The sequence below is a fragment of the Serratia ficaria genome (assembly GCF_900187015.1).
GTDB lineage: Bacteria > Pseudomonadota > Gammaproteobacteria > Enterobacterales > Enterobacteriaceae > Serratia > Serratia ficaria.
In genome coordinates this window covers 4,082,285-4,139,955 of sequence record NZ_LT906479.1, presented here as the reverse complement: position 1 = coordinate 4,139,955, position 57,671 = coordinate 4,082,285, and the positions used below count along the sequence as shown (strand labels likewise).

The 57,671-nt window shown below is 59.2% G+C and carries 48 protein-coding genes, 2 tRNA genes and 3 rRNA genes (2 of these 53 running past the window's edge); 35 read left to right on the top strand and 18 right to left on the bottom strand.

From position 1 onward, the window contains the following. The 3 genes in view from pbpC to CKW09_RS19540 are tightly spaced (at most 60 nt apart) and all read left to right on the top strand, a layout consistent with a single transcriptional unit that may run on beyond the window. Nucleotides 1-1,629, top strand: partial view of a penicillin-binding protein 1C gene (pbpC, locus tag CKW09_RS19550; protein ID WP_095098979.1) — the 3' portion only. It extends 720 nt beyond the left edge of the window; 1,629 of the gene's 2,349 nt are visible here — the last part of the coding sequence; its start codon lies off the left edge, out of view; the stop codon is at nucleotides 1,627-1,629. Between the two features lie 60 nt (nucleotides 1,630-1,689). Then, nucleotides 1,690-2,463, top strand: a complete 774-nt coding sequence (truC, locus tag CKW09_RS19545; protein WP_370671114.1) for a tRNA pseudouridine(65) synthase TruC — start codon at nucleotides 1,690-1,692, stop codon at nucleotides 2,461-2,463. Between the two features lie 33 nt (nucleotides 2,464-2,496). Beyond that, nucleotides 2,497-2,946, top strand: a complete 450-nt coding sequence (locus tag CKW09_RS19540) for a flavodoxin (protein ID WP_061796738.1) — start codon at nucleotides 2,497-2,499, stop codon at nucleotides 2,944-2,946. 27 nt (nucleotides 2,947-2,973) lie between these two features. Here the strand turns inward: CKW09_RS19540 and CKW09_RS19535 are convergent, their stop codons facing one another. From CKW09_RS19535 to map, 4 genes are all read right to left on the bottom strand, one after another. Next, on the bottom strand, nucleotides 2,974-3,363 hold the full coding sequence (locus CKW09_RS19535) for a DUF3461 family protein (RefSeq protein WP_006318690.1): 390 nt from the start codon (nucleotides 3,361-3,363) through the stop codon (nucleotides 2,974-2,976). A 165-nt stretch (nucleotides 3,364-3,528) separates the two neighbouring features. Further along, nucleotides 3,529-4,353: a 2,3,4,5-tetrahydropyridine-2,6-dicarboxylate N-succinyltransferase gene (gene dapD, locus CKW09_RS19530; protein WP_061796737.1), complete on the bottom strand. Its 825-nt coding sequence runs from the start codon at nucleotides 4,351-4,353 to the stop codon at nucleotides 3,529-3,531. A gap of 42 nt (nucleotides 4,354-4,395) precedes the next feature. Then, nucleotides 4,396-7,062: a bifunctional uridylyltransferase/uridylyl-removing protein GlnD gene (gene glnD / locus CKW09_RS19525; protein ID WP_061797013.1), complete on the bottom strand. Its 2,667-nt coding sequence runs from the start codon at nucleotides 7,060-7,062 to the stop codon at nucleotides 4,396-4,398. Nucleotides 7,063-7,137: 75 nt separating this feature from the next. After that, nucleotides 7,138-7,932 carry a type I methionyl aminopeptidase gene (gene map / locus CKW09_RS19520; RefSeq protein WP_061796735.1) on the bottom strand — a complete coding sequence of 265 codons (795 nt, stop codon included), beginning with the start codon at nucleotides 7,930-7,932 and terminating at the stop codon, nucleotides 7,138-7,140. A gap of 347 nt (nucleotides 7,933-8,279) precedes the next feature. Between map and rpsB the strand changes: the two genes are divergently transcribed. From rpsB to CKW09_RS19415, 21 genes are all read left to right on the top strand, one after another. Next, nucleotides 8,280-9,005, top strand: a complete 726-nt coding sequence (gene rpsB, locus CKW09_RS19515; protein ID WP_061796733.1) for a 30S ribosomal protein S2 — start codon at nucleotides 8,280-8,282, stop codon at nucleotides 9,003-9,005. Between the two features lie 128 nt (nucleotides 9,006-9,133). After that, nucleotides 9,134-9,985 carry a translation elongation factor Ts gene (gene tsf / locus CKW09_RS19510; RefSeq protein ID WP_061796731.1) on the top strand — a complete coding sequence of 284 codons (852 nt, stop codon included), beginning with the start codon at nucleotides 9,134-9,136 and terminating at the stop codon, nucleotides 9,983-9,985. Nucleotides 9,986-10,133: 148 nt separating this feature from the next. Beyond that, a complete protein-coding gene (pyrH, locus tag CKW09_RS19505) occupies nucleotides 10,134-10,859 on the top strand; it encodes a UMP kinase (protein WP_004931940.1) in 726 nt (241 codons plus the stop codon). Between the two features lie 109 nt (nucleotides 10,860-10,968). After that, nucleotides 10,969-11,526: a ribosome recycling factor gene (gene frr / locus CKW09_RS19500; RefSeq protein ID WP_061796730.1), complete on the top strand. Its 558-nt coding sequence runs from the start codon at nucleotides 10,969-10,971 to the stop codon at nucleotides 11,524-11,526. Between the two features lie 156 nt (nucleotides 11,527-11,682). Next, nucleotides 11,683-12,879, top strand: coding sequence for a 1-deoxy-D-xylulose-5-phosphate reductoisomerase (gene ispC / locus CKW09_RS19495; protein ID WP_061796728.1), 1,197 nt, complete (start codon nucleotides 11,683-11,685; stop codon nucleotides 12,877-12,879). Nucleotides 12,880-13,158: 279 nt separating this feature from the next. Further along, complete coding sequence (gene ispU, locus CKW09_RS19490) at nucleotides 13,159-13,917, top strand: (2E,6E)-farnesyl-diphosphate-specific ditrans,polycis-undecaprenyl-diphosphate synthase (protein WP_061796727.1); 759 nt, start codon at nucleotides 13,159-13,161, stop codon at nucleotides 13,915-13,917. A 9-nt stretch (nucleotides 13,918-13,926) separates the two neighbouring features. After that, nucleotides 13,927-14,775, top strand: a complete 849-nt coding sequence (gene cdsA / locus CKW09_RS19485; RefSeq protein ID WP_061796725.1) for a phosphatidate cytidylyltransferase — start codon at nucleotides 13,927-13,929, stop codon at nucleotides 14,773-14,775. A 28-nt stretch (nucleotides 14,776-14,803) separates the two neighbouring features. After that, nucleotides 14,804-16,159 (top strand): sigma E protease regulator RseP, encoded by a 1,356-nt coding sequence (gene rseP / locus CKW09_RS19480; RefSeq protein WP_095098976.1) that lies wholly within the window; start codon nucleotides 14,804-14,806, stop codon nucleotides 16,157-16,159. A 35-nt stretch (nucleotides 16,160-16,194) separates the two neighbouring features. Then, nucleotides 16,195-18,621, top strand: a complete 2,427-nt coding sequence (bamA, locus tag CKW09_RS19475; RefSeq protein WP_061796721.1) for an outer membrane protein assembly factor BamA — start codon at nucleotides 16,195-16,197, stop codon at nucleotides 18,619-18,621. Between the two features lie 157 nt (nucleotides 18,622-18,778). Continuing rightward, the gene (skp, locus tag CKW09_RS19470) at nucleotides 18,779-19,276 is read left to right on the top strand and encodes a molecular chaperone Skp (protein ID WP_061797012.1); all 498 of its coding nucleotides are present in this window, start codon (nucleotides 18,779-18,781) and stop codon (nucleotides 19,274-19,276) included. 3 nt (nucleotides 19,277-19,279) lie between these two features. Then, on the top strand, nucleotides 19,280-20,302 hold the full coding sequence (gene lpxD, locus CKW09_RS19465; protein ID WP_061796719.1) for a UDP-3-O-(3-hydroxymyristoyl)glucosamine N-acyltransferase: 1,023 nt from the start codon (nucleotides 19,280-19,282) through the stop codon (nucleotides 20,300-20,302). Between the two features lie 160 nt (nucleotides 20,303-20,462). After that, nucleotides 20,463-20,918 (top strand): 3-hydroxyacyl-ACP dehydratase FabZ, encoded by a 456-nt coding sequence (fabZ, locus tag CKW09_RS19460; protein ID WP_021179919.1) that lies wholly within the window; start codon nucleotides 20,463-20,465, stop codon nucleotides 20,916-20,918. 3 nt (nucleotides 20,919-20,921) lie between these two features. Then, nucleotides 20,922-21,710, top strand: coding sequence for an acyl-ACP--UDP-N-acetylglucosamine O-acyltransferase (gene lpxA, locus CKW09_RS19455; protein WP_061796717.1), 789 nt, complete (start codon nucleotides 20,922-20,924; stop codon nucleotides 21,708-21,710). A 3-nt stretch (nucleotides 21,711-21,713) separates the two neighbouring features. Then, the gene (lpxB, locus tag CKW09_RS19450) at nucleotides 21,714-22,862 is read left to right on the top strand and encodes a lipid-A-disaccharide synthase (RefSeq protein ID WP_061796715.1); all 1,149 of its coding nucleotides are present in this window, start codon (nucleotides 21,714-21,716) and stop codon (nucleotides 22,860-22,862) included. After that, nucleotides 22,859-23,452, top strand: coding sequence for a ribonuclease HII (rnhB, locus tag CKW09_RS19445; RefSeq protein WP_061796713.1), 594 nt, complete (start codon nucleotides 22,859-22,861; stop codon nucleotides 23,450-23,452). Before lpxB ends, rnhB begins: the two co-directional genes overlap by 4 nt. 87 nt (nucleotides 23,453-23,539) lie before the next feature. After that, nucleotides 23,540-27,028, top strand: a complete 3,489-nt coding sequence (dnaE, locus tag CKW09_RS19440; protein ID WP_095098973.1) for a DNA polymerase III subunit alpha — start codon at nucleotides 23,540-23,542, stop codon at nucleotides 27,026-27,028. A gap of 12 nt (nucleotides 27,029-27,040) precedes the next feature. Then, entirely contained in the window at nucleotides 27,041-28,000 is a 960-nt protein-coding gene (gene accA, locus CKW09_RS19435) for an acetyl-CoA carboxylase carboxyl transferase subunit alpha (protein ID WP_061796709.1), read from the top strand. A gap of 111 nt (nucleotides 28,001-28,111) precedes the next feature. Beyond that, nucleotides 28,112-30,256 carry a lysine decarboxylase LdcC gene (locus CKW09_RS19430; RefSeq protein WP_061796707.1) on the top strand — a complete coding sequence of 715 codons (2,145 nt, stop codon included), beginning with the start codon at nucleotides 28,112-28,114 and terminating at the stop codon, nucleotides 30,254-30,256. A 97-nt stretch (nucleotides 30,257-30,353) separates the two neighbouring features. Beyond that, nucleotides 30,354-30,743, top strand: a complete 390-nt coding sequence (locus CKW09_RS19425) for a VOC family protein (protein ID WP_061796705.1) — start codon at nucleotides 30,354-30,356, stop codon at nucleotides 30,741-30,743. A 41-nt stretch (nucleotides 30,744-30,784) separates the two neighbouring features. After that, nucleotides 30,785-32,104, top strand: coding sequence for a tRNA lysidine(34) synthetase TilS (gene tilS / locus CKW09_RS19420; RefSeq protein ID WP_095098969.1), 1,320 nt, complete (start codon nucleotides 30,785-30,787; stop codon nucleotides 32,102-32,104). Beyond that, the gene (locus CKW09_RS19415) at nucleotides 32,104-32,418 is read left to right on the top strand and encodes a c-type cytochrome (protein WP_095098965.1); all 315 of its coding nucleotides are present in this window, start codon (nucleotides 32,104-32,106) and stop codon (nucleotides 32,416-32,418) included. The genes tilS and CKW09_RS19415 overlap by 1 nt, the downstream gene beginning before the upstream one ends. 51 nt (nucleotides 32,419-32,469) lie before the next feature. Here the strand turns inward: CKW09_RS19415 and rof are convergent, their stop codons facing one another. Next, a complete protein-coding gene (gene rof, locus CKW09_RS19410) occupies nucleotides 32,470-32,733 on the bottom strand; it encodes a Rho-binding antiterminator (protein ID WP_061796701.1) in 264 nt (87 codons plus the stop codon). Beyond that, nucleotides 32,720-32,920, bottom strand: a complete 201-nt coding sequence (locus CKW09_RS19405) for a YaeP family protein (RefSeq protein WP_073970287.1) — start codon at nucleotides 32,918-32,920, stop codon at nucleotides 32,720-32,722. The genes rof and CKW09_RS19405 overlap by 14 nt, the downstream gene beginning before the upstream one ends. A gap of 215 nt (nucleotides 32,921-33,135) precedes the next feature. On the opposite strand from CKW09_RS19405, the gene CKW09_RS19400 reads away from it, so the two are divergent. From CKW09_RS19400 to nlpE, 3 genes are read left to right on the top strand one after another with little or no spacing between them, the layout of a single operon-like run. After that, a complete protein-coding gene (locus tag CKW09_RS19400; RefSeq protein ID WP_061796699.1) occupies nucleotides 33,136-33,684 on the top strand; it encodes a YaeQ family protein in 549 nt (182 codons plus the stop codon). Nucleotides 33,685-33,687: 3 nt separating this feature from the next. Continuing rightward, on the top strand, nucleotides 33,688-34,101 hold the full coding sequence (arfB, locus tag CKW09_RS19395) for an alternative ribosome rescue aminoacyl-tRNA hydrolase ArfB (protein WP_061796698.1): 414 nt from the start codon (nucleotides 33,688-33,690) through the stop codon (nucleotides 34,099-34,101). 30 nt (nucleotides 34,102-34,131) lie between these two features. Next, nucleotides 34,132-34,815, top strand: coding sequence for an envelope stress response activation lipoprotein NlpE (gene nlpE, locus CKW09_RS19390; protein ID WP_061796697.1), 684 nt, complete (start codon nucleotides 34,132-34,134; stop codon nucleotides 34,813-34,815). 46 nt (nucleotides 34,816-34,861) lie between these two features. Here nlpE and proS read toward each other — a convergent pair whose 3' ends face one another. The 6 genes from proS to metN form a co-directional block, all read right to left on the bottom strand. Beyond that, on the bottom strand, nucleotides 34,862-36,580 hold the full coding sequence (gene proS, locus CKW09_RS19385; protein WP_095098962.1) for a proline--tRNA ligase: 1,719 nt from the start codon (nucleotides 36,578-36,580) through the stop codon (nucleotides 34,862-34,864). Between the two features lie 120 nt (nucleotides 36,581-36,700). Next, nucleotides 36,701-37,408 (bottom strand): tRNA (N6-threonylcarbamoyladenosine(37)-N6)-methyltransferase TrmO, encoded by a 708-nt coding sequence (gene tsaA, locus CKW09_RS19380; RefSeq protein WP_095098959.1) that lies wholly within the window; start codon nucleotides 37,406-37,408, stop codon nucleotides 36,701-36,703. Next, nucleotides 37,405-37,809, bottom strand: coding sequence for an Rcs stress response system protein RcsF (gene rcsF / locus CKW09_RS19375; protein ID WP_061796693.1), 405 nt, complete (start codon nucleotides 37,807-37,809; stop codon nucleotides 37,405-37,407). The genes tsaA and rcsF overlap by 4 nt, the downstream gene beginning before the upstream one ends. A gap of 114 nt (nucleotides 37,810-37,923) precedes the next feature. Beyond that, complete coding sequence (locus tag CKW09_RS19370) at nucleotides 37,924-38,739, bottom strand: MetQ/NlpA family lipoprotein (protein WP_095098956.1); 816 nt, start codon at nucleotides 38,737-38,739, stop codon at nucleotides 37,924-37,926. A 118-nt stretch (nucleotides 38,740-38,857) separates the two neighbouring features. Beyond that, entirely contained in the window at nucleotides 38,858-39,511 is a 654-nt protein-coding gene (locus CKW09_RS19365) for a methionine ABC transporter permease MetI (RefSeq protein WP_049198242.1), read from the bottom strand. Then, nucleotides 39,504-40,535, bottom strand: a complete 1,032-nt coding sequence (gene metN, locus CKW09_RS19360; RefSeq protein WP_061796691.1) for a methionine ABC transporter ATP-binding protein MetN — start codon at nucleotides 40,533-40,535, stop codon at nucleotides 39,504-39,506. Before metN ends, CKW09_RS19365 begins: the two co-directional genes overlap by 8 nt. A gap of 187 nt (nucleotides 40,536-40,722) precedes the next feature. Between metN and gmhB the strand changes: the two genes are divergently transcribed. From gmhB to CKW09_RS19325, 7 genes are all read left to right on the top strand, one after another. Further along, on the top strand, nucleotides 40,723-41,286 hold the full coding sequence (gmhB, locus tag CKW09_RS19355; RefSeq protein ID WP_061796690.1) for a D-glycero-beta-D-manno-heptose 1,7-bisphosphate 7-phosphatase: 564 nt from the start codon (nucleotides 40,723-40,725) through the stop codon (nucleotides 41,284-41,286). 392 nt (nucleotides 41,287-41,678) lie between these two features. Further along, nucleotides 41,679-43,220, top strand: a 16S ribosomal RNA gene (locus CKW09_RS19350). Nucleotides 43,221-43,295: 75 nt separating this feature from the next. Next, nucleotides 43,296-43,372 (top strand) — tRNA-Ile (locus CKW09_RS19345). A 112-nt stretch (nucleotides 43,373-43,484) separates the two neighbouring features. Then, nucleotides 43,485-43,560: transfer RNA gene (locus CKW09_RS19340), tRNA-Ala, on the top strand. 219 nt (nucleotides 43,561-43,779) lie between these two features. Further along, a 23S ribosomal RNA gene (locus tag CKW09_RS19335) occupies nucleotides 43,780-46,687 on the top strand. Between the two features lie 102 nt (nucleotides 46,688-46,789). Continuing rightward, a 5S ribosomal RNA gene (gene rrf / locus CKW09_RS19330) occupies nucleotides 46,790-46,905 on the top strand. Together the 16S, 23S and 5S rRNA genes with 2 tRNA genes alongside form the textbook arrangement of a ribosomal RNA operon. Nucleotides 46,906-47,156: 251 nt before the next feature. Beyond that, the gene (locus CKW09_RS19325; RefSeq protein ID WP_061800377.1) at nucleotides 47,157-48,461 is read left to right on the top strand and encodes an MFS family transporter; all 1,305 of its coding nucleotides are present in this window, start codon (nucleotides 47,157-47,159) and stop codon (nucleotides 48,459-48,461) included. A gap of 137 nt (nucleotides 48,462-48,598) precedes the next feature. Here CKW09_RS19325 and pssA read toward each other — a convergent pair whose 3' ends face one another. The 4 genes from pssA to trxC all read right to left on the bottom strand — a co-directional run bounded on the left by pssA (nucleotide 48,599) and on the right by trxC (nucleotide 53,989). Beyond that, nucleotides 48,599-49,954 (bottom strand): CDP-diacylglycerol--serine O-phosphatidyltransferase, encoded by a 1,356-nt coding sequence (pssA, locus tag CKW09_RS19320; protein ID WP_061800379.1) that lies wholly within the window; start codon nucleotides 49,952-49,954, stop codon nucleotides 48,599-48,601. Nucleotides 49,955-50,107: 153 nt separating this feature from the next. Further along, a complete protein-coding gene (locus CKW09_RS19315; RefSeq protein WP_095098950.1) occupies nucleotides 50,108-52,756 on the bottom strand; it encodes a bifunctional acetate--CoA ligase family protein/GNAT family N-acetyltransferase in 2,649 nt (882 codons plus the stop codon). Between the two features lie 43 nt (nucleotides 52,757-52,799). Continuing rightward, on the bottom strand, nucleotides 52,800-53,495 hold the full coding sequence (locus tag CKW09_RS19310) for a tRNA-uridine aminocarboxypropyltransferase (RefSeq protein WP_061800381.1): 696 nt from the start codon (nucleotides 53,493-53,495) through the stop codon (nucleotides 52,800-52,802). 74 nt (nucleotides 53,496-53,569) lie between these two features. Further along, nucleotides 53,570-53,989, bottom strand: coding sequence for a thioredoxin TrxC (gene trxC / locus CKW09_RS19305; protein ID WP_061800382.1), 420 nt, complete (start codon nucleotides 53,987-53,989; stop codon nucleotides 53,570-53,572). Nucleotides 53,990-54,195: 206 nt separating this feature from the next. Between trxC and CKW09_RS19300 the strand changes: the two genes are divergently transcribed. Further along, nucleotides 54,196-55,284 carry a tRNA/rRNA methyltransferase gene (locus tag CKW09_RS19300; protein ID WP_061800384.1) on the top strand — a complete coding sequence of 363 codons (1,089 nt, stop codon included), beginning with the start codon at nucleotides 54,196-54,198 and terminating at the stop codon, nucleotides 55,282-55,284. Between the two features lie 53 nt (nucleotides 55,285-55,337). On the opposite strand, the gene emrB is transcribed toward CKW09_RS19300, so the two are convergent. Continuing rightward, a complete protein-coding gene (emrB, locus tag CKW09_RS19295) occupies nucleotides 55,338-56,873 on the bottom strand; it encodes a multidrug efflux MFS transporter permease subunit EmrB (protein ID WP_061800386.1) in 1,536 nt (511 codons plus the stop codon). Between the two features lie 17 nt (nucleotides 56,874-56,890). Beyond that, nucleotides 56,891-57,671 carry the 3' portion of a multidrug efflux MFS transporter periplasmic adaptor subunit EmrA gene (gene emrA, locus CKW09_RS19290; RefSeq protein ID WP_061800388.1) on the bottom strand. The gene runs 392 nt beyond the window's last position, so only the last 781 of its 1,173 coding nucleotides appear in the window; its start codon lies beyond the right edge, outside the window; the stop codon is at nucleotides 56,891-56,893.

The window sequence follows — 57,671 nt, the reverse complement described above, 5'->3', positions numbered from 1 at the left end:
GCGCTGTTTCGGCTGCCGTTGGCGCTGCGCCAGCCCGAGCAGATGCCTTATATCGCGCCGCATTTTATCGAACAGCTGCGGCGGCAGACCCAGCAGCTGGTCCGGCGGGATACCCGCGTCGACACCCAGCTGGATGCGCGGCTTCAACGCTTGGTCGAACGGCAGGTGGACGCCTTCATCGCCCGCAACCAAAGCCGGGGGATTCACAACGCCGCGGTGTTGCTGGTAGACAGCCGCGACATGGGGGTGAGGGCGCTGGTGGGATCGGCCGATTATTACAACCGCCCGATCCAGGGGCAGGTGAACGGCACCAACGCCAAGCGGTCTCCCGGTTCGACGCTGAAGCCCTTTATCTATGCGCTGGGCATGGAGCAGGGCGTGCTGCATCCGATGACCATCCTGAAAGACGTGCCCTCGTCATTCGGCGCCTACGCGCCGGAAAATTTTGACCGGCGCTTCCTCGGGCCGGTAACCGCCACCGACGCGTTGAACTTCAGCCGCAATATTCCCGCGGTTTACGTGGCGTCGCAGCTGCGGCAGCCGACCTTTTATCAGTTTCTGCGCCTGGCCGGCGTCGCCAATATGGCCAGCGAGAATCACTATGGGCTCTCGCTGGTGCTGGGCGGCGGCGAGGTGACGGCGCAGGAGCTGGCGAAGCTGTACGCGCTGCTGGCCAACCGCGGCGAGCTGCGCCCGTTACGCATGCTGCGCGGCGAGGCGCAGACGCCGCCGGTGCGCCTGCTCAGCGAAGAGGCCAGCTTCATTACGCTGGACATGCTGCGTCAGCATCGGCGGCCGGGCGATACCCTGGCGCAGCGCTCGTCGTCGCTGCCGGTGTATTGGAAAACCGGCACCTCCTGGGGATTTCGCGATGCCTGGAGCGTGGGGATTTTCGGACCCTATGTGCTGGTGGTGTGGGAGGGCAACTTCGATAGCCGGGGCAACAACGCGCTGGTCGGCGCCGAGGCGGCCGCTCCGCTGTTTTTCAACATCGTCGACAGCGTGAACGCCAGCGATCCGGCCCTGCAGGAGCCGAAGCACGCCTGGCCGAAGCGGCTGCGGCGGGTGGATATCTGCCTGGCCAGCGGCGATCTGCCTACCCCCTGGTGCCGGCAGAAGGGCAAAACCTGGTTCATTCCCGGCAAGTCGCCGATCAAGGTCGACAGCGTTTATCGCCCGGTGGTGCTGGATATTCACAGCGGCGAAGTCGCCTGCCCGCCCTATGATCCGGCCGAAACTCGCACCGAGGTGTTTGAGTTCTGGCCTTCCGATCTGGCCAACGTTTTCGCCCAGGCCGGCTTGCCGAAGCGCGCGCCGCCGCTCAATCGCTGCAGGGATAACGGCATCGCCGTCGGCGGCAACCCGCCGCGCATCACCTCGCCGCTCAAGAACACCACCTATACCCTGCGCCAGTCGCAGCAGGGGCGCGACAAGATCGCCTTCAATGCGGTGACCGACGCCGACAGCAAAACGCTGTACTGGTTTGTCGACGATATCTATCTCGGCAGCAGCGCCAGCAAAAAGGCCATCGACTGGCGGCCGGTCAACAACGGGCGGTACCGCATCCGGGCGGTGGACGATCGCGGCCGGGCCGACAGCCGGCTGGTGACCATCGAGTGGGTTAACTAGCGCCGCGCCGCACGCCTGTTATACTCGCGCCGGAATTTGGGCTTTTACGTAGGAACAGAGATGGTGATTGAGGTTTTGTACCGGGATGAGCACCTGGTGGCGGTGAACAAACCGTCCGGCTGGCTGGTGCACCGCAGCTGGCTGGATCGCCACGAAACGCGGTTTATGATGCAGACGGTGCGTGACCAGATCGGTCAACACGTGTTCACCGTGCATCGCCTCGACCGCCCGACCTCCGGCGTGCTGTTGATGGCGCTGTCCAGCGAGGTGGCGCGCCTGCTGTCGCAGCAGTTCGAGCAACACCGGGTGCAGAAAACCTATCATGCGGTGGTGCGCGGCTACGTGCAGGAAGGGGCCACCCTCGATTACCCGCTGACGGAAGAGCGGGACAAGATCGCCGATAAACATGCGACGGCCGACAAAGGCCCGCAGCCGGCGGTGACCCACTACCGGCCGTTGGCGCAGGTGGAGATGCCGGTCGCCATCGGCCGCTACGACAGCGCGCGCTACAGCCTGCTGGAGCTGAAGCCGGAAAACGGCCGCAAGCACCAGCTGCGCCGCCATATGGTGCATCTTCGCCATCCGATCATCGGCGACAGCAAGCACGGCGATCTGCGCCAGAACCGCGGCATGGCGCAGCACTTCGGCTGCGCGCGGCTGATGCTGCACGCCAGCCATCTGCAGCTGAACCACCCGGTGACCGGCGAACCGCTGCAGATTTCCGCCCGTTGGGATGAACCCTGGCAGGGCGTAATGGCGCAGTTCGGCTGGGCGGGGGTTTTCCCCGAGCTTGCCGGGGTTGAGTTTAGTGCGGCTAACGGTCAGGATAGCTGACAATTTTCAAAGGTAATGAAGGGAGTTGGAGCCATGGCTCAGGTTGGTATCTTCGTGGGAACCGTCTACGGCAATTCGCTGCTGGTGGCGGAAGAGGCGGAAAACATTCTCAGCGAACAGGGCCATGAGGTCAAACTGTTCGAAGAGGGCACGCTGGAGGCCTGGCAGTTTTATCGCCAGCACTACGCGCTGGTGGTCACCTCGACCACCGGGCAGGGCGATCTGCCGGACAGCATCGCGCCGTTGTTCCACGCCATCCGCGATCAGGTCGGCTATCAGCCGGAGTTGCGCTATGGTCTGATCGCGTTGGGTGACAGCAGCTATGACGATTTCTGCGGCGCCGGGCGCGCGTTCGACGCGCTGCTGCAGGAGCAGGGCGCGACCCGTATCGGTGAAGTGCTGGAGATAGACGCGATGGAGCAGCCGGAGCCGGAGGTGGCGTCTTGCCCCTGGGTGGAGCGGTGGGGCAGCTTGCTGAAATAAAAAAGGGCCGGGCGAACCGGCCCTGAATTATTTGCCGCGGGTCAGTTTTTCCAGATCGGATTCGATCTCGGCGATTTTGTGTGACACCACGCCTTCGAGATGGCGCAGGTCGTCGAGAATTTTACGCTTCAGATCCACTTCCACCTGGTCGCGCTGGCACAGCTGATCCAGTTCGTCGATCACGTAGCGCAGGTTCGGGTTGATCTCGTGGATTTCCTTGTACCCCTGCCCGGCGTTATCCGCCACCACGGTTTTGCGCTGGCGCGGATACTTGAACTTCACGCTTTTGGCGAAAAACTCGCCCTTGTCCTTGCGGAAATAAATCTTGAGGATGTCGTTATTGGCCTCTTGACGCAGGCTATAGCGATCGACGTCTTCCGGTTGATTGATGCCCAAGCTTTTCAGGTTATCGTACATACTGCGCCCTCTGTTATGTGATCGTTATATCCCGTCATACCTCGAACCGCCTCGCATTATTCAGGGGTCCACGACTGCGATTATGGCGGAAAGCGGGGTCTGCGACTGTGACTGCCGACGAAACGCAGACAAAAAAATAGCGGGTGAATCACCCGCTATCTTAATTTAGTCGATGGTGCGCAATAACTCGTTAATGCCGACTTTACCGCGGGTCTTGGCGTCGACCTTCTTGACGATCACCGCGCAGTACAGGCTGTAAGAACCGTCTTTGGACGGCAGGTTGCCGGACACCACCACCGAGCCGGCCGGTACGCGGCCGTAGTGCACTTCGCCGGTTTCGCGGTCGTAGATGCGGGTGCTTTGGCCCAGGTAAACGCCCATGGAAATCACCGAGCCTTCTTCCACGATCACCCCTTCAACCACTTCGGAGCGCGCGCCGATGAAGCAGTTGTCTTCGATGATGGTCGGGTTGGCCTGCAGCGGCTCCAGCACGCCGCCGATGCCGACGCCGCCGGACAGGTGGACGTTCTTGCCGATCTGCGCGCAGGAGCCGACGGTGGCCCAGGTATCGACCATGGTGCCTTCGTCGACGTAGGCGCCGATGTTGACGTAAGACGGCATCAGCACGGTGTTGCGCGCGATAAATGCGCCCTGGCGCACGGTCGCCGGCGGCACCACGCGGAAGCCCTCTTTCTGGAAGCGCGCTTCGTCGTAGTCGGCGAACTTCATCGGCACCTTGTCGTAATAGCGCGTTTCCGCGCCGTCCATCACCTTGTTGTCGTTGATGCGGAAAGAGAGCAGTACGGCTTTTTTCAGCCACTGATGCGTTACCCACTGACCGTCGATCTTCTCGGCAACGCGCAGGGCGCCGCTGTCCAACAGGCCGATCACCTGGTTTACCGCTTCGCGCGTTACGCGGTCCACGTTCGCCGGAGTGATGTCCGCACGGCGTTCGAAGGCGCTTTCAATAACGTTCTGTAATTGCTGCATTCTGTTCTCTGTCCTGATGTTGTCGGTAAAAAGTTACTTGTATCACATTTTATCGTTTGGATTGAGGGCCTCTGTCAACCGTTGTTCCAACTTTCTGCGCGTTTCCTGGTCGAGGGCGCGGCGATCGCCGTCGGCGAGAATAAACAAATCCTCGACCCGCTCGCCGATGGTGGAAATGCGCGCGCCGTGCAGCGACAGGCCGAGATCGGCGAAGACTTCGCCCACTCTGGCCAGCAGGCCCGGCTGATCGAGCGCGGTCAGCTCCAGATAGCTGCGGCGGTCGGTGTGGGTCGGCAGGAAGTTGACCTCGGTCGGCACGCTGAAATGACGCAGCTTGGACGACGGCCGGCGCACCCGCGGCGGCTGGTATTCGCGCTGGGTGATGGCCTGCAGCAGCGCGTGGCGGATCGCCGCGTGGCGATCCTGCGCCAGCGGGCTGCCGTCCGGCTCCAGCACGATAAAGGTGTCCATCGCCATGCCGTCGCGGTTGGTGAAAATCTGGGCGTCATGCACGCTGAGGTTGCGGCGGTCCATTTCGCCGGCCACGGCGGCGAACAGATAAGGGCGGTCCGGGCTCCAGATGAAAATCTCGGTGCCGCCGCGCGTCGCCTGCCGGCTGACCAGCACCAGCGGCTGGGTCGAGTCGTGGGCCAGCAGGTGGCGCGCGTGCCAGGCCAGCTGGTTCGGCGAGTGGCGCAGGAAGTAGTCGGCGCGGCAGCGGCTCCAGATGCGGTGCAGCGCCTCTTCGTCGATATTGTCCATGCGCAGCAGCGCCAGCGCCTGCAGCCGGTGATGCCGCACGCGCTCGCGCAGGTCCGGGCTGTTTTGCATGCCGCGGCGCAGCTGTTTTTCGGTGGCGAAGTACAGCTCGCGCAACAGGCTCTGCTTCCAGCTGTTCCACAGGGTTTCGTTGGTGGCGCAGATGTCCGCCACCGTCAGGCACACCAGATAGCGCAGGCGGGTTTCGCTCTGCACTTCGGCGCTGAACTGCTGGATCACCGTGGGGTCCTGGATGTCGCGGCGCTGGGCGGTCACCGACATCAGCAGGTGGCAGCGCACCAGCCAGGCCACCAGCTGCGTCTCGCGTGAATTGAGGCCGTGCAGCTCGGCGAACTCCTGCACGTCTTCCGCGCCGAGGATCGAGTGATCGCCGCCGCGGCCTTTGGCGATGTCGTGGAACAGCGCCGCCAGCAGCAGCAGCTCCGGGTGCGGCAGGCGCGGATACAGCTCGACGCACAGCGGGTGGCGCGGGCGGGTTTCCGCATCGGCGAAGCTTTCCAGCTTCTGCAGCACCCGGATGGTGTGTTCGTCCACGGTATAGGCGTGGAACAGGTCGAACTGCATCTGGCCGACAATCTTGCCCCACTGCGGCATATAGGCCCACAGCACGCTGTGGCGGTGCATCGGCACCAGCGCGCGCGACACCGCGCCCGGATGGCGCAGGATCGCCATGAACAGATCGCGCGCCTCGGGAATGGTGCACAGCGGCTGTTTCAGATGGCGGCGCGCATGGCGCAGCTGGCGCACCGTCGTGGAGTAGATGCCCTTGATCTCGCGGTTGCGCACCATCAGATAGAACATCCGCATGATGGCCTCCGGCTGACGAATAAACAGCGTTTCGTCGCGCAGGTCGATCAGATTGCCGCGCAGCTGGAAGTCGTCGTTCAGCGGCCGCGGTTTTTCGGTGGCGTCCAGCGCCAGGATCGCTTCGTCGAACAGCTGCAGCAGCATGTGGTTCAGTTCGCTGACGCGGCGCGTCATGCGGTAGAAGTCTTTCATCATACGCTCGACCGGCTCGTTGCCTTCGCCCTGGTAACGCAGCAGCTGCGCGACGTTGAGTTGGCGGTCGAACAGCAGGCGGTTGTCATAGCGCGACAGCACCAGGTGCAGCGCAAAACGGATGCGCCACAGGAAGCTCTGGCACTCGTTCAGTTCGTTGCGCTCCGCCTGGGTGAGGAAGCCGAAGCCGACCATTTCGTCCAGCGAGGTGGCGCCGAAGTGGCGGCGCGCCACCCACAGCAGGGTGTGGATATCGCGCAGGCCGCCCGGGCTGCTCTTGATGTCCGGCTCCAGGTTGTAGCTGGTGCCGTGATAGCGCTGATGGCGCTCCTGCTGCTCGTCCAGCTTGGCGTGGAAAAACTGCGGCGAAGGCCAGAAGCCGTCGCTGAAGATGTGCTTTTGCATCTGCAGGAACAGCGCCACGTCGCCGCAGATCATCCGCGATTCGATCAGGTTGGTGGCGACGGTCAGATCCGCCAACCCCTCCAGCAGGCACTCTTCGAGCGTGCGCACGCTGTGGCCGACTTCCAGCTTCAGGTCCCACAGCAGCGTGATGAATTCGCCGACCCGCTGGGATTGTTGTTCGTTGAGCCGGCGCTGGCTGAGCACCAGCACGTCGATGTCCGACAGCGGATGCAGCTCGCCGCGGCCATAGCCGCCGACCGCCACCAGCGCGGTTTCCGGAATATCCTCAAAGCCGTAGAAGGTCCACAGGCGGCGCAGCAGCCGGTCGATGAAATCGCTGCGCGCCGCCACTAGGCTCTCGGCGCTGGATCCGGCGTCGAACGCCGCCGCCAGCCACAGCTGGAACTGCTCCAGCCGCTGCTTCAGCGCCAGGCAGTTGATCTCCTCGTCGCCGTAAGCGTTGGGATACTCAGGCTGCCGCGGCGCGACGGCCGGAGTGTCCTGTTGACGAAAGTTTTCAGACATAAATACGCAGCCCATAAAAAAGGCCGGCAAAAGCCGGCCTGTGACATCATGCAGCGCGGCCATGGGCCGCGGCGCTTACATCTCGTGCGTAATGATGTTGGGGATGGTGTCATCCTTGCGCAACGTCATTATCTCGCAGCCGTTATCAGTGACCACAATAGTATGCTCATACTGCGCCGACAAGCTGCGATCCTTGGTTTTTACCGTCCAGCCGTCTTTCATGGTGCGGATGCGGTAATCGCCGGCGTTGACCATCGGCTCGATGGTGAACGCCATGCCGGCCTGCAGCACCACGCCGCCGTCGTCGGCGTCATAGTGCAGCACCTGCGGCTCTTCGTGGAACACCTCGCCGATGCCGTGGCCGCAGTACTCGCGCACCACGGAGAAGCGCTCGGCTTCGACGAATTTCTGGATCTCTTTGCCCAGGGTGCGCAGGCGAATGCCCGGCTTCACCATTTTCAGCGCCAGATACAGACTTTCCTGAGTGACGCGGCACAGGCGCTCGCCCAGAATGGTCGGCTTGCCGACGATGAACATTTTGGAGGTGTCGCCGTGGAAGCCGTCTTTAATCACGGTCACGTCGATATTGACGATGTCGCCGTCCTTCAGCACTTTGTCATCGCTCGGGATGCCGTGGCACACCACTTCGTTCACCGAGATGCACACGGACTTCGGGAAGCCGTGATAACCGAGGCAGGCGGAGATGGCCTGCTGCTCGTTGGTGATGTACTCGTGACAGATACGGTCCAGTTCGCCGGTGGTCACGCCAGGTTTGACGTGCGGCTCGATGATCTCCAGCACTTCGGCGGCCAGGCGGCCGGCCACGCGCATTTTTTGGATGTCATCAGGTGTTTTAATTGAGATTGCCATGAAATTCGTCCGCAGGTGTCGTTATCGTCGACAAATAAGAAGCAGTGACTCATGGTATCAGCCCGGCCGGGGGGCTGCCAAATTTCATTTCCCGGCGGCCGGCCAAACGCAACAAAAGTTGGTGTCGGTGGCGGGTTTATGGTATAAAGCGCGCCGGCGATCCGCTCTGCGTCCTTGTGGCAACGACGGAAATGGCCGAAAATACTTTAACTGCACTCACATTGTGTAAATAACACACACGTATCGGCACATCCGCCGGGGTGCCTCGAGGTGATTTATCACCGCCGGGGTCGGCGTTATGGGATACGTGGAGGCATAACCCCAACTAATTCTATAGAGGTTTAATCATGGCAACTGTTTCCATGCGCGACATGCTCAAGGCCGGTGTTCACTTCGGTCACCAGACCCGTTACTGGAACCCGAAAATGAAGCCTTTCATCTTCGGCGCTCGTAACAAGGTTCACATCATCAACCTTGAGCAGACCGTACCAATGTTCAACGCCGCTCTGGCTGAACTGACCAAGATCTCTTCCCGTAAAGGCAAGATCCTGTTCGTTGGTACCAAGCGCGCAGCAAGCGAAGCGGTAAAAGAAGCTGCACACAACTGCGACCAGTTCTTCGTGAACCATCGCTGGTTGGGCGGCATGCTGACTAACTGGAAAACCGTTCGTCAGTCCATCAAGCGTTTGAAAGATCTGGAAATCCAGTCCCAAGACGGCACCTTCGACAAGCTGACCAAGAAAGAGGCGCTGATGCGTACTCGCGAACTGGCCAAGCTGGAAAACTCCCTGGGTGGTATCAAGGACATGGGTGGTCTGCCTGACGCTCTGTTCGTAATCGATGCAGATCACGAGCACATCGCGATTAAAGAAGCCAACAACCTGGGTATCCCGGTATTCTCTATCGTTGATACCAACTCCGATCCAGACGGCGTTGACTTCATTATCCCTGGTAACGACGATGCAATCCGTGCAGTAAACCTGTACCTGACTGCCGTTGCTACCGCCGTCCGTGAAGGTCGTTCTCAAGATCTGGCCGTTCAGGCGGAAGAAAGCTTCGTAGAAGCTGAATAATAAGGCAAGCTCGTCACTGAGCCCTTATTAACCAGGTATTGACATATGTTGGTTAGGGGGGCCTTAAAGGCCCCCTTTGCTTATCTGAATGAGAACTGTCTCCGTGCGAGATAACCGAGGAAAAAGAAATGGCTGATATTACCGCTGCTCTGGTAAAAGAACTGCGTGAGCGTACCGGCGCTGGCATGATGGATTGTAAGAAAGCACTGGTCGAAGCCAACGGCGACATCGAGCTGGCAATCGAAAACATGCGTAAATCTGGCGCGATCAAAGCGGCGAAAAAAGCAGGCAACGTAGCTGCTGACGGCGTGATCAAAACCAAGATCGCAGGCAACTACGGCATGATCCTGGAAGTTAACTGCCAGACTGACTTCGTTGCTAAAGACGCGGGCTTCCAGGCATTCGCCGACAAAGTGCTGGACGCCGCCGTTGCCGGCAAAATCACCGACGTTGACGTGCTGAAAGCGCAATTCGAAGAAGAGCGTGTTGCTCTGGTGGCAAAAATCGGTGAGAACATCAACATTCGCCGCATCGCAGCCCTGGAAGGCGACGTGCTGGGCAGCTACCTGCACGGCGCGCGCATCGGCGTTCTGATCGCGGCTAAAGGCGCTGACGAAGAGCTGGTTAAGCAAATCGCCATGCACGTTGCGGCGAGCAAGCCAGAATTCGTTAAGCCTGAAGATGTGTCTGCAGAAGTGGTTGAGAAAGAGTACCAGGTTCAGCTGGACATCGCCATGCAGTCTGGCAAGCCGAAAGAAATCGCAGAGAAAATGGTTGAAGGCCGCATGAAGAAATTCACCGGCGAAGTTTCTCTGACCGGTCAGCCTTTCGTTATCGAACCGAGCAAGTCCGTTGGCCAGGTGCTGAAAGAGCACAACGCTGACGTGATCAACTTCATCCGCTTCGAAGTGGGCGAAGGCATCGTTAAAGTCGAAACCGACTTTGCTGCCGAAGTTGCGGCAATGAGCAAACAGTCTTAATGACTGCCAATGGAACCGCCGTTTGGCGGTTCCATACTATCCAGCCAGAATTACACCGGTGGCAGGCTCTGTGGCGTTATACTCACCTCAGACGCGTTTCATCGGCTGAAATCCCCAACACTAATACTGCTTCTTAGGACAGAACACCATGGCAACCAATGCAAAACCCGTATATCAGCGTATCTTGCTCAAACTGAGTGGCGAAGCCCTGCAAGGTGCAGAAGGTTTTGGTATCGACGCAAGCGTTTTGGATCGCATGGCTCAGGAAGTGAAAGAGCTGGTCGAACTGGGAATTCAGGTCGGTGTAGTTATTGGCGGCGGGAACTTGTTCCGCGGCGCGGGGCTGGCTCAGGCCGGCATGAACCGCGTAGTGGGCGACCACATGGGAATGCTGGCTACCGTGATGAACGGCCTGGCTATGCGTGATGCACTGCACCGTGCCTATGTGAACGCCCGCCTGATGTCGGCAATCCCGTTGAACGGCGTGTGCGACAACTACAGCTGGGCCGAGGCGATCAGCCTGCTGCGCAACAACCGCGTGGTGATCTTCTCCGCCGGTACCGGCAACCCGTTCTTCACCACCGACTCCGCCGCCTGCCTGCGCGGCATCGAGATCGAAGCGGACGTGGTGTTGAAAGCCACCAAAGTGGATGGCGTATACTCCGCCGATCCGGTTAAAAACCCGGATGCGACGCTGTACGAACAGTTAACCTATCAGGACGTGCTGGAGCGCGAGCTGAAAGTGATGGACCTGGCGGCGTTTACGCTGGCGCGCGATCACGGTCTGCCGATCCGCGTGTTCAACATGAACAAGCCTGGCGCGCTGCGCCGCGTGGTGATGGGTGAGAACGAAGGTACGCTGATCAGCAAATAAGGATTTAGCGGAGCGGATGACGCCTGGCGCCGTGCGCTCTCCGAGTACAATTCACGGGCTATACTTGAGGTATCGCCTGCCAAGTAACCAGCTTCCAAGGGTTCGCAACGTGATTAATGAAATCAGAAAAGATGCCGATGCACGCATGGAAAAAAGCGTCGAAGCATTCAAAAACCAAATCAGCAAAGTTCGTACCGGCCGTGCTTCCCCAAGCATTCTGGACGGCATCATGGTGGAATATTACGGCGCCGCTACCCCGCTGCGCCAGCTGGCCAACGTGACCGTTGAAGATTCCCGCACCCTGGCGATCAACCTGTTTGACCGCTCGTTGGGGTCGGCGGTTGAGAAGGCCATCATGTCTTCCGATCTCGGTCTGAACCCGAGCTCCGCCGGCAGCGTGATCCGCGTTCCGCTTCCTCCGCTGACCGAAGAGCGCCGCAAGGATCTGATCAAAGTGGTGCGCGGCGAAGCCGAGCAGGGCCGCGTAGCCGTGCGTAACGTGCGCCGCGACGCCAACGACAAGGTGAAAGCGCTGCTGAAAGACAAAGAAATCAGCGAAGACGAAGATCGTCGTTCTCAGGACGATATTCAGAAAATGACCGACGCCTACATCAAGCTGCTTGATGCCGCGCTGGCGGACAAAGAAAAAGAGCTGATGGACTTCTAATCAGCATCGCGCATAAAAAAGCGTCGCCTGGGCGGCGCTTTGTTTTTTGTGGCGCAGATCCCGTTTCAACGTACTGAAAGATCATGGACAAGCGGTGTCCAAGGTTAGACACTGGATCCCCTTCGATCTCATCAGACAGTTATTCAGAGTGAACTCATGAAGCAACTGACTATTCTAGGCTCGACCGGCTCGGTAGGGACCAGCACCCTGGCCGTGGTCAGGGAAAATCCCGCGCGTTTCGCGATTAAAGCGCTGGTTGCCGGCCGCAACGTGGCGGTGATGGCGCAGCAGTGCATGGAGTTCCGCCCGGCCTATGCGGCGATGGCGGATGAAAACGCGGCGCGCGAGCTGCGCGCTATCCTGGCGGAAAACGGCGTCGCCACCGAAGTCATGGCGGGTGAACAAGCTGCCTGCGAGCTGGCCGCGCTGAGCGACGTCGACCAGGTGACGGCGGCGATCGTCGGCGCCGCCGGCCTGCTGCCGACGCTGGCGGCGATCCGCGCCGGCAAGCAGGTGCTGCTGGCGAACAAAGAGTCGCTGGTGACCTGCGGGCGCCTGTTTATGGACGCGGTGCAAAAGAGCCAGGCGCAGTTGCTGCCGCTGGATAGCGAGCATAACGCGATTTTTCAGAGTTTGCCTGAGAGCATTCAGCGTCAGTTGGGATACTCTTCACTGGACGATCATGGTGTTTCGCGCATCGTGCTTACCGGTTCCGGCGGCCCGTTCCGCACCACGCCGCTGGAACAGTTCGCCGCGATGACGCCGGATCAGGCCTGCGCCCACCCTAACTGGTCGATGGGCCGCAAGATCTCGGTGGACTCGGCCACCATGATGAACAAAGGTCTGGAATATATTGAGGCCCGCTGGCTGTTTAACGCCTCGGCCGAACAAATGGAAGTGATCCTGCATCCGCAGTCGGTGATCCACTCGATGGTGCGCTATGCCGACGGCAGCGTGCTGGCCCAACTGGGCACGCCGGACATGCGCACGCCGATCGCCCACGCCATGGCTTACCCGCAGCGGGTCAGTTCCGGCGTGGCCGCGCTGGATTTCTGCCGCATCGGGTCGTTGACCTTTGCCGAGCCGGAACGCGAGCGTTACCCCTGCCTGTATCTGGCGATAGAAGCCTTTGACGCAGGCCAGGCGGCGACCACCGCGCTCAACGCGGCCAACGAAGTGGCGGTGGCGGCGTTCCTGCAGGCGCAGATTCGCTTCACCGACATCGCCGACGTCAACCGCCGGGTGGTGGAGCGTCTGTCGCTGCAGGAACCGTCCTGCATCGATGCGGTCTTAGAAATAGATCGTCAGGCGCGCGCGGCGGCCAACGAGGCTGTCAGCTCGCTGCGCGGTTGATAACGGTTATTATCCGATTTTGTTCGTAATTCGCGCGTGCCGCAGTGGGGCCGTTTGTTCATGCCCTGCTGAGGTGGTATAGTCTGCGCCACTTGTCAGCGGTTATACCGTTGAATAATGGCCTGATTGGCATCCTGAATGCCGATGGCGAGCCGGCGTTGGCCGGCTATCGCTGGGGCAGACTGCAAAGCCGTGTCGGGCACACGGCTTTTTTTGCGCGTAAGGGCCTGATGTTCCGGAAAGGCAGTTATATTTCTATTGAGGAAATAAGTACGAGTTATGTCGTCCGCAAATCAACAAGAGGCTAATCCATCCCTTTCTGGGCCACGCCACGTCGCCATCATCATGGACGGCAACGGACGCTGGGCCAAACGTCAGGGCAAGTTACGTGTCTTCGGTCATAAAGCAGGGGTGAAATCGGTGCGCCGCGCGGTCAGCTTTGCCGCCAGCAACCATTTGGATGCACTCACGCTTTATGCCTTCAGCAGCGAAAACTGGAACCGCCCGGTACAGGAAGTCTCCGCGTTGATGGAGCTTTTTGTCCGCGCCCTGGATAGCGAAGTAAAAAGCCTGCATAAACATAACGTCAGGCTGCGCGTGATCGGTGATATCAGCCGTTTCAGCGCGCGTTTGCAAGAGCGCATCCATCGCTCGGAGCAGCTGACGGAAAATAACGATGGCCTGACGCTCAACATCGCCGCCAACTACGGTGGCCGTTGGGATATCATTCAGGGAGTAAGGGAACTGGCTGAGCAGGTGCAGGACGGCGTGCTGCGTCCGGACCAGATCAGCGAAGAGTTATTGAGCGAGCGGGTTTGCATGAGCGATTTAGCGCCGGTGGACCTGGTTATTCGCACCGGCGGCGAACACCGCATCAGTAACTTCCTGCTGTGGCAAATTGCCTATGCCGAACTTTACTTCACTGATGTACTCTGGCCTGATTTTGATGAACTTGTCTTTGAAGGTGCGCTGAATGCATTTGCACAACGTGAGCGTCGCTTCGGGGGAACAACACCTATCGGCGCCAATGCGTCCTAGGGGGAACTTTTGCTGAAGTATCGCCTCATAACTGCTCTGATTTTAATTCCGATCGTTATCGCAGCGCTGTTTTTGCTGCCGCCGGTGGCTTTTGCCCTGGTAACGCTCGTGGTGTGCATGTTAGCTGCCTGGGAGTGGGGCCAACTGGCCGGTTTTACCTCCCGCCCGCAGCGCATCTGGTTGGCGATACTGTGCGGTTTTCTGCTGGCGCTGATGATGCTCAGCGTCCCCGCCTACCATCATTCCGTCGATCTGCCTCAGGTAGGCGGCCCGCTGTGGCTGTCGCTGGCCTGGTGGCTGGCCGCGCTGCTGCTGGTGCTGTTTTATCCCGGTTCGGCGGCCATCTGGCGTAATTCGCGCCCGCTGCGCCTGCTGTTCGGCCTGCTGACCATAGTGCCGTTCTTCTGGGGCATGTTGGCGCTGCGCCAGTTCGGCTACGAAGAAAATCATTTTACCGGCGCCTGGTGGCTGCTGTACGTGATGCTGCTGGTGTGGGGCGCGGATTCCGGCGCCTACATGTTCGGCAAACTGTTCGGCAAGCATAAGCTGGCGCCGAAGGTCTCGCCGGGCAAGACCTGGGAAGGGCTGATTGGCGGGCTGGTGACGTCGGCGGTGATCTCCTGGCTGTTCGGCCGCTACGCACCGCTGAACGTGGTGCCGGCCACCCTGTTGGCCTGTTCGGTGATCGCCGCGCTGGCTTCGGTGCTGGGCGATCTGACCGAGAGCATGTTCAAACGCGAAGCGGGCATCAAGGACAGCGGTCATCTGATACCGGGTCATGGCGGCATACTGGATCGTATCGACAGCCTGACCGCGGCAGTTCCGGTATTTGCCTGCCTGATGCTGTTAGTGTTTTAATCCGTCAATGGCGGGGAGTGAAGGGATAATGTTCAGCGTGCTCTGGAACCTGGTGGCGTTTTTGGTGGCGCTCGGTGTGTTAATCACCGTGCACGAGTTCGGGCACTTTTGGGTCGCTCGCCGCTGCGGCGTGCGCGTTGAACGTTTTTCTATCGGCTTCGGCCGCGCCCTGTGGCGCCGCACCGACCGCCAGGGCACCGAGTACGTCATCGCGCTCATCCCGCTGGGCGGCTACGTGAAGATGCTGGATGAGCGGGTCGACGCCGTCGCGCCGGAATTCCGTCATCAGGCCTTCAACAACAAAAGCGTCTGGCAGCGCGCGGCGATCGTCAGCGCCGGCCCCATCGCCAACTTCCTGTTTGCTATCCTTGCGTACTGGCTGGTGTTCATCATCGGCGTTCCCAGCTTCCGTCCGGTCATCGGTGAAATCTCGCCGCAGTCCATCGCCGCACAGGCCGAAATTTCGCCGGGAATGGAACTAAAGTCGGTTGACGGTATCGAAACGCCTGATTGGGAATCAGTTCGTCTGGCGCTGGTGGCGAAGATTGGCGACGCGCAAACCGAAGTGGGCGTTGCGCCGTTCGGCTCTTCGCAGCAGGTGACCAAAACCCTGGATTTACGCCAGTGGAACTTTGAGCCGGACAAACAGGATCCCGTGGTCGCGCTGGGTATTATTCCGCGCGGTCCGCAGATAGAATCAGTGCTGGCCGAAGTGCAGCCGAATTCGGCGGCGCAAAAGGCGGGTTTGCAAGCGGGGGACAGGATCGTTAAAGTCGATGGTCAACTGCTGGGTCGTTGGCAAACGCTGGTCAAGCGTATTCACGACGGCCCGGGTCAGCCGCTGGCTTTGGAGATCGAAAGAAACGGCGCCCCCTTGTCTTTGACGCTGATACCGGATACAAAGCCGGTGGGAAAAGACAAATCGGTGGGGTTTGCGGGCATCATTCCGAAAGTGCTGCCGCTGCCGGACGAGTATAAGACGATTCGTCAGTATGGACCGTTCCCGGCGCTGTATCAGGCCGGAGACAAGACCTGGCAGCTGATGCGGCTGACGGTCAGCATGCTGGGTAAATTAATAACCGGTGATGTAAAGCTGAACAACCTGAGTGGCCCGATTTCGATTGCACAGGGAGCAGGGGCGTCAGCCGGGGTCGGGTTCGTGTATTATCTGATGTTCCTGGCGTTGATTAGCGTCAACCTGGGGATCATCAACCTGTTCCCATTACCGGTGTTAGATGGTGGGCATCTCCTCTTCCTGGCGATAGAAAAGCTGAAGGGTGGGCCGGTTTCCGAGCGAGTACAGGACTACAGCTACCGCATAGGTTCGATCGTGCTGGTACTGCTGATGGGTCTTGCACTTTTCAATGATTTTTCTCGCCTTTAGGGGCGGGGATAGGTTAGGAAGAACGCATAACAACGATGGCGATGAAAAAGTTGCTCATAGCGTCGCTGCTGTTTGGCAGCGCCACCGTATACGGTGCAGACGGGTTCGTAGTGAAAGACATTCATTTCGAAGGCCTGCAGCGGGTCGCCGTCGGTGCGGCGTTACTCAACATGCCGGTTCGCGTAGGCGATACCGTCACTGACGATGATATCAGTAATACCATCCGTGCCTTGTTTGCCACCGGCAACTTCGAGGACGTTCGCGTGCTGCGCGATGGTAATACGCTGATTGTTCAGGTTAAGGAACGTCCCACCATCGCCAGCATCACTTTCTCCGGCAACAAGTCGGTGAAGGATGACATGCTCAAGCAGAACCTGGAAGCCTCCGGCGTCCGGGTTGGCGAGGCGCTCGACCGCACCACCATTTCCAGCATCGAAAAAGGGTTGGAAGACTTCTACTACAGCGTCGGCAAATACAGCGCCTCGGTGAAAGCCGTAGTGACGCCGCTGCCGCGCAACCGTGTCGACCTGAAACTGGTGTTCACGGAAGGGGTCTCCGCCAAGATTCAGCAAATCAACATCGTCGGCAACCATGCCTTCACCAACGACGAACTGATCTCGCGCTTCCAGCTGCGTGACGAAGTGCCGTGGTGGAACCTGGTCGGCGATCGCAAATATCAGAAACAGAAACTGGCGGGCGATCTCGAAACCCTGCGCAGCTTCTATCTGGATCGCGGTTACGCGCGCTTCAATATCGATTCTACCCAGGTCAGCCTGACGCCGGATAAAAAAGGCATCTACATCACCATCAACATTACCGAAGGCGAGCAGTACAAGCTTTCCGACGTGGTGGTGAACGGCAATCTGGCGGGCCACTCGGCGGAGGTCGCCCAGTTGACCAAGATCGAGCCGGGCGAACTGTACAACGGCAGCAAAGTGACCAAAATGGAAGACAACATCAAGACGATGTTGGGCCGTTATGGTTACGCCTACCCGCGTGTCGGCACCCAGCCTGAAATCAACGACGCGGATAAAACCGTCAAGCTGCACGTCAACGTCGATGCGGGCAACCGTTTCTACGTGCGCCGCATCAAGTTCGAAGGCAACGACACCAGCAAAGATTCCGTACTGCGCCGCGAAATGCGCCAGATGGAAGGCGCCTGGCTGGGCAACGCCCAGGTCGAGCAGGGTAAAGAGCGTCTGAACCGTTTGGGTTACTTCGAAACGGTCGATGTCGAAACCCAGCGCGTGCCGGGCACCGCCGATCAGGTTGACGTCACCTACAAGGTGAAGGAGCGCAACACCGGTACCTTCAACTTCGGCGTCGGTTACGGCACCGAGAGCGGCGTCAGCTTCCAGGCGGGCGTGCAGCAGGACAACTGGCTGGGTACCGGCTACTCTGTCGGCATCAGCGGCACCAAGAACGACTACCAGACCTATACCGAATTGTCGGTCACCAACCCGTACTTCACCGTTGACGGTGTGAGCCTGGGCGGCCGTATCTTCTACAACGACTTTAAAGCGGATGACGCGGACCTGTCCGACTATACCAACAAGAGTTACGGTATCGACGGCACACTGGGCTTCCCGATCAACGAAAACAACTCGTTGCGTACCGGTCTGGGCTATGTGCATAACGGCCTGTCGAACATGCAGCCGCAGATCGCCATGTGGCGTTATCTGGACTCTATGGGTCTGGATCCGAACACCACCGATCGCGCCAGCTATTCCGCAGACGACTTTACGCTGAACCTGGGTTGGACCTACAACAACCTGGACCGCGGTTACTTCCCTACTTCGGGCAACCGCACCACGTTGAACGGCAAGGTCACCATTCCAGGCTCGGACAACGAATACTACAAGGTGACGCTGGACAGCGTGCAGTACGTGCCAATCAACGACGACCGCACCTGGGTGCTGTTGGGCCGTGGCCGTCTGGGTTACGCCGATGGTCTGGGCGGCAAGGAAATGCCGTTCTACGAGAACTTCTACGCCGGCGGCTCGAGCACCGTGCGCGGCTTCCAGTCCAACACCATCGGTCCGAAGGCGGTGTACTACAATTCCAACTCGTATAACTGCCAGTACAATGCCGGCAGCACGACGACGCGTCAGAGCATCTGTAATTCCGACGACGCGGTGGGCGGCAACGCCATGGCGGTCGCCAGCCTGGAGCTGATTACCCCGACGCCGTTCATCAGCGAGAAATACGCCAACTCGGTGCGGACTTCCCTGTTCGTGGATGCGGGCACCGTGTGGGACACCAACTGGCAGAATACCGACCAGACCCGTATGTACGACGTGCCTGACTACAGCAAGGCGAGCAACATTCGCGTTTCCGCCGGTATCGCGCTGCAGTGGATGTCGCCGCTGGGGCCGTTGGTGTTCTCTTACGCCAACCCGCTCAAAGATTACGAGGGCGACAAGTCCGAACAGTTCCAGTTTAACATTGGTAAGACCTGGTAACGGGTCTCGCCTCTGGGCAGAGCAGTTATTAAGAATCGCAAATGCCAGGCGCCCGTTTGCAGAGAGAGACGATTCTCATTGTTTGGCGGGATAAGTCTGGCAGATTGTGTACTTCAAGTGTCATATGACACAAATGGGTGATGGTAAGGAGTTTATAGTGAAAAAGTGGTTGTGTGCCGCAGGCCTCGGTTTAGCAATGGCTGCTTCAGCTGGCGTTCAGGCAGCAGATAACATCGCTGTCGTTAACGTCTCCAGCATTTTCCAACAGCTGCCAGCACGTGAAACCGTGGCTAAACAGCTGGAAAACGAGTTTAAAGGCCGTGCGGGCGAACTCCAGAACATGGAGCGTAGCCTTCAGACCAAAATGCAGCGTCTGCAGCGTGATGGCGCTACCATGAAAGCCAGCGAACGCAGCAAGTTGGAAAAAGACGTGATGGCGCAGCGCGAGCAGTTCTCTCAGAAAGCGCAGGCTTTCGAGCAGGACAACCGTCGCCGTCAGATGGAAGAGCGCAACAAAATCCTGAGCCGCATTCAGGACGCTGTGAAATCTGTCGCCAGCAAAGAAGGCTATGACGTAGTGATCGACGCTAACGCCGTTGCCTACGCCGGTTCTTCCAAAGACATTACTGCCGACGTGCTGAAACAGGTTAAATAAAACATGCTTTCAATTCGACTGGCTGATTTAGCGCAGCAGTTGGATGCACAATTGCACGGTGATGGCGATCTCGTCATCACCGGCATTGCTTCTATGCATTCGGCACAGGCTGGCCAAATCACGTTTTTGTCAAACAGCCGCTATCAAGAGCAGCTGTCTTCCTGCCAGGCAAGCGCCGTGGTGCTTACCGAGGCGGATCTACCACACTGCCGTTCTGCGGCGCTGGTGGTTAAAAACCCTTACCTGACCTATGCGCGCATGGCGCAACTGATGGACACCACGCCGGCTCCCGCACAGGATATCGCGCCTAGCGCGGCTATCTCTCCTGAAGCGCGGCTTGGGCAAAATGTCGCCGTCGGGGCGAATGCGGTGATCGAGTCGGGCGCGGTGCTCGGCGATAACGTGGTTATCGGCCCGGGCTGCTTTATCGGCAAACACGCACGCATCGGCGCGGGTACGCGTCTGTGGGCGAACGTCACTATTTATCATGAGGTCGAGATCGGCCAACGCTGCCTGATCCAGTCCGGTACGGTGATCGGCGCGGACGGTTTCGGCTATGCCAACGAACGCGGCGAGTGGATCAAAATCCCACAGCTGGGCACGGTGATTATCGGCGATCGCGTCGAGATCGGCGCCTGCACCACCATCGACCGCGGCGCGTTGGATAACACCCTGATCGGGAATGGTGTTATCATCGACAACCAATGCCAGATTGCACATAACGTCGTGATTGGCGACAATACTGCCGTCGCCGGTGGTGTTATCATGGCGGGCAGCCTGAAGATCGGCCGCTACTGCCAGATCGGCGGAGCCAGTGTGATCAACGGTCACATGGAGATTGCCGACAAGGTTGTTGTCACCGGAATGGGAATGGTTATGCGACCAATCACCGAACCTGGGGTATACTCTTCGGGCATTCCGTTACAACCCAACAAGGTTTGGCGTAAAACCGCTGCGTTGGTGATGAATATCGATGAGATCAGCAAGCGCTTAAAAGCTGTCGAACGAAAAGTCGGAAAAGACTAATCATTGCCGCCCGCCACGCTGGGTACAAAACGAAACGCGTTGGTCGTGAGACCAAAAGCGCAAAGAGTTGTTAATTTGCGGCCTGCATGATGATCTCCTTTTGGGGTCAGCGCAGGCCGTGTTGTTGATGCCATCAGTTTTTAGAGACAGGAAGAGTATTTTGACTACTGACACTCATACTCTGGATATTGCAGAAATTTTGGAGCTGCTTCCTCACCGTTATCCGTTCTTGCTGGTCGACCGCGTGCTCGACTTCGAAGAGCACAAATATCTGCGTGCGGTGAAGAACGTATCTGTGAATGAGCCGTTTTTCCAGGGGCATTTCCCTGGTAAACCGATTTTCCCAGGCGTATTGATTCTGGAAGCCATGGCGCAAGCCACCGGTATCCTGGCGTTTAAAAGCGTCGGCAAACTGGAGCCGGGCGAGCTGTATTACTTCGCCGGCATTGACGAAGCCCGTTTCAAGCGTCCGGTAGTGCCGGGTGATCAGATGATCATGGAAGTCACCTTTGAGAAAACCCGCCGTGGTCTGACGCGCTTCAAAGGCGTGGCGACCGTTGACGGTAAAATTGTCTGCGAAGCAACCATGATGTGTGCCCGCAGCCGGGAGGCTTAATCCGTGATTGACGAAACCGCCTTTATCCATCCTAGCGCGATTGTTGAAGAAGGCGCCGTTATCGGCGCTGGTGCGCATATCGGTCCCTTCTGCTACGTCGGCTCCCAGGTGGAAATCGGCGCTGGCACGGTACTGAAATCCCACGTAGTGGTGAACGGCATTACCAAAATCGGCCGCGATAACGAGATCTACCAGTTCGCTTCCATTGGTGAAGTGAATCAGGATCTGAAGTACGCGGGCGAGCCGACGCGCGTTGAAGTGGGCGATCGCAATCGCATTCGCGAAAGCGTCACCATTCACCGCGGTACCGCACAGGGCACCGGCCTGACCAAAGTGGGCGATGACAACCTGCTGATGGTCAACGTGCACGTCGCGCATGACTGCGTGGTGGGCAACGCCTGCGTGCTGGCGAACAACGCTACGCTGGCGGGCCATGTGGAAGTGGACGATCACGCCATCATCGGCGGCATGACGGCGATCCACCAGTTCTGCATTATCGGCGCGCACGTGATGGTCGGCGGTTGCTCCGGGGTTGCTCAGGACGTGCCTCCTTTCGTCATCGCGCAGGGCAACCACGCGACGCCGTTCGGCGTCAACGCCGTTGGCCTGAAGCGCCGCGGCTTCGATAAGGATGAAATGCAGGCGATCCGCAATGCCTACAAAATCCTGTATCGCAGCGAAAAAACGCTGGATGAGGCGAAAGCGGAAATCGAAGCGCTGGCTAAAGAACAGCCGGTGGTGCAGCAGTACCTCGATTTCTTCGGCCGTTCAACCCGCGGTATCATTCGCTGACCTATGCCAAATCGCCCATTGACTATCGGATTGGTCGCCGGAGAAACCTCCGGTGATATTCTCGGCGCCGGTTTAATCCGCGCGCTCAAGGCGCAGATTCCCGACGCGCGTTTTGTTGGCGTCGCCGGCCCGCTGATGCAGGCCGAAGGGTGTGAAGCCTGGTACGAAATGGAAGAGCTGGCGGTGATGGGCGTGGTGGAAGTGCTGGAACGTTTGCCGCGCCTGTTGAAGATCCGCAAGGATCTGACCCGGCGCTTCAGCGAATTGCGACCGGACGTGTTTGTCGGCATCGACGCGCCGGACTTCAACATCACGCTGGAAGGCCGCCTAAAGCAGCGCGGCATTCGCACCATTCACTATGTCAGCCCGTCAGTTTGGGCCTGGCGCCAAAAGCGCGTTTTCAAAATTGGCAAAGCCACCGATCTGGTGCTGGCTTTTCTCCCTTTCGAAAAAGCGTTTTACGATCGCTTCAACGTTCCCTGTCGGTTTATCGGCCACACCATGGCGGACGCCATGCCGCTGCAGCCGGATAGGCTGGCGGCGCGCGCCGAGCTGGGCATCGACCCGCAGGCCCGCTGCCTGGCATTGCTGCCCGGCAGCCGCGGTGCCGAAGTCGAGATGCTGAGCGCCGATTTCCTGAAAACCGCGCAGCTGCTGCGCACCCGCTATCCGGATCTGGAAGTGGTGGTGCCGCTGGTCAACGCCAAGCGGCGCGAGCAGTTCGAACGCATCAAGGCCGAGGTGGCGCCGGAGCTGACCGTGCATCTGCTGAACGGGCAGGGGCGCGAGGCGATGGTGGCCAGCGACGCAGCCTTGCTGGCGTCGGGCACCGCCGCGCTGGAGTGCATGCTGGCCAAATGTCCGATGGTCGTCGGCTACCGGATGAAGCCGTTTACCTTCTGGCTGGCGCAGCGGCTGGTGAAGACCCCTTACGTCTCGCTGCCCAACCTGCTCGCCGGCCGAGAAATCGTCACCGAACTGCTGCAGCACGACTGCGTGCCGGACAAGCTGGCCGCCGCGCTGATGCCGCTGCTGGAAGACAGCCCGCAAACCGAAACGCTGAAGCAGACCTTCCTTACCTTGCACCAAAGCATCCGTTGCGGTGCCGATGAACAGGCCGCTCAGGCTGTGTTGGAGCTGGCGAAAGCATGATTGAACCCTTTATCTATCCCGCCGCAACGCTGATTGCCGGCGTGGATGAAGTGGGCCGCGGCCCGTTGGTGGGCGCCGTGGTAACCGCCGCGGTGATCCTCGATCCGGCGCAGCCGATCCAGGGCCTGGCGGACTCGAAAAAGCTCAGTGAAAAACGCCGGCTGGCGCTGTATGACGAAATCGTCGCCAAGTCGCTCTGCTGGAGCCTGGGGCGCGCCGAGCCGGACGAGATTGACCAATTGAACATCCTGCACGCCACCATGCTGGCGATGCAGCGTGCGGTCGCCGGGTTGCATATCGCGCCGGACATGGTTTTAATCGACGGTAACCGCTGCCCGAAGCTGCCGATGCGCTCGCAGGCGGTGGTGAAAGGCGACAGCCGCGTGGCGGAAATCAGCGCGGCGTCGATTCTGGCGAAGGTGACGCGCGATCGCGAAATGACCGAGCTGGATCGCGCGTTCCCGGATTACGGCTTCGCGCAGCATAAAGGCTACCCGACGCCTTTCCATCTGGAGCGGCTGGCCGCACTGGGTGCCACCGAGCACCATCGCCGCAGCTTTGCCCCGGTAAGAAGGGCGCTGGCGCCGTAATCTGCGGGTCTGGCCGCCCAGGCCAGACAATGCGATAGAGTTAACCTGGGTTCGGTGCGCCGAGCCCCTTCATTCAGGTATCTGGATATGGCCGAACCTCGTTTTATTCACCTGCGCGTCCACAGTGACTACTCCATGATTGATGGATTGGCCAAGATCGGACCCTTGGTGAAAAGAGCCGCTGCCTTAGGCATGCCCGCTTTGGCCATTACCGACTTCACCAACCTGTGCGGCCTGGTCAAGTTCTACGGCAGCGCGCACGGCGCCGGGATCAAACCGATCATCGGCGCGGACTTCCATGTGCAAAGCGACGTGCTGGGCGACGAGCTGGCGCAGCTTACGGTGTTGGCCACCAACAACGAAGGCTACCAGAACCTGACGCTGCTGATTTCCCGCGCCTACCAGCGCGGCTACGGCGCCGCCGGGCCGATCATCGATCGCGACTGGCTGATAGAACACCGCGAAGGGTTGCTGCTGCTGTCCGGCGCGCGCCACGGCGACGTCGGCAAGTTCCTGCTGCGCGGCAACCAGCCGCAGGTTGAGCAGTGCCTGGATTTCTACCGGCAGTATTTCCCCGACAGTTACTATCTGGAACTGATCCGCACCGGTCGCCCGGACGAGGAAAACTACCTGCACGCCGCCGTGGCGCTGGCCACCGAGCGCGGTTTACCGGTGGTGGCCACCAACGACGTGCGTTTTCTGGTGGAAGACGACTTCGACGCCCATGAGATCCGCGTCGCCATCCACGATGGCTTCACGCTGGACGATCCCAAGCGCCCGCGCAACTACAGTCCGCAGCAATATATGCGCAGCGAAGACGAAATGTGCGAACTGTTCGCCGACATTCCCGAAGCGCTGCTCAACAGCGTCGAAATCGCCAAACGCTGCAACGTGACCATCCGCCTGGGTGAATACTTCCTGCCGCAATTCCCGACCGGCGATATGACCACCGAAGATTTCCTGGTGCTCAAGTCGAAGGAAGGGCTGGAGGAGCGCCTCGAGTTCCTGTTCCCCGATCCTGAAGTGCGCGCCCAGCGCCGCCCGGAATACGACGAGCGTCTGGACATTGAGCTGAAGGTGATCAACCAGATGGGGTTCCCCGGCTACTTCCTGATCGTGATGGAGTTCATCCAGTGGTCGAAGGACAACAACGTGCCGGTCGGCCCGGGCCGCGGCTCCGGCGCCGGTTCGCTGGTGGCCTACGCGCTGAAAATCACCGACCTGGATCCGCTGGAGTTTGACCTGCTGTTCGAACGCTTCCTGAACCCGGAACGCGTATCCATGCCCGATTTCGACGTCGACTTTTGCATGGAGAAGCGCGATCTGGTGATCGAGCACGTAGCGGAGATGTACGGCCGGGAAGCGGTTTCGCAGATCATCACCTTCGGCACCATGGCGGCGAAAGCGGTTATCCGCGACGTGGGCCGCGTGCTGGGCCACCCTTACGGCTTCGTCGATCGCATCTCCAAGCTGGTGCCGCCCGATCCGGGCATGACGCTGGAAAAGGCCTTTGCCGCCGAACCGCAGCTGCCGGAAATTTACGAGGCCGACGAAGAGGTCAAGGCGCTGATCGACATGGCGCGCAAGCTGGAAGGGGTGACGCGCAACGCCGGCAAACACGCCGGGGGCGTGGTGATCGCACCGACCAAGATAACCGACTTTGCGCCGCTGTACTGCGACGCCGAAGGGCATCATCCGGTCACCCAGTTCGACAAGAACGACGTGGAATACGCCGGGCTGGTGAAGTTCGACTTCCTCGGTTTGCGCACCCTGACCATCATCGACTGGGCGCTGGAGATGATCAACGCCCGTCGCGCCAAGAGCGGCGAACCGCCGATCGACATCGCCGCCATCCCGCTCGATGACAAGAAAAGTTTCGACATGCTGCAACGCTCGGAAACCACCGCGGTGTTCCAGCTTGAATCGCGCGGCATGAAAGACCTGATCAAACGTCTGAAGCCCGACTGCTTCGAAGACATGATCGCACTGGTGGCGCTGTTCCGCCCCGGCCCGCTACAGTCCGGCATGGTGGATAACTTCATCGACCGCAAGCACGGGCGCGAAGAGATTTCCTACCCGGATATCCAATGGCAGCACGAATCGCTCAAGCCGGTGCTGGAACCGACCTACGGCATCATCCTGTATCAGGAACAGGTGATGCAGATAGCCCAGGTGCTGGCCGGCTATACGCTGGGCGGCGCGGACATGCTGCGCCGCGCCATGGGCAAGAAGAACCCGGTCGAGATGGCCAAGCAGCGCGGCGGCTTTGAAGACGGCGCGAAATCGCGCGGCATCGACGGCGAGCTGTCGGTAAAAATCTTCGACCTGGTGGAGAAATTCGCCGGTTACGGCTTCAACAAATCGCACTCCGCCGCCTATGCGCTGGTGTCGTACCAGACGCTGTGGCTGAAGGCGCACTACCCGGCCGAGTTTATGGCGGCGGTAATGACCGCCGATATGGACAACACCGACAAGGTGGTGGGGCTGGTGGACGAATGCTGGCGCATGGGGCTGAAAATCCTGCCGCCGGACATCAACAGCGGGCAGTATCACTTCCACGTCAACGACGAAGGTGAAATCGTCTACGGCATCGGCGCCATCAAGGGCGTGGGCGAGGGGCCGATCGAAGCCATCATCGAAGCGCGCAACAGCGGCGAACAGGGCTATTTCAAAGACCTGTTCGACCTGTGCGCGCGTTCCGACATCAAGAAACTGAACCGCCGCATTCTGGAAAAGCTGATCATGTCCGGGGCGTTCGACCGCCTGGGGCCGCACCGCGCCGCGCTGATGAACTCATTGGGCGACGCGCTGAAGGCGGCCGATCAGCATGCCAAAGCCGAAGCTATCGGCCAGGTGGATATGTTTGGCGTGCTGGCGGAAGCGCCGGAGCAGGTGGAGCAATCCTACGCCAACGTGCCGCTGTGGCAGGAGCAGGTGGTGCTGGACGGCGAGCGGGAGACGCTGGGGCTGTACCTCACCGGCCACCCGATCACCCAGTACCTGAAGGAAATCGAACGCTATGCCGGTGGCCAGCGTTTGAAAGACATGCACCCGACGGACCGGGGCAAGATGACTACCGCCGTCGGGCTGGTGGTCGCCGCGCGGGTGATGGTGACCAAGCGCGGCAACCGCATCGGCATTTGTACGCTGGACGACCGTTCGGGCCGTCTGGAGGTGATGTTATTCACCGAGGCGCTAGAAAAATACCAGCATTTGTTGGAAAAAGACCGTATCCTGATCGCCAGTGGACAGGTCAGCTTTGATGACTTTAGCGGCGGGCTTAAAATGATGGCCCGCGAGGTAATGGACATCAGTGAAGCCCGTGAAAAATACGCTCGCGGGCTTGCTATCTCGCTGACGGACAGGCAAATTGATGACCAGCTTTTGAACCGTCTCCGCCAGTCGTTGGAACCCCATCGATCGGGGACGATTCCAGTGCATCTCTACTATCAACGGGAAGATGCGCGGGCCAAGCTGCGTTTTGGCGCAACCTGGCGCGTAACGCCCACCGACCGCTTGTTGATAGACTTGCGGACGTTGGTAGGCAATGAGCAGGTGGAACTGGAATTTGACTAAAATAGGAATGTTATGAGTCTGAATTTTCTTGATTTTGAACAGCCGATTGCAGAGCTGGAAGCGAAAATTGACTCGCTGACCGCAGTCAGCCGTCAAGACGAAAAATTAGATATTAATCTGGACGAAGAGGTTCAGCGCCTGCGTGAAAAGAGCGTTGAGCTGACGCGCAAGATTTTTGCCGATCTTGGGGCCTGGCAGATTGCCCAACTGGCACGCCACCCGCGCCGTCCTTATACCCTGGATTATATCAAACACATCTTTACCGACTTCGAAGAGTTGGCCGGCGATCGCGCCTACGCCGACGACAAAGCGATTGTCGGCGGCATTGCGCGCCTGGATGGTCGCCCGGTGATGATCATTGGTCATCAGAAAGGCCGCGAGACCAAAGAGAAAATCCGCCGCAACTTCGGCATGCCGGCGCCGGAAGGCTACCGCAAGGCGCTGCGCCTGATGGAACTGGCCTCCCGCTTCAAGCTGCCGATCATCACCTTCATCGACACCCCGGGCGCTTATCCGGGCGTGGGCGCGGAAGAACGCGGCCAGTCTGAAGCCATCGCGCGCAACCTGCGCGAGATGTCGCGTCTGAACGTGCCGGTCATCTGCACCGTCATCGGCGAGGGCGGCTCCGGCGGCGCGCTGGCGATCGGCGTGGGCGACAAGGTGAACATGCTGCAGTACAGCACCTACTCGGTGATTTCACCGGAAGGCTGCGCATCGATCCTGTGGAAAAGCGCCGACAAGGCGCCGCTGGCGGCGGAAGCGATGGGCATCACCGCGCCGCGTCTGAAAGAGCTGAAGCTGATCGACTCGGTGATCCCGGAGCCGTTGGGTTCCGCCCACCGCGACGTGCCGGCGATGGCCGCTTCACTGAAAGCGCAGCTGTTGGCCGACCTGAAAGATCTCGACGGCCTGAACAACGAAGAGTTGCTCAACCGCCGCTATCAGCGCCTGATGAACTACGGCTACTGCTGAGTTCCGCCACGCGCTGCATGAAACCGCCTTCGGGCGGTTTTTTTTTGGCTACACACCGCAGTATTTTCATGTTGTCATAGCGGTTTGGCGGTTAACTGACTGGAGCAGCCGATGAACATCATCGCGATCATGAGCCCGACCGGCGTTTATTACAAAGATGAGCCCATCCGCGAGCTCCACGCCGCGCTGGCCGCAATGGGGTTTCAACTGGTCTATCCAAAGGACAGCGGCGACCTGCTGAAGCTGATCGAGGCCAATGCGCGCATCTGCGGGGTGATTTTCGACTGGGACGACTACAGCCTGGAGCTGTGCAGCGAAATCAACGAGCTGAACGAATATCTGCCGCTGTACGCCTTTATCAATACCCATTCCACCTTCGACGTCAGCCTGCATGAAATGCGCATGGTGCTGTATTTCTTCGAGTACGGCCTGAATGCGGCGGCCGATATCGCGCAGCGCATCCAGCAATACACCGCAGAATACATAGATACCATCACGCCGCCGCTGACCAAGGCGCTGTTCAACTACGTGCGCGAAGGCAAATACACCTTCTGCACCCCGGGCCACATGGCCGGCACCGCCTTTCAGAAAAGCCCGGTGGGCTGTCTGTTCTACGACTTTTTCGGCGCCAACACCCTGAAGGCCGACGTGTCGATCTCGGTAACCGAACTGGGATCGTTGCTGGATCATACCGGGCCGCATCTGGAGGCGGAAGAGTACATCGCCCGCACCTTCAACGCCGAGCAGAGTTATCTGGTGACCAACGGCACCTCCACCGCCAACAAGATTGTCGGCATGTACTCGGCGCCGGCCGGCAGCACGGTGCTGATTGACCGTAACTGCCACAAGTCGCTGTGTCACCTGTTGATGATGAGCGATATCGTGCCCGTCTATCTGCGCCCGCTGCGCAACGCCTACGGCATCCTCGGCGGCATCCCGCAGCGCGAGTTCGGCTCAGCCAGCATCGCCGCCCGGGTGGCCGCCACCGCCAACGCCAGCTGGCCGGTGCATGCGGTGATCACCAACTCCACCTACGACGGCCTGCTGTACAACACCGATTACATCAAGCAGACGCTGGATGTGCCGTCGATCCATTTCGATTCCGCCTGGGTGCCCTATACCCATTTCCACCCGATCTACGACGGCAAGAGCGGCATGAGCGGCGATCGCGTACCCGGCAAGGTTTTCTACGAAACCCAGTCGACCCACAAGCTGCTGGCGGCTTTCTCGCAGGCCTCGATGATCCACATCAAAGGGGATTACGATGAAAGCACCTTTAACGAAGCCTATATGATGCACACTACCACCTCGCCGAATTACGGCATCGTGGCGTCGATGGAAACCGCCGCCGCCATGCTGCGCGGCAATCCGGGGCGGCGGTTGATCAACCGTTCGGTGGAGCGCGCGCTGCATTTTCGCCGCGAGGTGCGGCGGCTGCGCGCAGAGAGCGACAGCTGGTTCTTCGACATCTGGCAGCCGGAAGAGATCGATCAGGCGCAGTGCTGGCCGTTGGATCCTGATGACAACTGGCACGGCTTCGGCCAAACCGACAGCGATCATATGTATCTCGATCCGATCAAGGTGACGATCCTGACGCCCGGCATGAACCCGTTGGGCGCGCTGGAGGAGAGCGGCATTCCGGCGGCGCTGGTGGCGAAATACCTCGACGAACGCGGCATCGTGGTGGAGAAAACCGGCCCCTACAACCTGCTGTTCCTGTTCAGCATCGGCATCGATAAAACCAAGGCGATGAGCCTGCTGCGCGGCCTGACCGATTTCAAACGCGCCTACGATCTCAACCTGCGGGTGAAGAACATGCTGCCGGATCTGTACGCCGAGGATCCCGATTTTTACCGCAATATGCGCATTCAGGATCTGGCGGCCGGCATCCATCGGCTGATTTGCCGACACGATCTTCCGCGCCTGATGCAGCGGGCGTTCGACGTGTTGCCGGAGATGAAGCTGACGCCGCACCAGATGTTCCAACAGCAGGTGCGCGGCAACGTGGAAACCTGCGAGCTGGACCAGTTGGTGGGCAAGGTGGCGGCCAACATGATCCTGCCGTATCCGCCGGGCGTGCCGCTGGTGATGCCGGGAGAAATGATCACCGAGGAGAGCAGGGCGGTGCTCGATTTCCTGCTGATGCTGTGCGCGATCGGCGAGCGTTATCCGGGGTTCGAAACCGACATTCACGGCGCCCGGTTGACCGAGGATGGCCGCTATCTGGTGAAGGTGCTGAAAGACCCGCGGGAATAGCCCGGTTGGCGCTCGCCTGTTCGCGGCCGTTTTTGCCGTTGACCTCGCCCGCGTCGCCAGCTACCGTGCCTCATCAGATAAAACGTGGGGACTCATTATGCTGGCATTACGTCAGGTGCATCATATCGCTATCATCGGCTCGGATTACGCGGCCAGTAAGCATTTCTACTGCGATATTCTCGGTTTTACCCTGCTGGACGAGTTTTATCGCGCAGAGCGCGATTCGTGGAAGGCGGATCTGGCGCTCAACGGCCAATACAGCATCGAGCTGTTCTCCTTCCCTTCGCCGCCGGCTCGGGTCAGCCGGCCGGAGGCCTGCGGCCTGCGCCACCTGGCGTTCAGCGTCGACGACATCGAGCAAGCCATCGCCCATTTGCAGGCGGCCGGGGTGGCGTGCGAGCCGGTGCGCGTCGATCCCTACACCCAGTCCCGTTTCACCTTCTTCAGCGATCCCGATGGGCTGCCGCTGGAATTGTATGAGCTATAAAGGGTTAACGTGCAGCAATGTGGAAGTGACAAAGCCTATCAATGGATACCAATCAATTAGCGACTCAGGTCGCGGACCAACTGGGCGATTGCCGAAAGCTGCTGGTGGCGTTCAGCGGCGGTCTGGATTCCAGCGTGCTGTTGCACCTGCTGGCGCAGCAGCGCCCGGCGCTGCAGCTGCGGGCGCTGCACGTGCATCACGGCCTGAGCGCCTTTGCCGACGACTGGGCCGAACACTGCGAGCGGCAATGCGCCGCCTGGGGCGTGGCGCTGAAGGTGCAGCGGGTGCGGGTGGATGCCCGCGAAGGCGGCATCGAAGCGGCGGCGCGCGCGGCGCGTTACGCGGCTTTCGGCGCCATGCTGCAGGCCGACGAAGCCCTGATTACCGCTCAGCACCTCGACGACCAAAGCGAAACCTTTCTGCTGGCGCTCAAACGCGGCAGCGGCCCGGCCGGTTTGTCGTCGATGGCGGTGCGCGGCGCGCTGGGTGACCATGCGCTGTTGCGGCCGTTGCTGGGCTGTTCGCGCCGGCAGCTGGAAGCCTATGCGCAGCAGCACCGATTATCCTGGATAGACGACGACAGCAATCGGGACCCGCGTTTCGATCGCAACTTTTTGCGGCTGCAGGTGCTGCCGCTGCTCAATCGGCGCTGGCCGCACTTTGCTTCCGCGGTGGCCCGCAGCGCCAGCCTGTGCGCCGAACAGGAGCAGCTGCTGGACGAGCTGCTGGCGGAACAGCTGCGCTCCCTGCTGGCGGATGATGGCTCGCTGGCGATCGACGGTCTGCTGAGCTGTTCGCCGGCGCGGCGCTTCGCCCTGCTGCGCCGCTGGATAGCGCGGTTTAACGTCAGCATGCCTTCGCGCGAGCAGCTGCAGCGCCTGTGGGAGGAGGTGGCGCTCAGCCGGGCGGACGCCGAGCCGCAGCTGCAGCCGGGGCAGTATCAGATCCGGCGTTTCCGCGGCCGGCTGTATTTGCTGCCGCCGCTGGCGGCGCTGCGCGATATCCGCCTGGACTGGCGCGGCGACGCGCCTTTGACGCTGCCGGACGGGCTGGGCCGTTTAATCAGCGGTGAAGGCGAGGTGCAACTGCGTGCGCCGCTGGCGTCGCAGCGGGTCAGCGTGCGTTTCGGCGCTCGGGGCGCGGTGCGCATCGTCGGCCGCGCTCATTCGCGCCCGATCAAAAAGCTGTGGCAGGAACTGGGCATTGCCCCCTGGCTGCGTGACCGCATTCCGTTGATCTACTATGACGAGCAGCTGATCGCCGCGCTGGGCGCGTTCGTTTGCGAAGCCGGCCTGGTGCCGCCGGACGCGCAGCCGTGGCGGCTGCGCTGGGATAAAAATAATAATCGAGAGGAGCAATGATGAGGTTTGTCCGTGTGATGCTGTTGGCCGCCGGTCTGTTCAGCCTGCCCGCGATGGCGGCGGGCGACGCGGCCGCCGGCAAGGAGAAGTCCGCCGGCTGCATGGCCTGCCATGGCGCGGAAGGCAAGGTCAAGGTGCCGATGTACCCCAATTTGGCCGGCCAGAACGCCCTGTATCTGCAGCACGCGCTGCAGGCCTATAAGAAAGGGGAGCGCAACGGCGGCCAGGCCGAGGTGATGAAAGCCTATGTGTCCGGGCTGTCGGACGCGGATATTGCCGATCTGGCGGCCTATTACGCCGGCCTGAAGCCCTAAATGACGAGGGCAGCCGTTGGCTGCCCTGTTGGGATGGGGCTACCGCGGTTATCAGTCGGAAAGGCTGACGACGACGGTACCGATTTCCGGATGACTAAAACTGCCGATGTGGTCCAGGCGCAGATCGCGCTGATTACCGTTCTGCTCGATGGTCAGATACTCAACGCGCTTTTTTTGCAGCAGATCGATGGCCTTGGCTTCGATCACTTCTCCGTCGCGTAACTCCAGCTTCAGAATAAGTTTATGCTGACAGGCGAGTTCCAGGTTGTCGTAGTCATCGCAATTGATGGGTTGATACTCATCATTCATCAACATAGTCGCTCACCAATAAGTTAGCGGCGGCAAAGGCCGCCTGTTCCCTAACGGAGGACGGTAGCGCGTTATCCGCAGCGACAGCGTCCAATGCCTTTAACACACATGCTAGCGCATCAGGCACGTAGCCGAGATCTCCACTGCCAATCTCGGCGTAAAAACGGCGTACTAACTCACAGTATTGTTGCACAGTTTCCTCCCTTGAGAACCTCTGCGTCATCGAAGACCGATATAGCGATGAGGCGCAGGCTCTCGGAGTTTTACCCTATCCTAGACGACTATAGCACAGCTGTTGTGGAGTTATTAGCACCTCAGCGCGCCTTTCGCACCGCGCTTTGCCCGGCCGCGCTGGCTGCGGACCGGCCAAATCAAGTACAATGTGGCCTGATAATTATGAGGTCACCCATGGCGTTGAAAGCAACCATTTATAAAGCCGCGGTCAATATCGCTGATATGGATCGTCACTTCTACCACGACGCCACCCTGACGCTGGCACAGCATCCTTCCGAAACCGAACAGCGCATGATGCTGCGCCTGCTGGCCTGGATCTGCCACGCCGACGAACGGCTGGTGTTCACCAAGGGCCTGAGCGCCGAAGACGAGCCGGAGATCTGGCGGCGCAACGATCACAACGGGCTGGAAATGTGGATCGAAATGGGGCTGCCGGATGAGAAACGCATCAAAAAGGCCTGCAACCAGTCGCCGCGCGTGGTGCTGTACGCCTATGGCGAGCGCGCCGGGCACGTCTGGTGGCAGGGCATGCAAAGCAAGGTAGCCGGCTACAAGAATCTCAGCGTGCGTTTTCTCGATGATGAACAGCTGGGGCGGCTCGCGGCGCTGGCCAGCCGCAATATGCAGCTGCAAGCCACGCTGCAGGAGGGAACTATTTGGCTGTCCGATGCTCAGAATAGTCTGGAAATCCAGTTTGCCGAGTGGCAACAGGCGCAGGTGTGACCGGTGCTGGAACTGTCAAGAAACGTAGCCATACCGGACAATGAACTGGAATTGACCGCCATCCGCGCGCAGGGCGCGGGCGGGCAGCACGTGAACAAAACCTCAACGGCGATCCATTTGCGCTTTGACATCCGGGCCTCCAGCCTGCCAGAGTATTATAAAGAAAGGCTGCTGGCCTTTAATCACCATTTAATTACCGCTGACGGCGTGGTGATTATCAAAGCGCAGGAATATCGCAGCCAGGAATTAAACCGTGAAGCGGCGTTGGCCAGGCTGGCGGCGCTGATTCAACAGGCGATGGTGGTGGAAAAAGCGCGCAAGGCGACCAAGCCCAGCAAAGGGGCCAAATTACGCCGGTTGGAAGGCAAGGTACGTAAAGGCGCCACCAAGGCGCTGCGCGGCAAGATCCGCACTTAGGAAATACATGAACACAGTAGGAGAATAACTGTGAAGAAAATTACGATAGCCCTGTTTTTGGCGGCAGGGGCGCTCTCGTTGTTGGGATGCAACAATCATTATCAGCCGAAGGAACAACCGCTGCAGCCGATGCAGCAAAGCTATCAGGGCCTGTTGCCCTGCGCCGATTGCGAAGGCATCGACACCGCGCTGTTCCTGGATGAAGACGGCACCTTCGTGCTGCAGGAAACCTACCGCGGCAGCAGAGACGGCGACCAGGCCTTTGCCGATTACGGCAAATGGGCGCGCACCGCGGACAAGCTGGTGCTGACCGACAGCAAGGGCGAAAAGCGTTACTTCCGCCCGGCGGGCAAAAGCCTGGAGATGCTGGATCAAAGCGGGGCGCCTATCGAATCGACGCTGAACTACCGTTTGGATCCGGTCGAGAAGCCGTTGCCTAAAACGCCGATGCAGCTGAAGGGCAGCTATACCTATATGGCGGATGCGGCGGTGTTCAAAGACTGCGCCACCGGCAAGACCTTCCAGATAGACAACAACATCGCGCTGGAGCAGGGTTACGCCAAAGCGTATAAAACGCCGGGCGAGCCGGTGTTCCTGACCTTCAACGCGCACTTCAGCGTGCAGCCTTCGATGGAAGAGGGGCAGATCGAGAAGGCGCTGGTGCCGGACGGCAAGATTGTCTTCGACCGCAGCAAAAACTGCGACAGCAAATAACAGACATAAAAAAACCCGCCGAGGCGGGTTTTTTATTGCCTGACGATCAGCGCTTGATCTGCCCCAGCAGGAAATCAACGATTTCACCGGTTTTGATCATTTGCTTCTCGCCGATGCGGCGGTTTTTATACTCGATCTCTTCGCTGTCGAGGTTGCGATCGCCGATGACGATAGAGTGCGGCACGCCAATCAGTTCCATATCGGCGAACATCACGCCCGGACGTTCTTTTCGGTCGTCGAGGATCACGTCGATGCCGTGGGAACGCAGGGTGTTGTACAGCTCTTCGGCCAGCGCCTGCACGCGGAAGGACTTGTGCATGTTCATCGGCAGGATAGCGACCTGGAAAGGCGCGATCGCGTCTGGCCAGATGATGCCGCGGTCGTCGTGGTTCTGCTCGATGGCGGCAGCCACCACGCGGGTCACCCCGATGCCGTAGCAACCCATGGTCAGCAGCTGGTTGCGGCCGTCTTCACCCTGAACCGTGGCTTTCAGCGCTTCCGAGTACTTGGTGCCGAGCTGGAAGATATGGCCCACTTCGATACCGCGTTTGATCAGCAGCGTGCCCTGGCCGTCCGGGCTGGCGTCGCCTTCCACTACGTTACGGATATCGGCCACCTGCGGCAGCGGCAGATCGCGCTCCCAGTTGATGCCGAAGTAGTGTTTGCCGTCGACGTTGGCGCCGGCGCCGAAATCGCTCATCGCCGCCACGCTGCGGTCGATAACCACCGGCACCTGCAGGTTGACCGGGCCCAGCGAGCCCGGGCCGGCGCCGACGATGGCGCGGATTTCTTCTTCGGTGGCGAAGGTCAGCGGTGCGGCAACCTGTGGCAGCTTCTCGGCTTTGACTTCGTTCAGTTCGTGATCGCCGCGCACCAGCAGGGCGACCAGCGGGTGGCCGCTCTCTTCGGCGGCGCGCACCAGCAGCGTCTTGACGGTTTTTTCCACCGGCAGCTGGAATTGCTCGACCAGCTCGGCGATGGTTTTGGCGTTTGGCGTGTCGACGATGCGCAGCGCTTCACTGGCGGCCGCACGCGGCTGAGCGGGCGCCACCGCTTCGGCCAGCTCGATGTTGGCGGCGAAGTCGGAGCCGGTGGAGAATACGATGTCGTCTTCACCGCTGTCGGCCAGTACCTGGAATTCATGCGAGGCGCTGCCGCCGATCGAACCGGTATCGGCCTGCACCGGACGGAAATCCAGACCCATGCGGCTGAAGATTTTGCTGTAGGCTTCGTACATCGCGTCGTAGGTGGCCTGCAGCGATTCCTGCGTGGTATGGAAGGAGTAGGCATCCTTCATCAGGAATTCGCGGGAGCGCATTACGCCGAAACGCGGGCGCACTTCGTCGCGGAACTTGGTCTGGATCTGGAAGAAGTTCAGCGGCAGCTGCTTGTACGAGCTGATTTCGTTGCGGATCAGATCGGTGATCACTTCTTCATGCGTCGGGCCCAGCACGAACGGACGGTCGCCGCGATCGACAAAGCGCAGCAGCTCGGGGCCATACTGCTCCCAACGGCCGCTTTCCTGCCACAGGTCGGCAGGCTGAACCACCGGCATGGAAACTTCGATCGCGTTAGCATTGTTCATTTCTTCGCGAACGATGTTTTCAACCTTTTTCAGAACGCGCAGGCCGGTCGGCAACCAGGTGTAAAGACCGGAGGCCAGCTTGCGGATCATCCCGGCGCGCAGCATCAGCTGGTGGCTGATCACTTCGGCATCGGCAGGTGTCTCCTTCAGGGTGGAGAGCAGATATTGGCTAGTACGCATGGTGTTTTGGTTCCGTTAGAACTGCAAATTGCATCGGGCTGCCAGAGTGGCGGCCAAAAGCGACAAAAGTGGTTTAGTTTACCAGCGCGAGCGGGTCGTCAAAAGAGAGACGGCGGAATTTTAACGCAGGTCGAGTGACAACACTTCGGTTTGCCGATCCACCACTCGCCAGCGCACGTTGAAATCCAGCAGCCAGACGGCGTACTCCCGTTCGGCCTCCTCCCCTTTACGATAGGCGGGGCGAGGGTCCTGCGCCAGCACCTGGCTGATAAAACGCCGCAGCTGCGGATATTGCGCCTGGTGCCGCTGCAGCTGGCGCTCGGCCTGCGGCGTGAAATGCACCGGCATATCGCCGACGGGAGCGGCCTGGGCAAACCCGGCGCGGGCCTGCGGCTGGCTCTCGGCAAACGGCAGATAAGGCTTGATGTCCACCACCGGCGTGCCGTCGACCAGATCGAGACTGCCCAGCTCGAGTACCACTTCACCGCCCCGGGCGCGCACGCCTTTCAGCGCGATCAGCGACATGCCGAGCGGGTTGGGGCGGAAGGTCGAGCGGGTGGCGAACACGCCCATCCGGGCATTGCCGCCCAGGCGCGGCGGGCGCACCGTCGGCCGCCAGCCGCCATCCAGGGTTTGATGAAAAATAAACATCACCCACAGATGGCTGAAATCGCTGAGTCCGCGCACCGCTTCCGCCTGATTATAAGGCGGCAGCAGCACCAGCTCTCCGCCACCGTCTTCGACTAACCCCGGTTGGCGGGGAACGGCGAATTTTTCTTTATACGGTGAACGGATAGTACCGATCTGATTGAAGACAAATTCGGTCATTTGGACGAGACGTTAAGCGCCGAGCCCTGACATACGGCCTGCTGATAGCAGCCGGCGACGCCGCTGACAATCTGGCAATCGTGCAGCAACACCGCGTTGGCCTTCATGTAAGAGGCGCGGATCTGCATGCGTTTGCGGGCGGTATTCAGATTTGGCGGCGAGTCCTGCACGGTGGTCTGGCAAGATTCGCCGGAGACTTCGCCCAGATCGCGGAAAGGCTTGCCCACGAGTTCTTCTGCACTTTTGTACAGTTTTACCGGAGCCGGACGCGCCGCTGGCGTGGTCTTGGCCGGTGCGGTTGCCGCCGGTTTGCTGGTGCTGTTTGTTGAGGATGGCGCGATACGTTGCGATGAGCATCCGGCCAGCGCGAGCGCTAACAAACAGAGAGGTAAAACACGCATTGAGATTCCTCTGCCTTAATGAAAGTGGCGCTATTGAAGCAATCTATGGTGGAAATAACAAGACGGGCCGTAGCCCGTCTTGCAATTATAGGAACAAATTTGGCGCTTAAGCGCTTACCAGCCTTTAACCGCGCCGCCGTTAAAGATTTTGTTGGCCGCTTCGTTCACTTCGTCAGACTGGTAGGCCTGAACGAATTTCTTCACGTTTTCCGCATCCTTGTTGTCTTCGCGGGCAACCAGCAGGTTGACGTAAGGCGAGTCTTTGTCTTCAACAAACAGACCGTCTTTCGCCGGCGTCAGGCCAATCTGGCTGGCGTAGGTGGTGTTGATCACCGCCAGGGCGATTTGCTGATCGTCCAGGGAACGCGGCAGCTGCGGCGCTTCCAGCTCTACCAGCTTCAGGTTTTTCGGGTTCTCGGTCACGTCCAGCACGGTTGGCAGCAGGCCGACACCGTCTTTCAGTTTGATCAGGCCCACTTTCTGCAGCAGCAGCAGCGAGCGGCCCAGGTTGGTCGGATCGTTGGGCAGGGCGATCTGGGAGCCTTCTTTCAGTTCGTCCAGCGATTTGATTTTCTTGGAATAACCGGCGATCGGGTAAACAAAGGTGCTGCCGACCGGCACCAGCTTGTAGCCGCGATCCTTGATTTGCTGATCCAGGTACGGCTTGTGCTGGAAGGCGTTCAGGTCGATATCGCCTTTGCTCAGCGCTTCGTTAGGCAGCACGTAGTCGTTGAAGGTCACCAACTCGACGTTCAGACCGTATTTTTCTTTCGCTACTTTCTGCGCCACCTCAGCGACCTGCTGTTCGGCGCCGACGATAACGCCGACTTTGATATGGTTCGGATCTTTTTCATCCTGACCGCAGCCTGCCAGAGCCAGAGTGCCGATCAGTGCGCCGATTGCCGCGATGGATTTAAATTTTAACGACATATCCCTTCCTCATTAGACTCGCATTATAAATACGCTTTACCCTATATCTTTCAAACCGCAGCCTTGTTGGCCAGGCTCTGAAATCTATGAACAGATAGCAGCGCAGTTGCTGTGAAAACTATTTATGGGTGACGGCCTTGACGATGCGATCGCCGCAGAACTGAATCAAATAGACCAGCACTACCAGTAATACTAATACGGTATTCATTACTGTGGCGTTATAACCGATATAACCGTACTGATAGCCGATCTGCCCCAGACCGCCGGCGCCCACCGCGCCGCCCATGGCCGAATAGCCGACCAGGGTAATCAGGGTAATGGTGGCGGCGTTGACCAGGCCCGGCAGGGCTTCGGGCAACAGCACCTTCTTGATGATCTGCATCGGCGTGGCGCCCATGGCGCGCGCGGCTTCCACCAGGCCCGACGGGATCTCCAGCAGGGCGTTTTCCACCATGCGGGCGATGAAGGGCGCAGCGCCGACGGTCAGCGGCACGATCGCCGCCTGCAGGCCGATCGAGGTGCCGACGATCATGCGGGTAAACGGAATCATCCATACCAGCAGGATAATGAACGGGATGGAACGGAAAATGTTCACCAGCCCGGACAGGATTTTGTACAGCGTATTGTTGGCGATGATCTGCCCCGGGCGAGTTACGTACAGCAGCACGCCAACCGGCAGGCCGAGCACGAAACCGAAGAAGCCGGAGACAAAGGTCATCATGACGGTTTCCCACACGCCACGCGCCATTAACCACATCATTGCCTCAGACATAACCCAGAACCTCTACTTTTACCTGATTTTCCTGCAGGAATTTAATCGTCGCCAGCGCGTCTTCGTCGCTGCCGTGCAGCTCCGCCAGCATCACGCCGAATTTCACGCCGCCGGCATAATCCATCTGGGCGCTGATAATGTTGTTGTTGACGTTGAAGCGGCGGGCGGCTTCGGACAGCAGCGGCGCATCGACCGACTGGCCGGTGAACTCCAGGCGCAGCAGCGGTTGACGATCGCCCTGGCGTTCCGGCGCCAGGCGCTTGGCATAGTCTTCCGGGATATCCAGATGCAGGGTGGACTGAATGAACTGTTGAGCCAGCGGGGTTTTCGGGTGCGAGAACACTTCGCTGACGCTGTCTTTTTCAATCAGCTGCCCCTGGCTTATCACCGCGACCTGGTCGCAGATGCGTTTCACCACGTCCATTTCATGGGTGATCAGCAGAATGGTCAGGCCCAGACGGCGGTTAATGTCTTTCAGCAGTTCGAGGATGGAGCGGGTGGTGGCCGGATCCAGCGCGCTGGTGGCTTCATCGCACAGCAGCACCTTCGGATTGCTGGCCAGCGCACGGGCGATCGCCACGCGCTGCTTCTGGCCGCCGGACAGGTTGGCCGGGTAGGCGTCGTGTTTGTCCGCCAGCCCCACCAGTTCGAGCAGTTCGGTGACGCGCTTCTTGATATCGGCGCGCGAAGCGTTGTCCAGCTCGAGCGGCAGCGCGACGTTGCCGAATACCGTGCGGGAAGACAGCAGGTTAAAGTGCTGGAAAATCATGCCAATCTGGCGGCGTGCGCGCGTCAGTTCGCTTTCCGACAGAGAGGTCAGATCCTGCCCGTCGACCAGCACCTGGCCGGAAGTCGGTCGCTCAAGCATGTTGGCGCAGCGGATCAGCGTGCTCTTACCGGCGCCGGAAGAGCCGATAACGCCGTAGATTTGCCCGGCAGGGACGTGAAGAGTCACGTCAGAGAGCGCGGTAATGGTGCGCGAACCCTGCTGGAACACTTTGGTGATGTTAGAAAGTTTAATCATATTCTTCTTATTTTAGCGTGGTTGCCCGTGGCTAGATAAAAGTAAACCTTGGCGTGGAACCAAGGTATGCTCAGATGTTAAGGCGTCTAGACGTCTAAGTCAACGATCAACACCGCTCTACGGCGTTCTCAGTACCCGGTAAAACATGCGATACTGTCGGCGTATTCAGGCCCTCAGGAGCAAACCGGTGACACAAAGCGTTCCAGCAATTTTTCTCGATCGTGACGGCACGATTAACGTGGACCATGGCTATGTCCATGAAATCGACGACTTCCAATTTATCGATGGCGTGATTGACGCCTGTCGCGAACTCAAAAAAATGGGCTTTGCGCTGGTCCTGGTGACCAACCAGTCCGGCATTGCACGCGGCATGTTCAGCGAAGACCAGTTTATGTATCTGACCGAATGGATGGACTGGTCGCTGGCCGATCGCGACGTCGACCTCGACGGCATCTATTTCTGCCCGCATCACCCGGAGGCGAGCCAGGAAGAGTACCGCCAGGTGTGCGACTGCCGTAAACCGCAGCCGGGCATGCTGCTGCAGGCGCAGCAGGAATTGAACATCGATATGGCCGCTTCCTATATGGTAGGTGACAAACCGGAAGATATGCAGGCGGCGATCGCGGCCGGCGTCGGCACTAAGGTGCTGGTGCGCACCGGCAAGCCGGTGACGGAACAAGGCGAGAAACTGGCCGATTGGGTGTTAAACAGCCTGGCAGACCTGCCGGAAGCCATCAAAAAGCGGGTTTAATAGGCGTTACGAATGAATAGTGAGCGGTCAGATAAAAAATGCATATTAACCCTTGTCATTCTGAACCGGCTCCCTATAATGCGCCTCCATCGACACGGAACATGTGAACAACTTCACAGAGTATCCGGGGGTCGCAGAGAAAAAATCCTGAAAATTAGGGTTGACTCTGAAAGAGGAAAGCGTAATATACGCCACCTCGAGTTAACAAGCGAAAGCGGCTAACTCACTGCTCTTTAACAATTTATCAGACAATCTGTGTGGGCACTCCACAAGACGATATCCAGCATCTTCGGATGCGAAAAAATATCAAGTCTTGAAGAGTGACTAACTGAAGTAAAATTCATGCAGTAACCTTTGAGCATCGCTTCACGAGTTGAAGCAAATCAAGCTTTTAATTGAAGAGTTTGATCATGGCTCAGATTGAACGCTGGCGGCAGGCCTAACACATGCAAGTCGAGCGGTAGCACAGGAGAGCTTGCTCTCTGGGTGACGAGCGGCGGACGGGTGAGTAATGTCTGGGAAACTGCCTGATGGAGGGGGATAACTACTGGAAACGGTAGCTAATACCGCATAACGTCTACGGACCAAAGTGGGGGACCTTCGGGCCTCACGCCATCAGATGTGCCCAGATGGGATTAGCTAGTAGGTGGGGTAATGGCTCACCTAGGCGACGATCCCTAGCTGGTCTGAGAGGATGACCAGCCACACTGGAACTGAGACACGGTCCAGACTCCTACGGGAGGCAGCAGTGGGGAATATTGCACAATGGGCGCAAGCCTGATGCAGCCATGCCGCGTGTGTGAAGAAGGCCTTCGGGTTGTAAAGCACTTTCAGCGAGGAGGAAGGGCGATGTCTTAATACGGCAGCGCATTGACGTTACTCGCAGAAGAAGCACCGGCTAACTCCGTGCCAGCAGCCGCGGTAATACGGAGGGTGCAAGCGTTAATCGGAATTACTGGGCGTAAAGCGCACGCAGGCGGTTTGTTAAGTCAGATGTGAAATCCCCGCGCTTAACGTGGGAACTGCATTTGAAACTGGCAAGCTAGAGTCTCGTAGAGGGGGGTAGAATTCCAGGTGTAGCGGTGAAATGCGTAGAGATCTGGAGGAATACCGGTGGCGAAGGCGGCCCCCTGGACGAAGACTGACGCTCAGGTGCGAAAGCGTGGGGAGCAAACAGGATTAGATACCCTGGTAGTCCACGCTGTAAACGATGTCGATTTGGAGGTTGTGCCCTTGAGGCGTGGCTTCCGGAGCTAACGCGTTAAATCGACCGCCTGGGGAGTACGGCCGCAAGGTTAAAACTCAAATGAATTGACGGGGGCCCGCACAAGCGGTGGAGCATGTGGTTTAATTCGATGCAACGCGAAGAACCTTACCTACTCTTGACATCCAGAGAACTTTCCAGAGATGGATTGGTGCCTTCGGGAACTCTGAGACAGGTGCTGCATGGCTGTCGTCAGCTCGTGTTGTGAAATGTTGGGTTAAGTCCCGCAACGAGCGCAACCCTTATCCTTTGTTGCCAGCGATTCGGTCGGGAACTCAAAGGAGACTGCCGGTGATAAACCGGAGGAAGGTGGGGATGACGTCAAGTCATCATGGCCCTTACGAGTAGGGCTACACACGTGCTACAATGGCGTATACAAAGAGAAGCGAACTCGCGAGAGCAAGCGGACCTCATAAAGTACGTCGTAGTCCGGATTGGAGTCTGCAACTCGACTCCATGAAGTCGGAATCGCTAGTAATCGTAGATCAGAATGCTACGGTGAATACGTTCCCGGGCCTTGTACACACCGCCCGTCACACCATGGGAGTGGGTTGCAAAAGAAGTAGGTAGCTTAACCTTCGGGAGGGCGCTTACCACTTTGTGATTCATGACTGGGGTGAAGTCGTAACAAGGTAACCGTAGGGGAACCTGCGGTTGGATCACCTCCTTACCTAATGATATCGATTCGCGTGAAGTGCTCACACAGATTGTCTGATGAAAAAGTAACGAGCAGAAATACCTTTATAGGCTTGTAGCTCAGGTGGTTAGAGCGCACCCCTGATAAGGGTGAGGTCGGTGGTTCAAGTCCACTCAGGCCTACCACTTCTTCCCTATGCTGCGTTATGCGCGCGGTCGTTTACCCAGGTAAACTTCCCTTCCGCATGCCTTGCCTAAGAAAGAAGTTGTATATCAAAGGTACTGCACGTGACTGTATGGGGCTATAGCTCAGCTGGGAGAGCGCCTGCCTTGCACGCAGGAGGTCAGCGGTTCGATCCCGCTTAGCTCCACCATATAGTCCGGTATTTCAATACTTCAGAGTATATTGGCGACAGTATGCTGCGAAGTATTTTGCTCTTTAACAATCTGGAACAAGCTGAAAATTGAAACATGACGGCTGAAACTTGTCCCTCCGTAGAAATATTGGGATGAGGAGTAACCTGTCATAGAGTCTCTCAAATGTTTGCAATGCGAAGTGTCGATTATTTATAAAAGACGCCTTCGGGTTGTGAGGTTAAGTGACTAAGCGTACACGGTGGATGCCTAGGCAGTCAGAGGCGATGAAGGGCGTGCTAATCTGCGAAAAGCGTCGGTAAGGTGATATGAACCGTTATAACCGGCGATACCCGAATGGGGAAACCCAGTGCAATTCGTTGCACTATCGTTAAGTGAATACATAGCTTAACGAGGCGAACCGGGGGAACTGAAACATCTAAGTACCCCGAGGAAAAGAAATCAACCGAGATTCCCCCAGTAGCGGCGAGCGAACGGGGAACAGCCCAGAACCTGAATCAGTTCTTGTGTTAGTGGAAGCGTCTGGAAAGTCGCGCAGTAAAGGGTGATAGCCCCGTACACTAAAATGCATTAACTGTGAGTTCGATGAGTAGGGCGGGACACGTGACATCCTGTCTGAATATGGGGGGACCATCCTCCAAGGCTAAATACTCCTGACTGACCGATAGTGAACCAGTACCGTGAGGGAAAGGCGAAAAGAACCCCGGCGAGGGGAGTGAAATAGAACCTGAAACCGTGTACGTACAAGCAGTGGGAGCACCTTCGTGGTGTGACTGCGTACCTTTTGTATAATGGGTCAGCGACTTATATTTTGTAGCAAGGTTAACCGTATAGGGGAGCCGTAGGGAAACCGAGTCTTAACTGGGCGAATAGTTGCAAGGTATAGACCCGAAACCCGGTGATCTAGCCATGGGCAGGTTGAAGGTTGGGTAACACTAACTGGAGGACCGAACCGACTAATGTTGAAAAATTAGCGGATGACTTGTGGCTGGGGGTGAAAGGCCAATCAAACCGGGAGATAGCTGGTTCTCCCCGAAAGCTATTTAGGTAGCGCCTCGTGAACTCATCTTCGGGGGTAGAGCACTGTTTCGGCTAGGGGGCCATCCCGGCTTACCAAACCGATGCAAACTCCGAATACCGAAGAATGTTATCACGGGAGACACACGGCGGGTGCTAACGTCCGTCGTGAAGAGGGAAACAACCCAGACCGCCAGCTAAGGTCCCAAAGTCATGGTTAAGTGGGAAACGATGTGGGAAGGCATAGACAGCCAGGATGTTGGCTTAGAAGCAGCCATCATTTAAAGAAAGCGTAATAGCTCACTGGTCGAGTCGGCCTGCGCGGAAGATGTAACGGGGCTAAACCATGCACCGAAGCTGCGGCAGCGACGCTTAGGCGTTGTTGGGTAGGGGAGCGTTCTGTAAGCCGTTGAAGGTGGCCTGTGAGGGTTGCTGGAGGTATCAGAAGTGCGAATGCTGACATAAGTAACGATAAAGCGGGTGAAAAGCCCGCTCGCCGGAAGACCAAGGGTTCCTGTCCAACGTTAATCGGGGCAGGGTGAGTCGACCCCTAAGGCGAGGCTGAAAAGCGTAGTCGATGGGAAACAGGTTAATATTCCTGTACTCGGTGTTGCTGCGAAGGGGGGACGGAGAAGGCTAGGCTAGCCGGGCGACGGTTGTCCCGGTTTAAGCGTGTAGGGGGGTGTTCCTGGTAAATCCGGAACGCTGTCAACCCTGAGGCGTGATGACGATGCACTACGGTGCAGAAGTAGTTGATGCCAAGCTTCCAGGAAAAGCCTCTAAGCATCAGGTAACACAGAATCGTACCCCAAACCGACACAGGTGGTCAGGTAGAGAATACCAAGGCGCTTGAGAGAACTCGGGTGAAGGAACTAGGCAAAATGGTGCCGTAACTTCGGGAGAAGGCACGCTGGCGCGTAGGTGAAGTCCCTTGCGGATGGAGCTGAAGCCAGTCGCAGATACCAGCTGGCTGCAACTGTTTAATAAAAACACAGCACTGTGCAAACACGAAAGTGGACGTATACGGTGTGACGCCTGCCCGGTGCTGGAAGGTTAATTGATGGGGTCAGCCGCAAGGCGAAGCTCTTGATCGAAGCCCCAGTAAACGGCGGCCGTAACTATAACGGTCCTAAGGTAGCGAAATTCCTTGTCGGGTAAGTTCCGACCTGCACGAATGGCGTAATGATGGCCAGGCTGTCTCCACCCGAGACTCAGTGAAATTGAACTCGCTGTGAAGATGCAGTGTACCCGCGGCAAGACGGAAAGACCCCGTGAACCTTTACTATAGCTTGACACTGAACATTGAGCCTTGATGTGTAGGATAGGTGGGAGGCTTTGAAGCGTGGACGCCAGTCTGCGTGGAGCCAACCTTGAAATACCACCCTTTAATGTTTGATGTTCTAACTCGGCCCCATAATCTGGGGTGAGGACAGTGTCTGGTGGGTAGTTTGACTGGGGCGGTCTCCTCCCAAAGAGTAACGGAGGAGCACGAAGGTTAGCTAATCACGGTCGGACATCGTGAGGTTAGTGCAAAGGCATAAGCTAGCTTGACTGCGAGAGTGACGGCTCGAGCAGGTACGAAAGTAGGTCTTAGTGATCCGGTGGTTCTGAATGGAAGGGCCATCGCTCAACGGATAAAAGGTACTCCGGGGATAACAGGCTGATACCGCCCAAGAGTTCATATCGACGGCGGTGTTTGGCACCTCGATGTCGGCTCATCACATCCTGGGGCTGAAGTAGGTCCCAAGGGTATGGCTGTTCGCCATTTAAAGTGGTACGCGAGCTGGGTTTAGAACGTCGTGAGACAGTTCGGTCCCTATCTGCCGTGGGCGTTGGAAGATTGAGAGGGGTTGCTCCTAGTACGAGAGGACCGGAGTGAACGCACCGCTGGTGTTCGGGTTGTCATGCCAATGGCACTGCCCGGTAGCTAAGTGCGGAAAAGATAAGCGCTGAAAGCATCTAAGCGCGAAACTTGCCTCGAGATGAGTCTTCCCTGGGCCTTTAAGGTCCCTGAAGGAACGTTTAAGACTAAGACGTTGATAGGCTGGGTGTGTAAGTGCAGCGATGCATTGAGCTAACCAGTACTAATGATCCGTGAGGCTTAACCTTACAACACCGAAGGTGTTTTAGAGAGACGAATAATTTTCAGCGAAGTTCTTAGATTGGTTCTGGTGGTTACGCGAGTAACGGCCAAGAATGAAACAGAATTTGCCTGGCGGCAATAGCGCGGTGGTCCCACCTGACCCCATGCCGAACTCAGAAGTGAAACGCCGTAGCGCCGATGGTAGTGTGGGGTCTCCCCATGCGAGAGTAGGACACTGCCAGGCATCAAATAAAACGACAAGCCCCATGCGAAAGCATGGGGCTTTTTGTTTTGGAAAAATAAAACCGCTGCAATTTCGCCTAACTTTCATCGCACTGTTTAATATTCATCACAAAAATCACGTATTTCACTTCACGTGATGCGATATTCTTCGCCTGCTATCAGGTTTAATTGTTAACTTATAGGCAACAACAAAGAAACAATTAAACGGCAAGACGCCGGCTTCCTTATTTTGTCTGGCTCGGAGAATAGATAATGACAGAAACAACTTCACCGCTTGGGGATGCCTCTACGCTGGCGGCTCAGGATAAAAAGCAGCGCATCTTTGCCATCGTCGGCGCTTCATCAGGCAACCTGGTGGAGTGGTTCGATTTTTACGTTTACTCCTTCTGCTCTATCTACTTTGCCGCCTCCTTCTTCCCGGCGGGCAACAGCACCACTCAGCTGCTGCAAACCGCCGGCGTTTTCGCCGCCGGCTTCTTCATGCGGCCGATCGGCGGCTGGCTGTTCGGTTACATTGCCGATAAGCACGGGCGCAAGAACTCGATGTTGATCTCGGTTTGCATGATGTGCGCAGGATCGCTGGTGATCGCCTGTTTACCCACCTATGAATCGATCGGCAGCTGGGCGCCGGCGCTGCTGTTGATTGCGCGTCTGTTCCAGGGGCTGTCGGTCGGCGGTGAATACGGTACCAGCGCCACCTACATGAGTGAGGTGGCGGTGAAAGGGCGGCGCGGATTTTATGCTTCGTTCCAGTACGTGACGTTGATCGGCGGACAGTTGCTGGCGCTGTTGGTTCTGGTGGCGTTGCAGCAGATCCTGTCCAACGAAGAGCTGAAGGCCTGGGGCTGGCGCATCCCCTTCGCGCTGGGGGCGGTGCTGGCGGTGGTGGCGCTGTATTTGCGCCGCTCGTTGAATGAGACATCCGATGCGAAAACCCGCAACCATAAGGATGCCGGATCGCTGAAAGGCCTGTGGAAGAATCGCCGCGCCTTCCTGATGGTGCTGGGATTCACCGCCGCCGGTTCACTGACCTTCTATACCTTCACCACCTATATGCAGAAATACCTGGTGAATACCGCCGGCATGGACGCCAGGCTCGCCAGCGGCATCATGACCGCCGCCCTGTTCATTTATATGCTGCTGCAGCCGGCAGTGGGGGCGTTTTCCGACAAGATCGGCCGCCGCAACTCGATGCTGATCTTCTCTACGTTGGCCACCTTGCTGACGGTGCCGATCCTTTTCACCCTGAAAAGCGTGACTAACCCCTATGCGGCCTTCGGCCTGATTATTTTGGCGCTGTTTATCATTAGCTTCTACACCTCGATCAGCGGGTTGCTGAAGGCCGAGATGTTCCCGCCGGAAGTGCGGGCGCTGGGCGTAGGGCTGTCTTATGCGGTGGCGAATGCCATGTTTGGCGGATCGGCTGAATATGTCGCGCTGTCGCTGAAGTCATTCGGCATAGAGAACGCCTTCTTCTGGTATGTCTCCGGCATGTGTCTGCTGGCGCTGATTGTTTCGCTCAGGCTGCATCGCAAGGGGCAAGAAATTCAGCTGTAAATCAGCCGCCGGTGAGCGGCAATAACAGGGAAACGACCAATAAGCGAAGCGGGCGCATAATGAAAACATCCTGTTGTCATCGCGTATAAAAAACCCCGGCATGGGCCGGGGTCTGCGACGTTTGAATTATAGCCGGATTACAGTATACGGCTAATCAACCGATCGATACGAATGCGGCGCAGACGGCGGATCAGTTTGCGCACCTTGATGGGGTACTGCTGGATGCTCTGCAGCTCCAGATAGTTGCCCACCACGGTGGTGTGAGTGCGGATGCACTCCAGCTCTTTATGCCGCTGTTCGCGCATCTCCTGCTTGGGATCGTGGATCAGGATGGCGTTCTCCAGATCCAGCCGCCAGGCGCGCGGATTGAGGTTATTGCCGGTGATCAGCTGCCACTCGTCATCCACCCACATGCCTTTCAGGTGATAGCTGTTATCGCCGTCTTTCCACAGGCGTACGATCAGTTGGCCGGTATCGATATAGCGCTGCAGGCGGCTGAGGAAACGACGCAGGTTGATTTCATACAGGTAAGGCAGCGCGCCGATGATTTTAAACGGCTGATCTTCCGGAATATAGAAGTCGTTGGCGGTCTTGTCGCCGACGATAATTTCCACCTGTTTGCCCTGACGCAGCAGATAGATGATATTGCGCACCAGCAGCGCCGGCAGGTTGAAATAGGGGGTGCACAGCGTCAGCTTCTGATCGGCGCACGACATCAGGTGATGAATGGTTTTATTCAGCACGCTTTGCTTGCCGAGCCCGACCAGCGGCGTGACCGCCAGCTCATCATTGCCTGCCTTGCCGCGGAATTGATAACCGGCGCGTCGCAAACCGAAGCGGAACAGACGGGTTTCGTTCTTGATCTCCGGGCTTTTCGGGCGATCGTCACGATCCAGGCGCTGTACGGCGCCGGCGGTCAGCAACTGTTGCTTGATGTAATCGATCAGGGTGTCGGCCAGCACGGCATTGGTGATCAGCTGGTAACGGTCGTAACGGTATTTCTCATGCTGATGCAGATAGACGTCGTTGATGCTGGCGCCGCTGTAAATCACGGTGTCATCGACAACAAAGCCCTTCAGGTGCAGCACTCCCAGCGCTTCGCGAGTATTGACCGGCACGCCGTACACCGGCACCGACTGGTCCGGATGCCGGCTCGCCATGGCGCAATACCAGTCGGCATTGGTATTGGCGGCGGCGGCGCCGATGCGCCCGCGCTGCGCGCGATGCCAGTCGACCAGGATGCAAATCTCCAGCTCCGGGCGCCGCTGTTTGGCCTGATAAAGCGCGTTGAGGATCTCGCGCCCGGCGTCGTCATGCTCCAGATACAGGGCAACCAGATAGATGCGTTGAGTGGCGTTAGCGATGGATTCCAACAGCGTGGTGCGGAAGTCAGCCGGTGTGTACAGAGTACGAACATCAGCCACCGTCTGGGGGAGTTTGGGCAGTTGTGCAAGGTGTTGTTGATGTTTGCTACGTTTAAATTTTGACAACATCACAGTGCGCTTCTTCTCTCATGATTGAATGGCCGGAACGCCACATGCATAAAAACAATAAATCGAATAATCGGGCGATAATACCACTAGTTGCCTCGATTGTGCGTATGTTTTGGCGTTAAGTGATGGATTCGTAGCGCATTGCGACACAGCTCACTGCCCGTCGACGGCCCGCAGCGGCAGGGTCAGATTGACGATGCCGTCCTCCAGCTGCACGTCGATGCCAAAGCCCAACCGCTGCGCCAGCGCTATCATCCCGCGGTTGTTCGGCATGGTGATGCCGGTCAGGCGAGTCAGCCCATGGGCGCGCGCATAGGCGATCATTTTTTCCAGCAGCTGGCGCCCCAATCCCAGGCCTTTCAGGTCGGAACGCACCAGCACGGCAAATTCGGCGTCGGTATTGTCCGGATCGGACATCGCGCGCGTCACGCCGATGATTTCCTCTGCGCGGACCGCCACAAATGCCATCTCCCGATCGTAGTCGATTTGCGTCATGTTAGCCAAATCGTCATGGGTAAACTCGTTGATCTCGCTGAAGTAGCGGTAGTAGAGATCTTCCTTGGTCACCCGGTCGATAAAGTGCTTCAGCGCCGGTTCGTCCTCCGGCAGGATCGGCCGGAACAGGCATTGGCTGCCGTCTTTCAGCGCGATGGTCTCTTCCAGCTCGTGCGGGTAGGGGCGTATCGCCAGGCGCGCCTGCGGGTCGCCGCTGAACGGGGCAAGCTGCATGGCTACGTCCAGCAGGGTGAATTCGCTGCCGGAGGCCAGCACCGGGTGAATATCCAGCCGGGTGATCTCCGGGCAATCGAGGATCAGGTTGGAGACCTGCACCAGCAGCCGGCTCAGCCCGGCGATGTCCAGCGGGCGCAGCGCGCTGCGCCCGCGGATTTTCCCGCCTTTCACCGCCTGCAGCACCAGATAGCGCGCCAGCGCCATGTTCAACGGCGGCAGCGCCACCGCCACCTGGTTTTCCTGGCGCCACTCCACGCCGCCTTCGCCCAGCATGATCAGCGGGCCGAAGATGGCGTCCTGCTCCACCGCGATGCGCAACTCCTGCGCGCCGGCGCGGTTGGCCATGCTTTGCACCAGCAGGCCCTGTATGCGCGCCTGCGGATAAGTGCGTTTGACGCGGTCGAGGATCGCTTCCGCGGCGCGCTGCACCTCGGTGGCGGTGCGCAGGTACAGCATGACGCCCTGAACCTCGGATTTATGCGGAATGTCCGGCGAGCGCAGCTTCAGCGCCACCGGGTAGCCGATCTGCTCGGCGATGTGCACCGCTTCGGCGCTGTCTTCGGCAATCCAGGTCGGCAGGGTGCTCAGATCATAAGCCTGCAGGATGGATTGCACCTCGTGGGTGTCGAGCTGGGTGGCGCCTTCGGCCAGCGCCTGCTGGATCAGCCGGTGGGCATCGGTGGTGTTGGCGGTCAGGCCAACCGGCAGCGCCGGCGTTTCCTTCAGCTGTTTTTGGTTGCGGCGATATTCCACCATATGCATGAAGGCGGTCACCGCGCCTTCCGGCGTGCGGTAGGTCGGAATGCCGGCCTCGGTAAACAGCCGCCGCGCCTCCTGCGAAGAGTATTCGCCGCACCAGTTGGTGAGCAGCGTAATGCGTTTGCCGCGCGGATGCTGGCGCAGGGCTTCGATCAGGCGTTCGGCGGTGGCGGTGCCCGGCGCTGCGGCGCTCGGCGCGTGGATCAGCAGCAGGGCATCGTAGTCATGGCTGTCGAGCAGCGCGTTTACCGCCGCCAGATAACGCTGCGGCGTGGCGTCGTCACGCAAATCGAGCGGGTTGCCGGCGCGGATAAACTCCGGCAGGGCGTCGCCCAGCTGCGCCTGGCTCTCTTCTCCCAGCGTCGCCAGCTTGCCGTTGCGGCCCAGCAGTTCATCCAGCGCCATCGCCGCCGGCGCCGCGCCGTTGCTGACGAGCATCAGGCGTTCGCCGCGCAGCGGGTGCATGTGGCTGAGGGTTTCCACCGCCGAGAACAGCTCGTGGGTGTCCTGCACGCGCAGCAGGCCGGCACGCTGGATCGCGGCGTCATAGGCGGCGTCCAGTCCCAGCTGGCTGTTGAGCAGCAGCTGAGCCTGCTGGCTGCGGCCGCTCTTGATCACCAGAATCGGTTTGTTGCGCGAGGCGCTGCGCGAGGCCGAGAGGAAGCGCCGCGCGTCGCTGACGTTTTCCAGATACAGCAGAATGGCGCTGGTTTTCGCGTCGCGCGCCAGAAAGTCCAGCAGATCGTCGACATCGATATCCAGGCTGTCGCCCAGCGCGATAAAATAGGAGAAGCCGACTTCACGCTGCTGCGCCCAGTCGAGAATGGTATTGGCCACGGCGGCGGACTGGGAAATAAACGCCAGCTTGCCCTTTTGAATTGGCACCGGCGAGAAGCTGGCGTTGATGCCCTGCCACGGCGCCAGCAGCCCCAGGCTGTTGGGCCCCAGCAGGCGCATGGCGTAACGCTGCGCGCAGGCTTTCAGCTCGGCGAACTGTTCCGGCGGCGAAGAGAGCACGATGGCGGTTTTACAGCCGCGTTGGCCCAATGCCTCCAGCAGCGCCAGATTGCGAGTGGCGTGGGTGCACAGAACCGCCAGATCGGGCGTCAGCGGCAGGCTGGCGACGTCGGGATAGGCCATCACGCCGCACACCGCCTTGTAACGCGGCGTCACCGGCAGGATCGGCCCGCCGAAGCCGCCCGCCAGCAGGTTGCTCATCATCAGGTTGCCGGCGCGGCCGGGCTGCTGCGAAGCGCCGAGAACGGCAATGGATTTGGGACGTAGTAGCGCTTCTAACCCTCGTTGGCTCATGCACGACCTCCTTATGGCAACGTTACGCCTGATTCTAGGCGCTTTACTGCGCTTTTGCTGTGACCGGTGCCTCCGGGCGGGTTGGTTTCCCCGCCAGGTATTGTTGACGGAAATAGCTGAAATGTTGCCGCAACCCCTCGGCGGCTTGGGCGTCCCCGGCCTGCAGCAGCAGGGCGGCGGCCACCTCGGCGGTACAGTGCTGCTCGGCGCGGCTGGCTTCGCGCAACTGATAGTCGGAGGCGGCGATCACGTTGAGCGAAAACACCGGGAACCGATTCAGGTAAGGGCTTTTGCGGAACATCTTGCGCGCTTCCGCCCAGGTGCCGTCGAGCATGATAAACAGCGGCGGCTTGCCGCCGGCGGGCAGCTCGCTGAACACCGGGCGATCGGCATCGGCATAGGATGCCGGGAACACCACGTAAGGCTGGCGTTCAGGATCGGCGATGGCCAGCAGCAGTTCGGGGTCGACCTCGGTGCGCGACCAGAGGAACGCCTGGGTGTCCGGCAAGATATCGGCGATCAGCCGGCCGGTGTTGCTGGGCTTCAGCGGCTCGGCGCCGAACATGATCAGGCAGAAGCGGCTGGCGGCCGGCTGCGGGCGAATGGTGTCGCACAGGCAGTTTTTATGCGGCAGCAGGCACCCCTGACAACGCGCCACCCGGCAGCCGCGCGCCAGAAAGGGGCGGGTAGAGCGGTCCAGGCGGAGTTGGCGCAGGCGAAGTACGGCGTTGTCGGTCATAACGGTCCTGGGGAAAAACCGCCATTGTAGCGCAGAAAAAAGCCCGGCGGGAGCGCGCGGGCCCGGCGTTTGCGTTAAACTACTTCGTTGAGCCAGCTGTCGAAGGGCGCCTTCGGCATCGCGCCGTTGAGCATGTCGACCATTTTGCCCTCGCGGAACACCATGATGGTCGGGATGCTGCGGATGCGGAAACGGGCGCTCAGCTCCGGCTCGGCTTCGGTGTTCACCTTCACGAAGCGCACTTTGCCGGCGCGTTCTTCGGCCACGTCTTCAAAGATCGGCGCAAAGTTGACGCACGGGCCGCACCACGGCGCCCAGAAATCGACCACCACCGGCAGGTCGTCCTGCAGCAGCTGGTCCAGGGTGGCGGCGGTGGCATTGATCACTTCACCGTCGAAGAGCTCATGGCCGCAGCGGCCGCATTTCGCACCGTCCGCCAGGCGTTCTTCCGGCACGCGGTTGGTGGCATTGCAAGCTGCACAAACTGTATTCATGTTGACCTCGGGTACTGAGAAAGCGTGATACGCCGCACGGGGGGCGGAGATGTTTCTTTGCTGCCGTCCATTATCGGTAAAACCCGGCGGCCGAACAACGAGGTTTGTTCAATGGATGTGATAGTTGGGAGCTTTTAGCGCAAGTTGGTGGCTTCGTGCACCAACATCAGGTAATCTTCGCGCCCTGCGCGTTGGTGGAGAAGACAATGAACGATTCATTTAGTGGCAAAAACGGTAAAGTCAAAGTGATGTACGTCCGCAGCGACGACGACAACGGCGACGACCGTAACAAGAACAAACGTCCGGCCGGCAAAGGCCGTCCGGCAGACAACGCACGCTCTGGCCGTGCGGGTCAGGACAAGGCGCGCGGCGGCAACGACCGTCGCGGCGCCGACAGCCGCCGCAGTGAAAGCGATCGTCCTCGCCGTCCGGCGCGCAGCGAAGACCGTGGCGGTTACGATTCGCCGTGGAAAACCGTGTCACGCGGCCCGGATGAAGAACCGGCGTTCGATCACGGCGGCATCAGCGGCAAAAGCTTTATCGATCCGGAGCAGCTGCGCCGCCAGCGTGCGGAAGAAACCCGCGTTTACGGCGAGAACGCCTGCCAGGCGCTGTTCGCCAGCCGCCCGGACGCTATCGTCCGCGCCTGGTTCGTGCAGTCGGTTACGCCGCGTTTCCGCGAAGCGCTGCGCTGGATGGCGGCGAATCGCAAAGCCTACCACGTGGTGGACGAGGAAGAGCTGGCCAAGGCTTCCGGCACCGAACACCACGGCGGCGTCTGCTTCCTGATCAAAAAACGTCAGGGTCTGGATGCGCAAACCTACCTGAAAAATGCCCCGGCGACCGACTGCGTGCTGGCGCTGGAAGAGGTGGGCAACCCGCATAACCTGGGCGCCATCGTCCGTTCGTGCGCCCACTTTGGCGTCAACGGCGTGCTGCTGCAGGATCCGGCGGTGCTGGAGTCCGGTGCGGCGGTGCGTACCGCAGAAGGCGGCGCGGAGCACATCAAGGCGATCAACGCCGATGACTTCCTGTCGGTGCTGGATACCTTCCGCAAAGCGGGTTACACCATCGTCACCACCTCGAGCCACAAGGGCACCACGCTGGCGCAGGCCAAACTGCCGGCCAAAATGGTGCTGGTGTTGGGGCAAGAGCGCGACGGCCTGAGCGACAGCGCCTGGCAGCAGGGCGACATGAGCGTTTCCATCGGCGGTACCGGCAAGGTGGAAAGCCTGAACGTCTCGGTGGCCACCGGCATTTTGCTGGCCGATTGGTGGCGCCAAAACCAGGCGTGATATGCCGCATAAAAAAACGGGCGCCCCAGGGCGCCCGTTTTGTTTGGTGAGGCTTAGTGAGCGCCGCCGCCCCCGCCGCCGGAGCTGAACGGCGGTTTCGCCACCCACACCAGCGCCAGCAGGATCAGGAACACCCCGGCAGACAGCCAGAATATCTCGTTGGCGGAGATAATCAGCCCCTGTGCGGTGATCTCGTTGGCGATATAGGCCGAAGCCTGCTGCTTGCTCATGCCGACCTGTTCCAGCTGTCGATACATCTCTTGCGACTGCGGGTTGTAAGGGTTCACAAACTCCGCTAACTGCGAGTGATGCTGCGATTCGCGCTGGGTCCACAGCGTGGTGGTGATCGAAGTGCCGATCGACCCCGCCAGCGTACGGGTAAAGTTCGACAGGCTCGACGCCGCCGCCATGCGTTCCGGCGGCAGGCCGGACAGCGTAATGGTGGTCAACGGCATAAAGAAGCAGGCGATGGCGAAGCCCTGAACAAACTGCGGCCAGGCCGAGGCGCCAAAGTCCATTCCCGGTTCAAACGTATAGGCGCGCCAGTAGAAGCACACGGCATACATAATGAAGCTGAAGGTGACCAGCCGGCGCATGTCCAGTCGGTTGCCGAACTTGCCGATGATCGGCGACAGCAATACCGGTATCAGCCCGATCGGCGCCGAAGCCAGCCCCGCCCAGGTGGCGGTATAGCCATAGACCTCCTGCAGCAGCTGCGGCAGCAGCACGATGGCGCCGAAGTACAGCAGGTAAGCCAGACTGATGCACAGACAGCCGATGGTAAAGTTGCGCGACTTGAACAGCGACAGATCCACCACCGGGTGGTCGTCCGTCAGCTCCCACACCACCAGGAACAGCAGCGCCACCACCGCGACCACCGTGAGGGTGATGATCTCGGTCGAGTTGAACCAGTCCAGCTCCTTGCCCTGATCGAGCATCACCTGCAGCGAACCGATGCCGACGATCAACAGCACCAGGCCGACGGTATCGATAGGCTTGATCTCGGTTTTGGTTTCCCGTCCTTTCAAGGTCGCCATCGCCGCCATGATCACGAAGCCGCCGATCGGGATGTTGATGAAGAAGATCCAACCCCAGTGATAGTTGTCGCTGATGTAGCCGCCGAGGATTGGCCCGAAGATCGGCGCGACGATCACCGTCATCGACCATAGCGCCAGGGCCATCGCGCGTTTGGCGGGCGGATAGTTGTTCAGCAACAGGCTTTGCGACAGCGGGATCAGCGGCCCGGCCACCACGCCCTGGATCACGCGGAAGAAGATCAGCATGCCCAGGCTGTTGGAGATGCCGCACAGCCAGGAGGCGAGCACGAACAGCGCGGTTGACCAAAGGAACAGCCGCACTTCGCCGACGCGCTTCGCCAGCCAGCCGGTGATGGGGATCGAGATGGCGTTCGCCACGCCGAACGAGGTGATCACCCAGGTGCCCTGCGAGTTGGAAGACCCGAGGTTACCGGCGATGGTGGGGATCGCCACGTTGGCGATGGTGGAGTCCAGCACCTGCATGAAGGTCGCCATGGCGAGCGCGACCGTCATCCAGGCAAGCTGGGCGCCTTCAAGCGGTTTCTGTGGCAAGATGGCCTCCCGCGCGCTTAGCCGGCATTCGCATGGATCACGTCGGCGATCGTCTGGTTAACCGGCGCCAGATCCAACGCCAGGGCGTTGCTCTGGTACAGCGGCTTGTCGCGCACCACGTCGGCCAGCATGCGGCCGTCCAGATCGGTGGTGTCAACTTTCACCAGCGTCGACAGACCGATGCGCAGCGGGTGATCGGCGACCTGCTTGGCGTCCAGCTCGATACGCACCGGCAGGCGCTGAACCACCTTGATCCAGTTGCCGGTGGCGTTTTGCGCAGGCAGCAGCGAGAAGGCGCTGCCGGTGCCCATGTCGATACCGACCACCTTGCCGCGGTACACCACGTCGTCGCCGTAGACATCACTGACCACGGTGGCCGACTGGCCGATGCGCATATTGGCGATCTGGGTTTCCTTGAAGTTGGCGTCCACCCAGATATGGTCGGCGGGCACCACCGCCATCAGCGGGGAGCCGGCGGCGATTTGCGCGCCGACCTGCACGCTGCGGCGCGAGACGTAACCGGTGATCGGGCTGATCACTTTGGTGCGCTGCAGCGCCAGCCAGGCGTCACGCATTTGCGCGGCGGACTGTTGGATCGCCGGCTGTTGCTCCAGCGGGGTGTTCAGCACCATCGCCTGGTTGGCGTTATATTGCTGAACCGCCACTTCCAGCGCGGCCCTGGCGCTGTCGACCGCATCGCGGGCGTGTTGCAGCTCTTCGCGGCCGATGGCGTCGACGCTGCCCAGCACCACGCGGCGTTTCAGGTCGTTCTCCGCCTTGCTCAGATCAGACTTGCGC

Coding starts and splice junctions, on each gene's coding strand:
- truC (WP_370671114.1), top strand. CDS start 1,690: ATGGTGATTGAGGTTTTGTACCGGGATGAGCACCTGGTGGCGGTGAAC.
- CKW09_RS19540 (WP_061796738.1), top strand. CDS start 2,497: ATGGCTCAGGTTGGTATCTTCGTGGGAACCGTCTACGGCAATTCGCTG.
- CKW09_RS19535 (WP_006318690.1), bottom strand. CDS start 3,363: ATGTACGATAACCTGAAAAGCTTGGGCATCAATCAACCGGAAGACGTC.
- dapD (WP_061796737.1), bottom strand. CDS start 4,353: ATGCAGCAATTACAGAACGTTATTGAAAGCGCCTTCGAACGCCGTGCG.
- glnD (WP_061797013.1), bottom strand. CDS start 7,062: ATGTCTGAAAACTTTCGTCAACAGGACACTCCGGCCGTCGCGCCGCGG.
- map (WP_061796735.1), bottom strand. CDS start 7,932: ATGGCAATCTCAATTAAAACACCTGATGACATCCAAAAAATGCGCGTG.
- rpsB (WP_061796733.1), top strand. CDS start 8,280: ATGGCAACTGTTTCCATGCGCGACATGCTCAAGGCCGGTGTTCACTTC.
- tsf (WP_061796731.1), top strand. CDS start 9,134: ATGGCTGATATTACCGCTGCTCTGGTAAAAGAACTGCGTGAGCGTACC.
- pyrH (WP_004931940.1), top strand. CDS start 10,134: ATGGCAACCAATGCAAAACCCGTATATCAGCGTATCTTGCTCAAACTG.
- ispC (WP_061796728.1), top strand. CDS start 11,683: ATGAAGCAACTGACTATTCTAGGCTCGACCGGCTCGGTAGGGACCAGC.
- ispU (WP_061796727.1), top strand. CDS start 13,159: ATGTCGTCCGCAAATCAACAAGAGGCTAATCCATCCCTTTCTGGGCCA.
- rseP (WP_095098976.1), top strand. CDS start 14,804: ATGTTCAGCGTGCTCTGGAACCTGGTGGCGTTTTTGGTGGCGCTCGGT.
- bamA (WP_061796721.1), top strand. CDS start 16,195: ATGGCGATGAAAAAGTTGCTCATAGCGTCGCTGCTGTTTGGCAGCGCC.
- lpxD (WP_061796719.1), top strand. CDS start 19,280: ATGCTTTCAATTCGACTGGCTGATTTAGCGCAGCAGTTGGATGCACAA.
- lpxB (WP_061796715.1), top strand. CDS start 21,714: ATGCCAAATCGCCCATTGACTATCGGATTGGTCGCCGGAGAAACCTCC.
- rnhB (WP_061796713.1), top strand. CDS start 22,859: ATGATTGAACCCTTTATCTATCCCGCCGCAACGCTGATTGCCGGCGTG.
- dnaE (WP_095098973.1), top strand. CDS start 23,540: ATGGCCGAACCTCGTTTTATTCACCTGCGCGTCCACAGTGACTACTCC.
- accA (WP_061796709.1), top strand. CDS start 27,041: ATGAGTCTGAATTTTCTTGATTTTGAACAGCCGATTGCAGAGCTGGAA.
- CKW09_RS19430 (WP_061796707.1), top strand. CDS start 28,112: ATGAACATCATCGCGATCATGAGCCCGACCGGCGTTTATTACAAAGAT.
- CKW09_RS19425 (WP_061796705.1), top strand. CDS start 30,354: ATGCTGGCATTACGTCAGGTGCATCATATCGCTATCATCGGCTCGGAT.
- tilS (WP_095098969.1), top strand. CDS start 30,785: ATGGATACCAATCAATTAGCGACTCAGGTCGCGGACCAACTGGGCGAT.
- CKW09_RS19415 (WP_095098965.1), top strand. CDS start 32,104: ATGAGGTTTGTCCGTGTGATGCTGTTGGCCGCCGGTCTGTTCAGCCTG.
- rof (WP_061796701.1), bottom strand. CDS start 32,733: ATGTTGATGAATGATGAGTATCAACCCATCAATTGCGATGACTACGAC.
- CKW09_RS19400 (WP_061796699.1), top strand. CDS start 33,136: ATGGCGTTGAAAGCAACCATTTATAAAGCCGCGGTCAATATCGCTGAT.
- proS (WP_095098962.1), bottom strand. CDS start 36,580: ATGCGTACTAGCCAATATCTGCTCTCCACCCTGAAGGAGACACCTGCC.
- tsaA (WP_095098959.1), bottom strand. CDS start 37,408: ATGACCGAATTTGTCTTCAATCAGATCGGTACTATCCGTTCACCGTAT.
- rcsF (WP_061796693.1), bottom strand. CDS start 37,809: ATGCGTGTTTTACCTCTCTGTTTGTTAGCGCTCGCGCTGGCCGGATGC.
- CKW09_RS19370 (WP_095098956.1), bottom strand. CDS start 38,739: ATGTCGTTAAAATTTAAATCCATCGCGGCAATCGGCGCACTGATCGGC.
- CKW09_RS19365 (WP_049198242.1), bottom strand. CDS start 39,511: ATGTCTGAGGCAATGATGTGGTTAATGGCGCGTGGCGTGTGGGAAACC.
- metN (WP_061796691.1), bottom strand. CDS start 40,535: ATGATTAAACTTTCTAACATCACCAAAGTGTTCCAGCAGGGTTCGCGC.
- CKW09_RS19325 (WP_061800377.1), top strand. CDS start 47,157: ATGACAGAAACAACTTCACCGCTTGGGGATGCCTCTACGCTGGCGGCT.
- pssA (WP_061800379.1), bottom strand. CDS start 49,954: ATGTTGTCAAAATTTAAACGTAGCAAACATCAACAACACCTTGCACAA.
- CKW09_RS19315 (WP_095098950.1), bottom strand. CDS start 52,756: ATGAGCCAACGAGGGTTAGAAGCGCTACTACGTCCCAAATCCATTGCC.
- CKW09_RS19310 (WP_061800381.1), bottom strand. CDS start 53,495: ATGACCGACAACGCCGTACTTCGCCTGCGCCAACTCCGCCTGGACCGC.
- trxC (WP_061800382.1), bottom strand. CDS start 53,989: ATGAATACAGTTTGTGCAGCTTGCAATGCCACCAACCGCGTGCCGGAA.
- CKW09_RS19300 (WP_061800384.1), top strand. CDS start 54,196: ATGAACGATTCATTTAGTGGCAAAAACGGTAAAGTCAAAGTGATGTAC.